Origin of the sequence: Streptomyces sp. NPDC006134, from assembly GCF_040628835.1 — a bacterium.
Lineage (GTDB): Bacteria > Actinomycetota > Actinomycetes > Streptomycetales > Streptomycetaceae > Streptomyces.
Map to the genome: position 1 here is coordinate 113,824 of NZ_JBEXTV010000012.1, position 42,025 is coordinate 155,848.

At 73.0% G+C, this 42,025-nt stretch carries 32 protein-coding genes and 1 pseudogene (1 of these 33 cut by a window edge); 22 read left to right on the forward strand and 11 right to left on the reverse strand.

What is annotated here, in order from left to right:
• From ABZ340_RS10725 to ABZ340_RS10740, 4 genes are all read left to right on the forward strand, one after another.
• On the forward strand, positions 1 to 110 hold the end of the coding sequence (locus ABZ340_RS10725; protein ID WP_358781393.1) for an ABC transporter ATP-binding protein. Its footprint begins 1,786 nt before the window's first position; the window shows 110 of its 1,896 coding nt (coding positions 1,787-1,896); the start codon falls outside the window, past its left edge; the stop codon is at positions 108 to 110.
• A complete protein-coding gene (locus ABZ340_RS10730; protein ID WP_358781394.1) occupies positions 107 to 1,921 on the forward strand; it encodes an ABC transporter ATP-binding protein in 1,815 nt (604 codons plus the stop codon). Before ABZ340_RS10725 ends, ABZ340_RS10730 begins: the two co-directional genes overlap by 4 nt.
• 495 nt (positions 1,922 to 2,416) lie before the next feature.
• On the forward strand, positions 2,417 to 2,896 hold the full coding sequence (locus tag ABZ340_RS10735) for a DUF5709 domain-containing protein (protein ID WP_358781395.1): 480 nt from the start codon (positions 2,417 to 2,419) through the stop codon (positions 2,894 to 2,896).
• A gap of 243 nt (positions 2,897 to 3,139) precedes the next feature.
• Entirely contained in the window at positions 3,140 to 3,412 is a 273-nt protein-coding gene (locus ABZ340_RS10740; protein ID WP_358781396.1) for a type B 50S ribosomal protein L31, read from the forward strand.
• A gap of 47 nt (positions 3,413 to 3,459) precedes the next feature.
• Here the strand turns inward: ABZ340_RS10740 and ABZ340_RS10745 are convergent, their stop codons facing one another.
• Complete coding sequence (locus ABZ340_RS10745) at positions 3,460 to 4,254, reverse strand: metal-dependent hydrolase (protein WP_358781397.1); 795 nt, start codon at positions 4,252 to 4,254, stop codon at positions 3,460 to 3,462.
• 145 nt (positions 4,255 to 4,399) lie between these two features.
• Here ABZ340_RS10745 and ABZ340_RS10750 point away from each other — a divergent pair, with 145 nt between their 5' ends.
• The gene (locus tag ABZ340_RS10750; RefSeq protein WP_358781398.1) at positions 4,400 to 6,913 is read left to right on the forward strand and encodes a DUF3516 domain-containing protein; all 2,514 of its coding nucleotides are present in this window, start codon (positions 4,400 to 4,402) and stop codon (positions 6,911 to 6,913) included.
• A gap of 19 nt (positions 6,914 to 6,932) precedes the next feature.
• Positions 6,933 to 7,799 carry an acyl-CoA thioesterase II gene (locus tag ABZ340_RS10755; RefSeq protein ID WP_358781399.1) on the forward strand — a complete coding sequence of 289 codons (867 nt, stop codon included), beginning with the start codon at positions 6,933 to 6,935 and terminating at the stop codon, positions 7,797 to 7,799.
• A gap of 16 nt (positions 7,800 to 7,815) precedes the next feature.
• On the opposite strand, the gene ABZ340_RS10760 is transcribed toward ABZ340_RS10755, so the two are convergent.
• The 7 genes from ABZ340_RS10760 to ABZ340_RS10790 all read right to left on the reverse strand — a co-directional run bounded on the left by ABZ340_RS10760 (position 7,816) and on the right by ABZ340_RS10790 (position 14,606).
• On the reverse strand, positions 7,816 to 8,823 hold the full coding sequence (locus tag ABZ340_RS10760) for a DUF6397 family protein (protein ID WP_358781400.1): 1,008 nt from the start codon (positions 8,821 to 8,823) through the stop codon (positions 7,816 to 7,818).
• Between the two features lie 130 nt (positions 8,824 to 8,953).
• Positions 8,954 to 9,367, reverse strand: a complete 414-nt coding sequence (locus ABZ340_RS10765) for a roadblock/LC7 domain-containing protein (RefSeq protein ID WP_358781401.1) — start codon at positions 9,365 to 9,367, stop codon at positions 8,954 to 8,956.
• Positions 9,368 to 9,516: 149 nt separating this feature from the next.
• On the reverse strand, positions 9,517 to 10,122 hold the full coding sequence (locus tag ABZ340_RS10770) for an ATP/GTP-binding protein (protein WP_358781402.1): 606 nt from the start codon (positions 10,120 to 10,122) through the stop codon (positions 9,517 to 9,519).
• A 132-nt stretch (positions 10,123 to 10,254) separates the two neighbouring features.
• Positions 10,255 to 10,665 carry a DUF742 domain-containing protein gene (locus tag ABZ340_RS10775; RefSeq protein WP_358781433.1) on the reverse strand — a complete coding sequence of 137 codons (411 nt, stop codon included), beginning with the start codon at positions 10,663 to 10,665 and terminating at the stop codon, positions 10,255 to 10,257.
• A 58-nt stretch (positions 10,666 to 10,723) separates the two neighbouring features.
• A complete protein-coding gene (locus tag ABZ340_RS10780) occupies positions 10,724 to 11,161 on the reverse strand; it encodes a roadblock/LC7 domain-containing protein (RefSeq protein ID WP_358781403.1) in 438 nt (145 codons plus the stop codon).
• Positions 11,158 to 13,755 (reverse strand): nitrate- and nitrite sensing domain-containing protein, encoded by a 2,598-nt coding sequence (locus ABZ340_RS10785; protein WP_358781404.1) that lies wholly within the window; start codon positions 13,753 to 13,755, stop codon positions 11,158 to 11,160. The genes ABZ340_RS10780 and ABZ340_RS10785 overlap by 4 nt, the downstream gene beginning before the upstream one ends.
• Positions 13,756 to 13,817: 62 nt before the next feature.
• The gene (locus tag ABZ340_RS10790) at positions 13,818 to 14,606 is read right to left on the reverse strand and encodes an MHYT domain-containing protein (RefSeq protein ID WP_358781405.1); all 789 of its coding nucleotides are present in this window, start codon (positions 14,604 to 14,606) and stop codon (positions 13,818 to 13,820) included.
• A 163-nt stretch (positions 14,607 to 14,769) separates the two neighbouring features.
• Here ABZ340_RS10790 and ABZ340_RS10795 point away from each other — a divergent pair, with 163 nt between their 5' ends.
• Positions 14,770 to 15,369, forward strand: a complete 600-nt coding sequence (locus ABZ340_RS10795) for a methyltransferase domain-containing protein (protein WP_358781406.1) — start codon at positions 14,770 to 14,772, stop codon at positions 15,367 to 15,369.
• 9 nt (positions 15,370 to 15,378) lie between these two features.
• On the opposite strand, the gene ABZ340_RS10800 is transcribed toward ABZ340_RS10795, so the two are convergent.
• Complete coding sequence (locus ABZ340_RS10800; protein WP_358781407.1) at positions 15,379 to 16,275, reverse strand: oxygenase MpaB family protein; 897 nt, start codon at positions 16,273 to 16,275, stop codon at positions 15,379 to 15,381.
• A gap of 105 nt (positions 16,276 to 16,380) precedes the next feature.
• On the opposite strand from ABZ340_RS10800, the gene ABZ340_RS10805 reads away from it, so the two are divergent.
• The 3 genes and pseudogenes from ABZ340_RS10805 (at position 16,381) to ABZ340_RS10815 (ending at position 18,898) form a co-directional block, all read left to right on the forward strand.
• Entirely contained in the window at positions 16,381 to 16,677 is a 297-nt protein-coding gene (locus ABZ340_RS10805) for a hypothetical protein (protein WP_358781434.1), read from the forward strand.
• Between the two features lie 58 nt (positions 16,678 to 16,735).
• A pseudogene (locus tag ABZ340_RS10810) lies at positions 16,736 to 16,992 on the forward strand (hypothetical protein); the annotation flags it as partial.
• Between the two features lie 514 nt (positions 16,993 to 17,506).
• A complete protein-coding gene (locus ABZ340_RS10815; RefSeq protein ID WP_358781408.1) occupies positions 17,507 to 18,898 on the forward strand; it encodes a tannase/feruloyl esterase family alpha/beta hydrolase in 1,392 nt (463 codons plus the stop codon).
• A gap of 32 nt (positions 18,899 to 18,930) precedes the next feature.
• Here ABZ340_RS10815 and ABZ340_RS10820 read toward each other — a convergent pair whose 3' ends face one another.
• Positions 18,931 to 19,113: a hypothetical protein gene (locus ABZ340_RS10820; RefSeq protein ID WP_358781409.1), complete on the reverse strand. Its 183-nt coding sequence runs from the start codon at positions 19,111 to 19,113 to the stop codon at positions 18,931 to 18,933.
• A gap of 309 nt (positions 19,114 to 19,422) precedes the next feature.
• On the opposite strand from ABZ340_RS10820, the gene ABZ340_RS10825 reads away from it, so the two are divergent.
• Together ABZ340_RS10825 and ABZ340_RS10830 are read left to right on the forward strand one after the other, a co-directional pair.
• Positions 19,423 to 22,248: a DEAD/DEAH box helicase gene (locus ABZ340_RS10825; RefSeq protein WP_358781435.1), complete on the forward strand. Its 2,826-nt coding sequence runs from the start codon at positions 19,423 to 19,425 to the stop codon at positions 22,246 to 22,248.
• Entirely contained in the window at positions 22,245 to 23,513 is a 1,269-nt protein-coding gene (locus ABZ340_RS10830) for an SWF or SNF family helicase (RefSeq protein WP_358781410.1), read from the forward strand. Before ABZ340_RS10825 ends, ABZ340_RS10830 begins: the two co-directional genes overlap by 4 nt.
• Positions 23,514 to 24,185: 672 nt before the next feature.
• Here the strand turns inward: ABZ340_RS10830 and xylA are convergent.
• Positions 24,186 to 25,352 (reverse strand): xylose isomerase, encoded by a 1,167-nt coding sequence (xylA, locus tag ABZ340_RS10835; RefSeq protein ID WP_358781411.1) that lies wholly within the window; start codon positions 25,350 to 25,352, stop codon positions 24,186 to 24,188.
• A 201-nt stretch (positions 25,353 to 25,553) separates the two neighbouring features.
• On the opposite strand from xylA, the gene xylB reads away from it, so the two are divergent.
• The 10 genes from xylB (at position 25,554) to ABZ340_RS10885 (ending at position 41,859) form a co-directional block, all read left to right on the forward strand.
• Complete coding sequence (xylB, locus tag ABZ340_RS10840) at positions 25,554 to 26,999, forward strand: xylulokinase (protein ID WP_358781412.1); 1,446 nt, start codon at positions 25,554 to 25,556, stop codon at positions 26,997 to 26,999.
• Positions 27,000 to 27,030: 31 nt separating this feature from the next.
• Positions 27,031 to 28,260, forward strand: a complete 1,230-nt coding sequence (locus tag ABZ340_RS10845) for an ROK family transcriptional regulator (protein ID WP_358781413.1) — start codon at positions 27,031 to 27,033, stop codon at positions 28,258 to 28,260.
• Between the two features lie 303 nt (positions 28,261 to 28,563).
• Positions 28,564 to 29,577: an acetamidase/formamidase family protein gene (locus tag ABZ340_RS10850; protein WP_358781414.1), complete on the forward strand. Its 1,014-nt coding sequence runs from the start codon at positions 28,564 to 28,566 to the stop codon at positions 29,575 to 29,577.
• Positions 29,578 to 29,702: 125 nt separating this feature from the next.
• Entirely contained in the window at positions 29,703 to 30,308 is a 606-nt protein-coding gene (locus tag ABZ340_RS10855; RefSeq protein WP_358781415.1) for an N-acetylmuramoyl-L-alanine amidase, read from the forward strand.
• A 313-nt stretch (positions 30,309 to 30,621) separates the two neighbouring features.
• Positions 30,622 to 31,671, forward strand: a complete 1,050-nt coding sequence (locus ABZ340_RS10860) for a LacI family DNA-binding transcriptional regulator (protein WP_358781416.1) — start codon at positions 30,622 to 30,624, stop codon at positions 31,669 to 31,671.
• Positions 31,672 to 32,005: 334 nt separating this feature from the next.
• The gene (locus ABZ340_RS10865) at positions 32,006 to 34,171 is read left to right on the forward strand and encodes a glycoside hydrolase family 9 protein (protein WP_358781417.1); all 2,166 of its coding nucleotides are present in this window, start codon (positions 32,006 to 32,008) and stop codon (positions 34,169 to 34,171) included.
• A 399-nt stretch (positions 34,172 to 34,570) separates the two neighbouring features.
• The gene (locus ABZ340_RS10870) at positions 34,571 to 35,704 is read left to right on the forward strand and encodes a cellulose binding domain-containing protein (RefSeq protein ID WP_358781418.1); all 1,134 of its coding nucleotides are present in this window, start codon (positions 34,571 to 34,573) and stop codon (positions 35,702 to 35,704) included.
• Positions 35,705 to 35,875: 171 nt separating this feature from the next.
• Positions 35,876 to 38,095: a glycoside hydrolase family 3 N-terminal domain-containing protein gene (locus ABZ340_RS10875; RefSeq protein ID WP_358781419.1), complete on the forward strand. Its 2,220-nt coding sequence runs from the start codon at positions 35,876 to 35,878 to the stop codon at positions 38,093 to 38,095.
• A gap of 171 nt (positions 38,096 to 38,266) precedes the next feature.
• Positions 38,267 to 40,495, forward strand: a complete 2,229-nt coding sequence (locus ABZ340_RS10880; protein WP_358781420.1) for a glycoside hydrolase family 6 protein — start codon at positions 38,267 to 38,269, stop codon at positions 40,493 to 40,495.
• Positions 40,496 to 40,737: 242 nt separating this feature from the next.
• Positions 40,738 to 41,859 (forward strand): lytic polysaccharide monooxygenase, encoded by a 1,122-nt coding sequence (locus ABZ340_RS10885; protein WP_358781436.1) that lies wholly within the window; start codon positions 40,738 to 40,740, stop codon positions 41,857 to 41,859.
• Positions 41,860 to 42,025 lie beyond the last annotated feature (166 nt).

Consider the following 42,025-nt stretch of genomic DNA (forward strand, 5'->3'; position numbering starts at 1 on the left):
ACGCCACCGGCGTCCACGGTCCCGACGTCCGCGGTGTCCACGGCGCCCACGGCGCCCACGGCGTCCACGGCGTTTTGAAGGAACTCGAAGAGATCGAGGAGACGGCATGATCGGCGTGGCGCCCCCGTCGTACGACCCGGCGGCCCCGACGACGGCGAGCACCCTGCCCGTCGGCGCCCCCGCGACCGTACGCGCCTACGTGGCGGAACTGCTGCGCCGGCACCGCCGCGCGTTCCTTCTCCTCGTCACCGTCAACACCATCGCCGTGGTCGCCTCGATGACGGGGCCCTGGCTGCTGGGCGGCCTGGTCGAGCGGGTGTCCGACGGAGCCCGCGAGCTGCACCTGGGGCTGACGGCGACGCTGTTCGTCGTCGCCCTCGTGATCCAGGCGGCGTTCGTGCGCCAGGTCCGCCTGCGGGGCGCGATGCTCGGCGAGCGGATGCTGGCCGACCTGCGCGAGGACTTCCTCGTCCGGTCGGTCGGGCTGCCACCGGGCGTCCTGGAGCGAGCCGGCACCGGTGATCTGCTGTCCCGCATCACGACGGACATCGACCGGCTCGCCAACGCCATGCGCGAGGCCGTCCCCCAGCTGGCGATCGGCGTGGTGTGGGTGGTCCTGCTGCTGGGCGGTCTGGTGGTCACCGCGCCGCCGCTGGCGCCCGCCGTGCTGCTCGCCGTGCCGCTGCTGGTGATCGGCTGCCGCTGGTACTTCCGGCGGGCGCCCGCCGCCTACCGCTCGGAGGCCGCCGGATACGCCGCCGTCGCCGCCGCGCTCGCCGAGACCGTGGATGCCGGCCGCACCGTCGAGGCCCACCGCCTCGGTGCCCGCCGGATCGAGCTGTCGGAACGCCGGATCCAAGAGTGGACGGCGTGGGAACGCTACACGCTCTGGCTGCGGTCGGTGCTCTTCCCCGTCGTCAACATCACGCACGTCACGGTGATGGCTTCCGTCCTGATGATCGGCGGCGTGTTCGTCCTCCAAGGATGGATCGGCGTCGGTCAGCTGACCACGGGCGCACTGATCGCCCAGATGCTGGTCGATCCGGTCGGCCTGATCCTGCGCTGGTACGACGAGCTGCAGGTGGCGCAGGTGTCGCTGGCCCGGCTCGTCGGCGTCCGGGACATCGAGCCGGACGCCGGTGACGGCGCCCTGGTGCCCGACGGGCGTGACCTGCACGCCGACCGGGTGAGGTTCGGCTACCGCGAGGGCGTGGACGTCCTGCGCAAGGTGTCCCTGGAGGTGCCCCCCGGCACCCGGATGGCACTGGTCGGCCCCTCCGGCGCCGGCAAGTCCACCCTGGGCAGGCTGCTCGCCGGCATCTACGGGCCGCGGGAGGGCCGGATCACCCTGGGAGGCGCCGAACTGTCCCGGATGCCCGCCGAACGGGTCCGCTCGCACGTCGTCCTCGTCAACCAGGAGCACCACGTCTTCGTGGGTTCCCTGCGCGACAACCTCCGGCTCGCCCTCCCCCACGCCCGGCTTCGCCCGGACGGGGACACTTCCGCCGGCGGCGACGCCGAACTGTGGGCGGCCCTCGGCGCGGTCGGCGCCGACGGCTGGGCCCGGGCCCTCGACGACGGCCTGGACACCGAGGTCGGCTCGGGCGGGGTGGCGCTCACCCCGGCCCAGGCCCAGCAGATCGCGCTGGCCCGGCTGGTGCTGGCCGACCCGCACACCCTGGTCCTGGACGAGGCGACGTCCCTGCTCGACCCACGGGCGGCACGCCACCTGGAGCGGTCCCTGGCCCGCGTCCTGGACGGCCGTACGGTGGTCGCCATCGCCCACCGCCTGCACACCGCCCATGACGCGGACGTCATCGCCGTCGTCGAGAACGGCCGGATCAGCGAGCTCGGCAGCCACGACGAGCTGGTCGCCGCGGACGGCGCCTACGCGGCGCTGTGGCGCTCCTGGCACGGCTGACCGGGCGGACACGGACGGCGCCCTGGCGGACGCGGACGGCCGGTGGGGCACGGACGGGCGGGCGGACACGGACGGCAGCCGGTCGTACGCGAAAGGCGACCGGGCGGACGCGGACGGCCGACGAGGCGCGGACGGGCGGGCGGACACGGACGGACGGCCAGGTACGGACAGACGGGCGGACACGGACGGACGGCCAGGTGAGGGCGAGCAGGCGGGCGCGTCCGCGCCGCGCAGGTGCCCCGCCCGGCAGCGGGAGCCGGCCGGTACCGGGTGCCCGCCGTCAGGGCCTGGGCCGGAAACGCGGGTCCCCGGCCCGGGCCCGTGCCGTTGCGCGGTGCCGAACGGGGGTGGAAGGCTGGTGGGAGGCACCGGCTCGGGGAGTGCCCGGGAACCGCGCGGTTCGGCACCGGGCGGCGCCTGTGCCCCGTGCAGCAGCGGCGGCCCGCCGCGGTCCGCGGTGACGAGGGGCCCGTCCCCACCCCCCTGGAGGTACCCGTGAACAGCGCCGACGGATGGGGAGACGACGTCTACCAGCCCGACAGGTCCGAGCAGAGGGAGGACACGGGGCTGCTCGACTCGGAGGACACCCTGGAGTACGACGGCGTCGACGATCCCCTCGACCGGGGCTGGTCCCCGCCGGAACGTCCCTGGGCGGTGGAGCACACCGGTGTGACGGCCGCCGAGCGCCGGGAGGGCGAGACCCTGGACCAGCGGCTCGCCGAGGAGCTCCCGGACACCGTCACTCCCGACGGCGACGGCCTCGGCGACTGCCAGGACACGGACGGCGAGCTCCTGGACAACGAGGTCGGCGCGGCCCGCTCCGGCCGGCTCGTGGCACCCGACCAGGGGGCGCACGAGGACGAGGAGCCCGCGCTGGTCGCCACCGACGTGGGCATCGACGGGGCGGCGGCCTCCGCCGAGGAAGCTGCGATGCACATCGTCGACGAGGACACACTCCCCCGCGGAGCGGGGTGAGCCCGAAGAACCGGCCGAACACGCAGAACCGGCCGACCCCGCCGGACCTGCCGGACCCGCCGGCCGGGCAGGTCCGGCCGGCCCGGCCGGTGCCGCGGGCCCCACAGGCCCCAAGCGGGCCGGGGCTTCCCTCGCCCCCACCGGTTCCCCGAGTCCCGCCGTCGCCGTGCCGCCGCAGCCGCGGCCCGTGCCGTACGAGCCGGTGCCGTACAAGCCCATGCCCATGCCATCCGAGGAGGATCCATGCAGCAGGACAAGCACCCGGACTACCACCCCGTCGTCTTCCGCGACCGCGCCGCCGGGTACGCCTTCCTCACCCGGTCCACCGCGACCAGCGACCAGACCATCGAGTGGGACGACGGCGAGACCTACCCGGTGGTGGACGTGGAGATCTCCTCGGAGAGCCATCCGTTCTACACGGGCAAGGCACGGACGGTGGACACGGAGGGCCGCGTCGCCCGTTTCGAGCGGCGCTACGGCGGCGGCGAGAGCCAGGGCGCCGGCGGCGCGGGCTGAGCGGCGTGCCCCGGCGCGGCGCCGGCCCGTGGGTGCCGGCCGGGCCGTCAGATGACGTTGAGCGCCGCCGCGCCGCCCACTCCGCCGAGCACCATGAAGGCCGGCATCAGGACCTTGAGCTCGACCCAGCTGCCCGCCCGGAACCGCATGCCCTTGGGCGGGCCGAGCGGGTACCAGCGCTTGCGGCCCACCGGGATCGGCCACAGGATCGGGCAGCCCGAGACGGTCAGCGCGTCCCCGATGTCGTGCACCAGCGCGCCCAGCACCACCGGCAGCCCCAGCCACAGGTACTCCTGGCCCGGCGCCGTGAACAGCCAGTCCGAGCCGCCCTCCGGCTTGTCCAGGACGCCCGCCAGGATCCACGCGCTGGTGGCGGCCAGCAGCCAGACCAGGACGTCGCTGCTGGAGCCGCGGGCCGCCCGCCACAACAGGCCCTCGATGGCCAGCACCATGTGCACGAAGAGGATCGCCAGCACCGCCCAGCGGCCGCCCGTGATCGCCAGGACCGAGGTGCCCACGCCGATCAGGACCGCCCACACCCAGGTGTGGGTGAGCGTGCGGTGGCCGCCGGAGCGGCGTGGGTCGCCCTGCTTCTTCGTGGCCTTGTAGACGGCGTACGACAGCTTGTCGACGATCTCGCACAGCCCTCGCGAGACGGGACCGAAGGCCCGCGAGATCGTGGCCGCCTTGTGGTCCAGGTCCGGGGCGAGCGCGGCGCCGGCGCAGACCAGGGCGCCGCACAGCAGGACCGGCCAGGGCATCGGGTGCCCGGCCGCGGCAGCGGCCGCTCCGACGCCGAGCCAGGCGGCGGCGCCCGACAGTGAGTGTGCTGGTCCCATCATCGCCGTTGCCCGCCCCATTCCTCGTGTGCCGCTGTTCAGTTGACCGGGTCCGCTCACGCGCCGTCGTCGGCACAGCGTAACCTTCGTGATCTTCGAGCCCGCATCCGATTCCCGCATCGGGGCTCGGGCCAGGCAAGATGGGGGCGTGACCCTCATCGATCAGCTGCCGCCGACCGCCGACCCCGACGCCCTCTACGAAGCCTTCGAGTCGTGGGCGCAGGAGCGGGGTCTCACGCTCTACCCCCATCAGGAGGAAGCCCTGATCGAGGTGGTCTCCGGCGCGAACGTGATCGTGTCGACGCCCACCGGCTCCGGCAAGAGCATGATCGCGGCGGGTGCCCACTTCGCGGCGCTGGCCCGGGACGAGGTGACCTTCTACACGGCTCCGATCAAGGCGCTGGTGTCGGAGAAGTTCTTCGAGCTGTGCAAGCTGTTCGGCACCGAGAACGTCGGCATGCTGACCGGCGACGCCTCCGTGAACGCCGACGCCCCCGTGATCTGCTGCACCGCCGAGGTGCTGGCGTCGATCGCGCTGCGGGACGGCAAGCACGCGGACGTCGGCCAGGTCGTCATGGACGAGTTCCACTTCTACGCGGAACCGGACCGCGGCTGGGCGTGGCAGATCCCGCTGCTGGAACTGCCGCAGGCGCAGTTCGTCCTGATGTCGGCCACCCTCGGTGACGTCTCCTTCTTCGAGAAGGACCTCGCGCGCCGCACCGGCCGCCCCACGGCGGTGGTCCGCTCGGCGACCCGTCCGGTGCCGCTGTCCTACGAGTACCGGTACACGCCGCTCACGGAGACGCTCACCGACCTGCTGGAGGCGAGGCAGGCCCCCGTCTACATCGTGCACTTCACGCAGGCGCAGGCGGTGGAGCGGGCGCAGGCGCTGATGAGCATCAACATGTGCACGCGGGAGGAGAAGGACAAGATCGCCGAGCTGATCGGCAACTTCCGCTTCACCACCAAGTTCGGCCGCAACCTCTCCCGCTACGTGCGGCACGGCATCGGTGTGCACCACGCCGGCATGCTGCCCAAGTACCGGCGCCTGGTGGAGAAGCTGGCGCAGGCCGGCCTGCTGAAGGTCATCTGCGGCACGGACACGCTCGGCGTCGGCGTCAACGTGCCGATCCGCACGGTGCTGTTCACGGCGCTGACCAAGTACGACGGCAACCGTGTGCGCACGCTGCGCGCCCGTGAGTTCCACCAGATCGCCGGCCGGGCCGGTCGCGCGGGCTTCGACACGGAGGGCTTCGTCGTCGCCCAGGCTCCCGAGCACGTCATCGAGAACGAGAAGGCGCTCGCCAAGGCGGGCGACGATCCGAAGAAGCGCCGCAAGGTGGTGCGCAAGAAGGCTCCCGAGGGCTTCGTCGGGTGGACGGAGAAGACCTTCGAGAAGCTCATCGAGTCCGAGCCGGAGCCGCTGACGTCCCGTTTCCGGGTGACGCACACCATGCTGCTGTCGGTGATCGCCCGGCCCGGCAACGCCTTCGAGGCGATGCGGCATCTGCTGGAGGACAACCACGAGCCGCGCAAGCAGCAGTTGCGGCACATCCGGCGGGCCATCGCCATCTACCGTTCGCTGCTGGACGGCGGCATCGTCGAGAAGCTCGACCAGCCGGACGCCGAGGGCCGCATCGTCCGCCTCACCGTCGACCTCCAGCAGGACTTCGCGCTGAACCAGCCGCTGTCCACCTTCGCGCTGGCCGCGTTCGAACTGCTCGACCCCGAGTCGCCGTCCTACGCCCTGGACATGGTGTCGGTCGTGGAGTCGACGCTGGACGACCCGCGGCAGATCCTGGCCGCCCAGCAGAACAAGGCGCGCGGCGAGGCCGTCGCCGCCATGAAGGCGGACGGGGTGGAGTACGAGGAGCGCATGGAGCGCCTCCAGGACATCACCTACCCCAAGCCGCTGGAGGAGCTGCTCTTCCACGCGTACAACACCTACCGCCGCAGCCACCCCTGGGTCGGCGACCATCCGCTGTCGCCGAAGTCGGTCGTGCGGGACATGTACGAGCGGGCGCTGTCCTTCACGGAGCTGGTCTCCTTCTACGAGCTGGCCCGCACCGAGGGCATCGTGCTGCGCTACCTCGCCAGCGCCTACAAGGCCCTGGAGCACACCATCCCGGACGACCTGAAGTCCGAGGACCTGCAGGATCTGATCGAGTGGCTCGGCGAGACGGTGCGCCAGGTCGACTCCAGCCTGCTCGACGAGTGGGAGCAGCTCGCCAACCCGGAGGAGATGACCGCCGAGGAGGCGCAGGAGCAGGCGGACCAGGTCAAGCCGGTCACCACCAACACCCGCGCCTTCCGCGTGCTGGTGCGCAACGCGATGTTCCGCCGGGTGGAGCTGGCCGCCCTCGACCAGGTCGGGGAACTGGGCGAGATGGACGCCGAGTCCGGCTGGGACGCGGACGCCTGGGGCGAGGCGATGGACAAATACTGGGACGAGTACGACGAGCTGGGCACCGGTCCCGACGCCCGTGGCCCGAAGCTGCTGATCATCGAGGAGGAGCCGCAGAACGCTCTGTGGCGCGTCCGGCAGATCTTCGACGACCCGCGCGGCGACCACGACTGGGGCATCAGCGCGGAGGTCGATCTGACCGCCTCCGACGCGGAGGGACGCGCTGTCGTCCGCGTCACCGACGTCGGTCAGCTGTGAGCACAGGAGAAACCCACCCATGACGAATCCGGCCGAACGGCTCGTCGACCTGCTCGACCTGGAGCAGATCGAGGTCAACATCTTCCGCGGCCGCAGCCCGCAGGAGTCCCTGCAGCGGGTCTTCGGCGGCCAGGTCGCCGGCCAGGCGCTGGTCGCCGCCGGCCGGACCACGGACGGCGACCGCCCGGTGCACTCGCTGCACGCGTACTTCCTGCGCCCGGGGCGGCCGGGCGTGCCGATCGTGTACCAGGTCGAACGGGTCCGCGACGGCCGGTCGTTCACGACCCGCCGGGTCACCGCCGTGCAGCAGGGCCGCACGATCTTCAATCTCACCGCCTCCTTCCACAAGCCTGAACCGGGAGGTTTCGAGCACCAGCTGCCGCCGGCCCGTGAGGTTCCGCCCCCGGAGTCGCTGCCGACGGTCGCCGACGAGATCCGGGAGCATCTGGGCGCGCTGCCCGAGCAGTTGGAGCGGATGGCCCGGCGCCAGCCCTTCGACATCCGCTATGCCGACCGGCTGCGCTGGAGCCCCGAGGAGATCAAGGGCGCCGAGCCGCGCAGCGCCGTGTGGATGCGCGCGGTCGGGCCGCTCGGTGACGACCCGCTCGTGCACACCTGCGCCCTGACCTACGCCAGCGACATGACGCTCCTGGACGCCGTGCGCATCCCGGTGGAACCCCTGTGGGGGCCGCGGGGCTTCGACATGGCGTCGCTGGACCACGCCATGTGGTTCCACCGCCCGTTCCGCGCGGACGAGTGGTTCCTGTACGACCAGGAGTCGCCGATCGCGACGGGCGGGCGGGGCCTGGCGCGCGGCCGGATCTACGACGTGCAGGGGCGTCTGCTCGTGTCCGTGGTCCAGGAAGGGCTGTTCCGGGCCCTGTAGCGCTCCTGCCGGGTGCTCACGAGCTTCTGGGGCGGAACCAGCTCAGCAGACCGCGGGTCCGGCCGGGGGCGGGGCGCCCGGGTGGCCGTTGCCGTGGTGCCGGGTGGGATGCCGTCGGTCGCGGAGCCGGTCCCGGGCGGTCCGGCCGGTGTCCCGGACGGCATGGCGCCGGTTTCGGCGCCGGCCGGAGGGCCGGCCACTGCTCGCGTGCGGCGGCCAGTTCGCGGGCCAGTTCCGTCGCGAGCCACTCGATCTCCTCGGGGTCGTCCGCCGTCAGGATCCCTTCGGTGATCTGCGCGGCCGGTGAGCCCGGCGATCCGTGCCCCGAAGGGGCCGGGCGGAACCGGTTCAGCCGGGACCGCTCGTACGGGTCCCGTACGAGCTGCGAGATCCGGACCGGGTCGAGCAGTGACGCCACGGCCGCGGCACGCGTCCAGGGATCGTGGGCCTGGCGCAGCAGGAAGCCCAGGTGCCGGCCCCGCCAGGTGCGGGGACGCAGGTCCAGGCCCGCCTCCAGCCGGCTCCGCTGCGCTTCGGGCAGGCGGCCCTTCAGCAACGGGGCGTTCCTCTCGTCGGCCGCGAACTGCCTCAGCTCACCGGCCAGGTAGAGCCAGACCACCGCCCGATAGCGATTGAGGTAGAACTTCACCGGCACCAGAACGCCCAGGCGGGCGAGGCGGGTGAAGCGGGCTTTCGCCACCCCCATCAGGGCTGCGCCCTGCGCGGTGCCCACGACGCTGACGCTCTCCCGCAGGGAGTGCGGAAAACCGTCCTCGCCGCGGAGCCGCTCGATCTCGGGACACGGGACACGTCGGCCGCCGCCCGCCCCGTCGGGGAGGGTGCGGACCCGTCCGAGCCGGACGGCGATCTCCAGCTCGCTCCGTTTCAGGCCGAGTTCTCGCGCCGCGCGGCTCAGCGTGACCGAAGTCGCCCGCGTGCTCGGGGCGTGCCGCGTATCGGCGGCCCGTTCCGCAACAGCCAGAGCCTGGGCCTGGGCCTGGTGCGTGATGGTGGTGCCGGGCATGGTCGTCTTCTCCCCCGTGGAGTGTGCGCGCCGGCGCGGTGTGCGCCCGCCTGAACACACACCGTAGCCGCTGGGCGGCCACTTCCGGCGAGCCTGTGGATAACTCCGCGGGGCAGGACGAACATGCAGGTCAGAGCTCTCCGAAAGGTGTCCGGTCGGGGTGGCGGGCGTCCACGTCCAAGTGCTCGCCGACGCGGTTCACGAGCAGCGTCATCTCGTAGGCGATCTGCCCGATGTCGGCCTCCGCCCCGCTGAGCACGCACAGACAGCTGCCGTTGCCGGCCGCGGTGACGAACAGCACCGCGTCGTCGAACTCCACCATCGTCTGGCGCACCCGGCCCGCGCCGAAGTGCCGGCCCGAGCCCTTCGCCAGGCTGTGCAGCCCGGAGGACACGGCGGCGAGATGCTCGGCGTCCTCGCGCCGCAACCCCGTACTCGCTCCCGTCACCAGTCCGTCGTTGGACAGGACGAGTGCGTGCCGCACATGTTCCACGCGCTCCGTCAGGTCGTCCAGCAGCCAGCCAAGTCCCCGGCTCTGCGCCATGATCCGGTCTCCCCGTGTTCTCCCCGTACGATGTCTCCCCCTGACGGGGGTCTGCCCGCCACCCTTCCCCACGGCCGCGCTGTGGGCAAGGAGAACGGGGATGCGGAAGGGCGTGGCGGGCCGGAGCCGGCCGCCCGTCCGTTCTCCGGTCAGCCCACCGAGTCGAGCAGCCGGGCGGTGTGCATCCGCCCGGCGTACTCGACGAGCCGGATCAGCACGTCCTTCCCCGAGTCGCGGTCCCGGGCGTCGCACAGCACCACGGGCGTTCCCCCGTCGAGGTCGAGTGCGCGGGAGACGTCCTGGGCGCCGTGCCGACGGGCGCCCGCGAAGCAGTTGACGGCCACGACGAACGGGATCCGGCGGTGCTCGAAATAGTCCACGGCCGGGAAGCACTCCTCCAGCCGGCGGGTGTCGGCGAGGACGACCGCGCCGAGTGCCCCTTGGGCCAGTTCGTCCCACAGGAACCAGAAACGGTCCTGGCCCGGTGTTCCGAAGAGGTAGAGAGACAGGCCGGAGCGGATGGTGATGCGCCCGAAGTCCATGGCGACGGTCGTGGTGACCTTGTGGTCCAGGCCGTCGGTGTCGTCCACCGACCGGCCCGCCTCGCTGAGCAGTTCCTCCGTGCGCAGCGGCCTGATCTCGCTGACCGCGCCCACCAGGGTCGTCTTCCCCACGCCGAATCCTCCGGCGACCAGGATCTTCAGTGCCAGCTCGGCCGTCTCGCCGTCTGTGGTGTCGGAACGCTCGGTGACCATGGATCACTTCTCTCGGGTGGGCCGGGTAAGGGAGGCGAAGGAAAAGAGGGGGAAGAAGGGAAGGGAACGTGCCGCGGTCCGTGGGGCGCATGTGCGGTGCTGGTGGATGGGACGTCGGCAGGGGAGCTGCGTCTACAGGGCCCGCAGGCCATCGATCACCTCGCGCAGAATCCGTTCGTCGGGCAGCCGCGCGGGCGGTACGGGCCGGCTGATCGTGACGTGGCCGCGTTCCAGCAGATCGCCGAGGAGGACGCGGACCACGCCGACGGGCAGGTCCGCGCCGGCGGCGAGTCCGGCGACCGACCGGCTCCCGGTGCGGCACAGGCCGAGGAGGGTCCGGTGCTCCGGTCCGAGCGTGGTGCCGTCGGCCTCGGGGGCGCCCGGGACCGGTGCCACGAGGGCGATCAGGTCGAACCGCACCTCGGCGGGACCGGGTCTGGTACGCCCGCCCGTCATGGCGTAGGGGCGGACGAGAGGTCCGGCCTCGTGGTCGTACCACTGGCTGTCCAGGCGGCGCGGGCCGCTCGCGGTGTCCTCCGTCATCGGCACGGACCGCTGCTCTGCGCGCTCATCCGTCATCGGCACGGACCGCTCTGCGCGCTCATCCGGCGGCGGGCGGACGCGCGGCGACGCGGGGCGGTGTGCGCAGGTGCTCACCGACGCGCTTGACGAGGCACGCCATCTCGTAGGCCACCAGACCGATGTCGGCGGTCACGGCAGTCAGGACGGCGAGGCAGGAACCGTCGCCCGCGGCGACCACGAACAGAAAGCCGTCGTCCAGCTCCACCATGGTCTGCCGCACACCGCCGACGCCGAAGTGCCGGCCCGCTCCCTTGGCCAGGCTGTGGAATCCGGAGGCGACCGCCGCCAGGTGCTCGGCGTCCTCGCGGCCCAGGCGGGTAGACGCTCCCACGGCGAGGCCGTCGCCGGACAGCACGACGGCGTGCCGTACGTCGCGCACGCGCGTGACCAGGCCGTCCAGCAGCCAGTCGGGGACGCCGGACCGCCAGGTGGTCTTCATGGCCGGGTCCTGGGTCATGCCGGGTCTCCTTCGCTGCTGTCGCTGCCCGCCGTGGGTCCGGGACGGGTTCCGCGGCCGGGGCGCCTGCCGCCACCGCGCGCCCATCCGTCGCGGTAGGCCGTCATGCGGTCCCGGACGAGTTCGGGGGTGCGCTCGTCCGCGCCGCGGGGCGGAGCCGCCGGTGCGGGTTCGGCGGGATGTCCGTCGCGCAGCTGAGGGGCGAGGCCGGCCTGTCGTACTCGGCGGGGCAGGTCGTCGGGGGCACCGGGGTCGTCCTGGGAGGGGTACGGGCGCACGGTGGCGGTTCCCCGGGGCGGGAGCAGGATCGGGGGCGGGGTGGGTGCCGCGACCGGTGCAGGGGCGGCTGGGGCGTTGTGGACCGCCGGTGCAGGGGCGGCTGGGGCGTTGTGGACCGCCGGTGCGGGGGTGGCCGGCAGATGTCGGCCGGTCGTTGCCGGGGCGGTTGCCCGGTGGGGTGCGGTGGCGGGCGCGCGCGTGTGTGTGCGTGCTCCGGAGTGCCGCTCCGGTTCCGGCGCGGGGAGGGGGTGGTCCGCCGTAGCGCTGTGCAGCAGGGCGGTGGGCAGCAGGACGACGGCGGTGGTACCGCCGTAGGGCGAGGTCCGCAGGTACACCTTGATGCCGTGCCGGGCCGCGAGTCTGCTGACCACGAAGAGCCCGAGCCGGTCGCTGCCGAACAGGTCGAGTGCCTCGGACCGGGTGATGCGGTGGTTGGCCTCGGCGAGGGTCTCCTTGCCCATGCCGAGGCCGCGGTCCTCGACCTCGATCGCGTAGCCGTTGCCGACGGGCTCGCCGGTGACGCGCACGCGCGTGTGGGGCGGCGAGAACTGGGCCGCGTTCTCGATGAGTTCGGCCAGCAGATGGGTGAGGTCGGCGACGGCCGCGCCGACGACGGAGGTCCCGGGGAGGTTCCGTACCTCCACGCGCGCGTAGTCCTCGATCTCGGAGACCGCCGCGCGGACCACGTCCGTCAGGGCGACCGGCATCCGCCAGGCCCGGCCGGGTGCCGCCCCGGAGAGGATGATCAGGCTCTCGGCGTGGCACCGCATACGGGTGGTGAGGTGGTCCAGCCGGAAGAGGTCGCCCAGTTCGTTCGGGTCGTCGGAGCGGCGCTCCATGCTGTCGAGCAGGCTGAGCTGGCGGTGGACGAGGATCTGGCTGCGGCGGGCCAGGTTGACGAACACCCCGGAGATGCCGTCGGCGAGTTCGGCCCGTTCCACGGCGGCCCGCAGCGCGGCCCGGTGGACGGTTCCGAGGGCCTCGGCGACCTGCCCGGCCTCGTCGTCGGCGGGCGGCCCGGACGGGGCCTCGGCCCGGATGTCGACGTCTTCGCCCGCGCGCAGTTTCCGCATGGCCTCGGGGAGTTCGCGCCGGGCGATGTCCAGGGCGCTGTCGCGCAGACCCACCAGTTCCACCACGAGGCCGCGGCCGATGCGCACGGAGATGACGAGCGACGCGGCGACGGCGGCGAGACCGGCGAGGACCGCGGCACCGGCCGGAGTGAGCAGACCGCGGGTGACCGGGTCCGCCCGGTCGGCGGCCGATCGCCCGGCGTCCCGCTCGATCGTCCGCATCCCGTCCTGCACGCGCGCGTGCGCCCGGTCCCAGGCCGCCCGGGAAGCCGCCGCGCCGACGGGCCGGGGGCCCGCGCCTGCCATCAGAAGCCCGTCCTCGGTGGCGCCCACGGTCGCGTAGGCGCCGCTCGCGGCCAGTTGCCGCCAGGCGTCGCGCCCGGAGCCGCGCAGGTCGACGACGGCGGACTCCACGAGGGCGCGCCGGGTGGCGACGGCACCGGTGAACAGCCGCAGCCGCTCGCCGCCGAGGCCGCCTCCGGGACGGACGGTGGCGAGTACCGCGCCCTCCTGGGCCAGTGCCTCTCCCGCGCGGGAGAATTCGAGCAGCACGCGCGCGTCGGCCGCGAGATCCGCGTCCTGGACGCCGCTCAGCGCGCCGCCCGCGGAAAACGCGGCCGAGATGGTCCTCGTGTACTGCCGGTACGTCTCCTCCCAGTCCGCGCGGCGATCGAGCACGGCGGTACGGAGCGAGGGCAGTTGTCCGGTGGCGGAGACGAACGCCTGGAGCCGCCGGGCCACTTCGGCGGGCAGTTCCCCGCCGTGGGCGACGGTGTGACGGTCGCCGATCCGGAGTTTCCCCACGGCCTTGTCGGTGCGGTCCGCCATGTCCTCGTAGTCGCCGTCGGGTGCGGCGGACGGGTCGGTGGCGTGACGGACGGCGGCCAGGCGCTCGGCCTGCAGCGCGGCGACGGCGACGGCCAGGGGCTCGCGGATCTCGGTGTCCACGCGCTGTGCCTGCCGCAGCCGCGCGATGTCCTGGGCTGTGGTGACGGTGGCGTACGCCCACAGGGCGAGCAGGGAGACGACGGGCACCATCAGCAGGCAGACGATCCTGGCGCGTACGGTACGGGCCCGCGTACGGCGGCGCCACGCGCGCGCGGGAGCGCGGTCCGGTGCGGGTCCCGAGGGCTTTGCCGGGCTTTCGTCGGCCGGTGGGCCCGCGTGCGCGCGGCGGCCGCGGACGGGCTGCGGGGGCGGAGTCCGGGCACCGTCTGTCGGGGTGGTACGGGGGATTCGCATGGCCTCCTCGCCAGGATGGTCGCAAGCGTGCCGTCCGGGGTGCGGCACTCCGATGGCCGCCGTCACGGCGTGGGGCTCCCGATCGGCCACCGGTCCGGGGCGGGCGCCTTCCGCTCCTCCGCCGCCCGCTCCTCCGCCGCCGGCGACAGCGCGACGAAGGCCGAGGTCAGGAACAGGTAGGACCCGAGGCCGACGGCGAGAGGGAAGACGAACTGCATCGCCGTGGCCCCGGGGAGCATCTCGCCGGACGGCTCGGCCTCCACGCTCACCGCGAACATGCCGGTGTAGTGCATGCTGCTCACCGCGGCACCCATGATCAGGGAGGCGAGGGTGACCGCGGCCGGCGCCTTGATGGTGAGCGCGGCCCACAGGGCCGCCGTGGCCGCGGCGACGGCGATCAGGACGGACAGCGCGACGAGCGCCGGGTCGTAGTGCACGTCGCCGTGCAGGCGCATCGCCGCCATGCCCAGGTAGTGCATGCTCGCGACGCCGAGCCCGGTGGTGAGCCCGCCGAGCAGCAGCGCCCGGCCGCGGTCGCGGCCGTAGCCGACGGCGAAGACGCCGGCGCACACGACGGCCATGGCGACGAGCAGGCTCAGCAGGGTGAGCGGCACGTCGTAGCGGATGTCGGTGCCGCCGACGCCGAAGCCGAGCATGGCGACGAAGTGCATCGTCCAGATGCCGGTGCCGATCGCCGAGGCCGCGGTGACGAGCCAGTTGCGGCGTGAGCGCCCGGTGGCGGCCAGGGCGCGGACGGTGCAGCGCAGCCCGAGGGCGGCGCCGGTGCAGGCCATCGCGTACGACAGCACGGGGGTCAGCCAGCCGAGGGCGGCGTGGTCCAGGTGTCCCATGGCCCTGGGACGCTAGACCGGTCGGGGGCGCAGGCAGGGAGCGCATTTCGAAAGGTGACGCAACCTGTCGCAGAGATGCAGCGGAACGATCGCGTCACGCTCGAACGTGTGCACTGCACCTTCACCCGTGCCGGTGAGGCGCCGGTGCGGGATCATGCGGAGCATGAGCGACGATCACACACACGTCCAGGAGTTCTTCACCGCCCGCGCCGCCGACTGGGACAGCCGGTTCCCCGACGACGGTCCCGCCTACGCGGCCGCGGTGGCCGAACTCGGCCTGCGCCCGGGTGACCGCGTCCTCGACGCGGGCTGCGGCACGGGACGGGCCCTGACACCGCTGCGGGCGGCCGTGGGACCGTCGGGAGTGGTCGTCGGGGCCGATCTGACCCCGGCCATGCTGCAGGCCGCCGTACGGGCCGGGCGGGACCGTGACGGGCGGCTGCTGCTGACCGACGTCGCCGCGCTGCCGCTGCGCTCGCGCTCACTCGACGCCGTGTTCGCGGCCGGCCTCATCGCGCATCTGCCCCACCCGGCGAAGAACCTCCGGGAGTTGGCGCGCGCGGTGCGCCCCGGCGGTGTACTGGCCCTGTTCCATCCGATCGGCAGGGCCGCCCTCGCGGCCCGCCAAGGCCGCAGGGTCACACCGGACGACCTGCGCGCGGAGCCCCGGCTGCGGCCCCTGCTGGCCGGTTCGGGGTGGCGCATGACGTCGTACGTCGACGAGGACGCACGGTTCCTGGCGCTGGCCGTCCGCGAGGAGTGAGCCCCCGGCTCACTCGGCGGCCGGCTCTCCGAGGTGACGCACAGGGCAACCCCGGACGCCCGGAACCGGACGCGTGCCCAGGTCTTCCAGCCGATAGCCGTTCGGATAGCCCTTGATCTCCCGGTTCTGCCGGGCGTAGTGCGGGGTGCGCCGCGGCGGCATCAGGCGCACGGCGCGCCCCCGCAGCCGTACCGCGCGACGCACCCACGCGCGCGTCGCGGGGCTCGGCGGGGTGTAGCGGAAGGCCCGCAGGAGAGGGTCGTCGAGCAGGGCGAGCGTGGCGGTGCGCAGCACGGGGGCGAGCGGGCGCGGGTACCAGGAGGCCATCAGGTCGAGGGTGGCGTCGGAGACGCGGCGCGCGTCCTCGTCCCAGCCGAAGTGGGCCTCCTCGTAGGCGTCGAGGCAGGATTCGAACTCCTCGTAGGTCCCGGGGATGTCCTTGATGCCCATGTGCCGCCCCAGCGTGCGGTAGTGGACGGCGCACGCGACGGTCTCGTGGCGGGACAGCCTGCGCCATCCGTAGGCGTCGATCCACCGCTTGGGCGTCACGACGAACGTGCACAGGACGTAGCGCATGTCGTCGTTGGTGATGTCGTAGCTGCGGTGCATCTGGTTGATGCGGCGGATCGCCGTGCGCCCCTCCTCGCTGGCGAAGCCGTGCTCGACGACGGCGTCGAGGAGCAGCGAGGTGTCGTCGTACCGCTTCTGGGTGCGGTCGGTGAGCTCCGCCGTCTCGGCGAGCAGCCGGCCGATGCCGGGGACGGCGTACGTGCGGTACAGGGCCAGTTCCAGGGCGCGGGTGACGTCCCACGGAAACTCGTAGGCCGACATGAGGCGGTAGATCTCCGAAGCGTCCCTGTATGGATCCATCCGCCGGATCTGTTCCAGCCGTTCGAAGCGCTTCACCGCACCCCGCCCCTTCTGTCGACCGGCTTCCAACTCTACGTTGAGGAGCGGCGGGTGGACGATCGGCCGGGACGGCAGCAACCGCACAGGGGGATGGTGGTCGGCTTGTTCGGCAGGGTGCGCAAGGCCTGCGGCAGATTCCTCGACGCTTGGCGCGTGGAGCCGAGGACGGCCCCGGAGGCACGTACACACAATCTTTTCGAGGCCGCCGCGGCGTATGTGTCGGCGTGCGCGGAGGACGACCGGGAACGGATCGACGAGGCGGCGGGATGGGTGTCGCCGGAGGCGCTGTCGTTCGGGGTGAACGAGCTGGCGTGCCGGGCTGTCGTCGCGCTCGCGCGGGAGCGCGACGAGTCTCCGCGGACAGTGGCCCGCTCGCTGCTCGGACTCCCGGAAGCCTGACACCGTCCGTTGCCGCGGACGACCGTTTCGCCGCGTCCGGCCGGGTGTGCTCGGAAAGCCGCCGCTCGGCCGGGTGCGGTCGTCGTTCGCGCCGGGCGGCGCGCGGACCCTGCGGGCCGATGGACCCGGCTGCGGCCCCTGCGGGCCGGTGGAGCCGGCCGGTCGCTCGTGGACCGGACCGACGACATCGCGTTCGTCCTGCTCGACGAGGAGTCCGGCGAGGTCCTGCCGGTGCTCCGGGGCCCGGTGCTCCGGGGCCCGGTGCTGCCGGGCCTTCTGAAGGCGCTCGACAAGCCGGTGGTGCGCCCCGGTTGAGCCGCCCCCGCCGGAGGCTCTGGCCCCGTGTCGCGTCGCGCCTGCCGTCCGCACCCGGCCGGGGCGGCACGCCCGGGGAGACGAGCGAGCAGGGGGGTGACGCCGGGTTCCGGCACGTCGAGGGCCGGCGGGGAGCGGAAAGGGACTGAGGGGGCAGAAGGGCTGCTGTCCGGAGCCGGAGTCCGGCGCGAGGACGGCACGGGCAGGGACGCGGTGACTACCCGGCACCGATGACCGGCTGACCGGCGAAGACTCCGCGGGCCGCCGGGATGCGGGAGGGGCGGTACGTCCGCCCTGCACGGGCACCGTCCGGCCCCGCCACCCGTCTTCGGCCCCCATTCCCCGCTGTCGTTCCGTGTGTTCCCCACCCATGGATGACGGGGCAGCGGGCCCACATCATGAGGCGACCCACGGCTCAGCTCCTCCGCTGTCCCTGCCCCTGCCCCTGCCCCCTGTCCCGCCCCTTGCCGCCGTGCCCGTCCCGTCGCCGTTGGAGACCCTGATGGAGGCCCTGATGCATCGCACCCGCGGTGTTCCCTTCGTGCTCGCCGTTCTCACCGCGGCCACGCTCACCGGTCCGGCTCCGGCCGCCGTCGCGGCGGCCGGGGGTGAGCACTGCGCGCGCCAGGATCGCGTGCACGTTCCGGGTGCCGCACTGCAGCGCAGCGCCTGTCTGCCCGACCTGACGACGACCGGGCTCGCGGGCACGCCGTACACCGACCCGGCCGACCAGGCCGGACTGACCGCACGCGCCACCCGGACGCCGTCCGGGGTGCCCGGAATCCAGGTCGACGGCTACTTCCCCGACACCTCCCGCTTCAACACCACGCACGGCTGGCGGCACGACGCACAGTTCGTGATCCGGCTGCCGGACCGCTGGAACGGCGGTCTGGTGGTGACCGGCGCGCCGGGCACGCGCAAGCAGTACGCCACGGACAAGGCGATCTCCGACCGGGTCCTCGCGCAGGGATACGCGTACGCGGCGACCGACAAGGGCAACAACGGCGCCGACTTCCACCGGGACGGGCAGCGCCCTGGTGACGCGGTCGCCGAGTGGAACGCACGGACCACCGAGCTCACCCGGGCGGCCCGGCGGGTGGTGGCCCAGCGCTACGGGCAGGCGCCGCGCCGCACCTACGTCACCGGTATCTCCAACGGCGGCTATCTCACCCGCTGGCAGCTGGAGAACCACCCGGAGCTGTACGACGGCGGCGTGGACTGGGAGGGTGCGCTGTGGACGGCGCGGGGCCCGAATCTGCTGACGTCGCTGCCCGTGACGGTGGCCCGGACGCTCGGCGCAGCGGGGGACGAGGATCTCTACGCGGCGGGCTTCGCCCGTGGCTCCGAGTTCCTGTGGCCGTACCACGAGAAGACCTACTGGGGACTGACACAGAAGATCTACCGCGCCGAGTTCGACCCGGCGTACGACCCCGGCTGTCCCGGACCATCCGCCGGGAGCACGCCGGAACAGGTCCTGGCGCCCTGCCCAGCCGACGCGGCGTACGACTACGCGTCGCGCCCCGCGTCCGTCCACCGCGCCGTGGCCCGGGTGGCGCTGACCGGGCGCATCGGCAAGCCGTTGATCACACTGCACGGCGACCTGGACGCCCTGCTGCCCAAGGCCGTCGACTCCGACGTGTACGCGCGCATGATCGACGAGAGCGGGCGGGGCGGGCTGCACCGCTTCTACACGATCCGGGGAGGCACCCACGTCGACGGGCTGTACGACACGCACCCGGACCGGCTGCGGCCGATCCTGCCGTGCTACCGCTCGGCGTTCGACGCGCTGGCCGAGTGGGTGGAGCGGGGCACCCCGCCGCCCGCCGACCGCACGGTCGGCGGACCCGCAGGCGGCGACGTGGTCGACACGTGCAGCCTGAGCGATACGGCCGCGGCGTCGCGTTAGCGGCTCAGCAGCAGCGACTCGACGGCAGCGGCTCAGCGGCCGAGCTCCTTGCGGGTGACGCGGCGCAGCCTGCGCCGCTGGGAGGGGTCCAGCGCGAGGTACGCGGCGGCCGGGACTCCCAGGACCATCAGGAGCACGGCCCACCAGGGCAGCCAGATCGACAGGATGATCCCGGCCGCCACACCCCCCGCGGCGATCTTGGCGTTCTTCGACATGGCGTCGCCTCCTTCGCGGCTCTTGCCGCTCTGTTCTGAAGAACGGGACCGCGCTTCCCGCGGTTCCGGGCCGCGACCCTGAGACATCCCTGAGGCGGCGCCCCTGAGTACCCCGGGAAACCGACGGCACCTCGCGCCGGAGCGAGCCGCCCGGGGCCCCTCTCCTGCATGGTGACCCAAGCCACACCCCGGCCGCACCCGGGGCGCCCCGGAATCCTGTACCCTCGGCGACCCGACCCCACTAGTCAAATTTGAGGACCGGTCATCGCCGCGCAGACGACTTCCCTGACACCACTCCCCGAGACACCCCTGCCGACCCCCTCGGAGATCTCCGAACTCGCCCGCTGCCGCGTCGTATTCCTACCCGGCGATCCCGCCCGCACCGGCACGGTCGCCTTCTGGCCGCCCGACGGCGCAGACCTCCCGGCCGTGCCGTCGGGGACCCCGGCCGGCCTGACGGTGGTGGTACCCGGCGCCGACGGCGTGGAGCCGGCGCGCGTCCGCGCGCTCCTGCTGCCGGTACGTGCCGCCCTTCCCGTTCTCACACGCGCGCGTGCCTGCGGGCACGGGCACCGCGCGGCCGTGTTCTGGGGCACGGCCGCCGTGCACGCCCTGCATCTCGTGGCGCGCGGGCTGCTGCTGCCCGGCCTGTCCCCGGACGGCCACGACGCCTGGCGCGCGGGCCCGCTGGGCGCGGAGGAGATCGAACGGGTCCGCCATCTCGCCGCCGCGATGCCGCCCGAGGCGCACGCCGTGCCGCTGGACGATGCCCCGCCCCTGCGACTGCCCGGCCCGGAAGGGCTGGTACGCGCCTTCCTGGACGCCGTCGCCGACACGCTGCCCCGCTCCCCCGCCGCGCCGCTCGCGGCGGGCTCCGGCGCCTACGCGGCGCCGGAGCCGCTGCGCCTGCCTCACCTGCGGGCCTGGGCGGACGACGTCGCCGCGGGCCACGACGCGGGCGTACGGCTGTCGCTGCGGATCGAGGTGCCCGGGCTGGCGGCCGGCACCGCGCAGGACACTGCGCTCACGTTCCGCGCCGTGCCGCAGGTGCACAGCGTGAGTGATCCCGCCCTCGTCGCGGACGCCGCCGAGGTGTGGACCGGCGCCACCGGTGACGCCTTCGGCCCGCACGCGCGGATGGCCGCCCTGCGCGCACTGGGCCGCGCGGCGCGGGCCTGGCCCCCGCTCGGCCCCCTGTTGTCGGCCGCCGTGCCGGACGCCGTCGAACTCGCCGACGAGGAGGTCGCCGACCTGCTGGGAGCGGGGGCCCGCGCCCTGGCCGGTGCCGGGGTCGACGTCCACTGGCCCCGGGAGGCGGTCCGTGGCCTGACCACCCGCGCGGAGGTCGGGCCGGCCGGTGACGGCCCCGGCGCGGGGCCGTCGTTCCTGTCCGCGGACGCACTGGTGGCCTTCCACTGGCGGTTCGCGCTGGGCGACCGGCGGCTCACCCGCGAGGAACTGGACCGTCTCGCGGAGTCCCACCGTCCTCTCGTACGGCTGCGGGACCGGTGGGTCCTCGTCGATCCCGAGGAGGCACGCCGCGCCCGCGCGCGGCAGGACCGCAAGGTGACGGCCGTCGACGCCCTCGCCGCCGCGCTGACCGGCTCCGCCGAGATCGACGGCGGCCGGGTCGAGGTGTGCCCCACCGGGTGGCTCGCGGCCCTGCGGGACCGGCTCGCCGAGCCGGAGGCGCAGGAGCCCGTCGAGCCGCCCGCCGCCCTCGCCGCGACGCTGCGGGACTATCAGCGGCGGGGCCTCGACTGGCTGGTCCGCATGACCTCGTCCGGCCTCGGCTGCTGCCTCGCCGACGACATGGGCCTCGGCAAGACGGTGACGCTGATCGCCCTGCATCTGCACCGGCAGACCGACGCGTCCGCCGCCGGACCCACCCTGGTGGTCTGCCCGACGTCCCTGATGGGCAACTGGCAGCGGGAGATCGAGAAGTTCGCGCCGGGCACGCGCGTGCGCCGCTTTCACGGCACACAGCGCGACCTGGAGGACCTGGCCGACGGCGAGTTCGTCCTCACGACCTACGGCACGATGCGGCTGGACGCGCGGCGGCTCGCCGAGGTGCGCTGGGGTCTGGTCGTGGCGGACGAGGCGCAGCACGTGAAGAACCCCTACTCGGCGACGGCCCGGCAGTTGCGCACCATAGGCGCCCGCGCGCGCGTGGCGCTCACCGGCACCCCGGTGGAGAACGACCTGTCGGAGCTGTGGGCCGTCCTGGACTGGACGACGCCGGGCCTGCTGGGCCGGCTCGGCACCTTCCGCAGCCGGTACGCGCGGGCCGTCGAGGGCGGCCAGGACCCGGCCGCCGCACAACGGCTGGCCCGGCTGGTGCGGCCGTTCCTGCTGCGCCGCCGCAAGTCCGATCCCGGGATCGCCCCGGAGCTGCCGCCGAAGACCGAGACCGATCACGCCGTGTCGCTCACCACGGAGCAGACGGCCCTGTACGAGGCGGTGGTGCGCGAGGCGCTCGCGGAGATCGCCGGTGCCGACAGCATGGCGCGGCGTGGGCTGATCGTGAAGCTGCTGACCGGGCTGAAGCAGATCTGCAACCACCCGGCGCAGTTCCTCAAGGAGGACCGCCCGGTGATCGCCGGCCGGTCGGGGAAGCTCGAACTCCTCGACGAACTGCTGGACACGATCGTCCCCGAGGGCTCGGGCGTCCTGGTGTTCACGCAGTACGTCCGGATGGCGCGTCTCCTCGAACGGCACCTGGCGTCCCGGGGCACGGCGTCGCTGTTCCTGCACGGCGGGACGTCCGTCACCGAGCGGGAGACCCTGGTCCGGCGCTTCCAGGACGGCGAGGTGCCCGTGTTCCTGCTGTCGCTGAAGGCCGCCGGCACCGGGCTGAACCTGACCCGCGCGGAGCACGTCGTGCACTACGACCGCTGGTGGAACCCGGCCGTCGAGGCGCAGGCCACCGACCGCGCCCACCGCATCGGCCAGACCCGTCCCGTGCAGGTGCACCGGCTGGTCGCGGAAGGAACCGTGGAGGATCGTATCGCCGCTCTGCTGCACCGCAAGCGGGAGCTGGCCGACGCGGTGCTCGGCTCGGGCGAGGCGGCGCTCACGGAGCTGACGGACGCCGAACTGGCCGACCTGGTGGAGCTGCGCGGAGGTATGCGATGACCCGGTACGACGGTGATACGGAGCGCACGTTCGCGGCGCTTCCGCCCGCACGGGGGCGGGGCTTCGCACAGACCTGGTGGGGCCGTGCCTGGCTCCGGGCCCTGGAGGACACGGCGCTGGACGCCAGGCAGGTCAAGACAGGCCGCGGGCTCGCGCGCGCGGGGGTGGTCGGCGCGGTCTCCGTACGGCCGGGACGCATCACGGCCGTGGTGCGGGACCGGGACGGCACGGCGCACCGGGCCGATGTCCTGCTGGAGGAGCTGTCCGGCGCGCAGTGGGACCGCTTCGTCGGTATGGCGGTCGAGCGGGCCGGGCATGTCGCGGCGCTGCTGGAGCGCGAGATGCCGCCGCACCTCGTCGAGGATGCGGCGGCGGCCGGCATCGAGCTGCTGCCGGGCATGGGCGATCTGGAACCGGAGTGCGGCTGCGGCGCCTGGGACCACTGCGGGCACACGGTGGCGCTCTGCCACCAGGTGGCGCGGTTGCTGGACCAGGATCCCTTCGTCCTGCTGCTGATGCGGGGACGCGGCGAACAGGCCCTTCTGGAGGCCCTCCAGGGCCACAGCCGCACGGCCGGCCGGGAGGAGTCCGCCCGTCCCGGGGGCGTGGACGCCGCCGGGGCCTATGCGACGGGGGCGTTGCTGCCGCCGCTGCCCGCCCTGCCCGAGCTGCCGAAGGCGCCGGGCGTGCCGCCGTCCCTGGACGCCGGGATCGCGCCCCCGCCCGGGGTCGATCCGGGCGCGCTCGCCCTGCTGGCCTCCCGGGCGGCGGCACAGGCGCACCGCCTGCTCGCCGGGGCGCTGCGGCCCGGGCACGAGGAGGAGGCGGTGGAGGCGGAACCGACGGTCGCCGTGGACGCGGTACGGCTGGCCGCGTCCGGTCCGGAGCCGGCCGTGGCGGCTCGCCTCGCCGACGGGTCGGGGCGCGACCGGGAAGCCATGTCCGCGGCGGTACGGGCGTGGCGGCACGGTGGCGCCGCCGCGCTGTCCGTGCTGGAGGAGGAGTGGGCCGTGGAAGGAGAAGCGCTCGCACGCGCGCGTGCCACCCTGGAATCGGCGTGGGACGAGGACGAGCGGCCGCCGCTGCGGGCGCGGGCCAACCGGTGGACGGTCGCCGGTGCTTCGCACCAGCTCCGCCTGGGCCGCGACGGCCGCTGGTGGCCCTACCGCAAGGAAGGCGACCGTTGGGTGCCCGCGGGAAGCGCGGCCCAGGATCCCGCGTCGGCCCTGGCCGCGGCGCGGCTCGCCCCGGGGGACGAGCCGTGAAGAGGGCATGCCCCGTGAACGGCCGCAAGCCGGAGCCGGATCCAGAGCCGGAGCGGTGCCGGCCGACGGCCGGTCCGGTCCCGTGTTCGGCAGACCGTTCCAACGCCCTGCCGTGCACCGGTGTTCGGCCGACGCGCGGACCAGGGAGGGCGAGGCGCCGACTGTGCGCACGCCCGTCGACGACCGCATGACGACCGCACGCCAGTCGACGACCGTACGACGACCGCATGGCCGCGCGGCGGTCCGGCGGTCCGGCGGCCGGAGCGCGAGGGCCCGGGCCACGACGCAGCCCCCGTCGCGCATGCGGTGGGGCGACGGCCCGGCCCGACTCGGACAGCGCCTCGGTTCCGCTCCGCTCCCGGAGCGGAACCGAGGCGGCCGATGGGAACGAAGAAACCGGAGAGACCGGAGCAGCCGGAGCAGCCGGGGCGGTGTTCCGGCGACGACCGGAGCGGCCGGTTTCCGGGCCGACCGCCCGGTCGTCCTGGCCTGCGGCCGACCGACCACGTCATGTCCGGCCTCCGCGCCCGCTTCTCCCCGGGGACCGGAGAGCGAAGGCCGTGGGCATCGCGCCCGTGGACCACTGGACGCTTGACCCGGCCGGCGCTACGGCCTCGGGGCGACCGCCGGCGCCGGAGGGGCCGGCGCACGGCTCCCGCGGCTCCTGCGGATTCAGCCCCGGGCCCCCAGCAGGTGGTCCATCGCGAGCTGGTCGAGGCGCTCGAAGGCCATGCCGCGGGCGGCGGCGGCGTCGGCGTCGAACTCCTCGTAGGCGGTGCGGTCGGCGAGCAGGCCCTGGATCCCGTCGGCGGCGGTGGGCTGCGCCAGCTCGTCCAGACGCGCGGCCCGCAGCGCCTCCTGCACCTCGGGGTCGGCCCGGAACGCCGCCGCGCGCTCCTTCAGGATCAGGTAGTTGCGCATGCAGCCGGCCGCGGAGGCCCACACACCGTCGACGTCCTCGGTCCGCGGCGGCTTGAAGTCGAAGTGGCGCGGACCCTCGTACCCGCCGGTCTCCAGGAGGTCCACGAGCCAGAACGCGGACCGCAGGTCACCGGCGCCGAAGCGCAGGTCCTGGTCGTACTTGATGCCGGACTGGCCGTTGAGGTCGATGTGGAACAGCTTGCCCGCCCACAGCGCCTGCGCGATGCCGTGCGGGAAGTTGAGCCCGGCCATCTGCTCGTGGCCGACCTCCGGGTTGACCCCGTACAGCTCCGGCCGCTCCAGCCGCTCGATGAACGCCAGCGCGTGTCCGATGGTGGGCAGCAGGATGTCACCGCGCGGCTCGTTCGGCTTCGGCTCGATGGCGAACCGCAGGTCGTAGCCCTGGGAGGTGACGTACTCGCCGAGGAGGTCGAACGCCTCCTTCATCCGGTCCAGCGCCGCGCGGACGTCCTTGGCGGCACCGGATTCGGCGCCCTCACGGCCGCCCCAGGCCACGTACACCTTCGCGCCCAGCTCGACCGCCAGGTCGATGTTGCGGATCGTCTTGCGCAGCGCGTAGCGGCGCACGTCGCGGTCGTTGGCGGTGAAGCCGCCGTCCTTGAACACCGGGTGGGTGAACAGGTTGGTGGTGGCCATCGGCACCTTCATGCCGGTGGCGTCCAGCGCCTGCCGGAACCGCTTGACGATCGCCTCCCGCTCCGTGTCCGAGGAGCCGAACGGGATCAGGTCGTCGTCGTGGAAGGTGACGCCATAGGCGCCGAGCTCGGCCAGACGCTGCACCGTCTCGACCGGGTCCAGGGCCTGCCGGGTGGCGTCGCCGAAGGGGTCCCGTCCCTGCCAGCCGACGGTCCACAGACCGAAGGTGAACTTGTCCTCGGGAGTGGGCTGGTAGTTCATGCCGCGGCTCCTTGCTCGCTCTACGACCATTTCGTCATGGCCGTTTACAAATTAGTATGCCGATGCACTCATGGGAAGGGACACGGTGTCCCCGAAGGAGTGATGTCCGGATCGTCCCGGTCCGGGCGCCCGCAGAACACCGGGGAACCCCGACAGGCCCCCGGTCAGATCCCGCTGAGCCGCGGAAGAGGGAGAAGCCCGATGTCAGCAGCCGAGGGTCCGCTCGTCGTCGGCGTGGACACGTCCACCCAGTCCACCAAGGCACTGGTCGTCGACGTGGCCACCGGACGTGTGGTCGCGAGCGGCCAGGCGCCGCACACCGTCTCCTCCGGGGCCGGCCGCGAGAGCGATCCGCGTCAGTGGTGGGACGCCCTGTGCGAGGCCCTGAGCCAGTGCGGCGACACGGCGCGCGAGGCCGCCGCGGTGTCGATCGGCGGGCAGCAGCACGGCCTGGTCACGCTGGACGAGCGGGGGGAGCCGGTCCGCCCGGCCCTGCTGTGGAACGACGTGCGGTCGGCGCCGCAGGCCCGCCGGCTGACCGAGGAGCTCGGTGGCGCGAAGGTCTGGGCCGAGCGCACCGGGCTGGTCCCGGCCGCCTCGTTCACGGTCACGAAGTGGGCCTGGCTGGCCGAGAACGAGCCGGAGGCGGTTCGCGCGGCCAGGGCCGTCCGCCTCCCCCACGACTACCTCACCGAGCGCCTGACCGGGCAGGGCACCACCGACCGCGGCGACGCCTCCGGCACCGGCTGGTGGGCGTCCGGCACCGAGGCGTACGACGAGGAGATCCTCGCGCACGTGGGACTCGACCCGGCGCTGCTGCCCCGCGTGGTGCGGCCCGGCGAGGTGGCGGGCACCGTGCGCAGCGGTCACGGCCTGCCGTTCTCCGAGGGCACCCTGGTCGCCCCCGGCACCGGCGACAACGCCGCCGCTGCACTCGGCCTCGGGCTGCGCCCCGGCATGCCGGTGATGAGCCTCGGCACGTCGGGCACGGTGTACGCCGTGTCGCGGCGCCGGCCCGCCGACCCGACCGGCACCGTGGCCGGCTTCGCCGACGCCCGCGGCGACTGGCTGCCGCTGGCCTGCACCCTCAACTGCACCCTCGCCGTCGACCGGATCGCCGCCCTGCTGGGCCTGGACCGCGAGGCCGTCGAACCCGGTACGGACGTCACCCTCCTGCCCTACCTGGACGGTGAGCGCACCCCGAACCTGCCCGGCGCCTCCGGCCTGCTGCACGGACTGCGCCACGACACCACCGCCGGCCAGCTGCTGCAGGCCGCCTACGACGGTGCCGTCCACGCCCTGCTCGGCGCGCTCGACCTGGTCCTCGACGAGGACGCGGACCCGTCCGCGCCCCTGCTGCTGATCGGCGGCGGCGCCCGCGGCACGGCCTGGCAGCAGACCGTACGGCGGCTGTCGGGGCGGCCCGTGCAGATCCCCGAGGCCAGGGAACTGGTGGCGCTCGGCGCCGCGGCGCAGGCGGCCGGCCTGCTGACGGGCGAGGACCCGGCCGCGGTCGCCCGGCGCTGGAACACGGCCGCCGGTCCGGTGCTCGACGCCGTGGAACGGGACGAGGCGGCGCTGGCCAGGATCACCGGGGTACTCTCCGACGCGGCCCCCCTGCTGGAGCGGGGCACGCGGACCCCCTGACGGCACACACCGACCGAGGACTGACGGAGGCATGAGCGCACCCCTGCACGAGGTACACCCGGCCGGCCCCGGACGCGCGCTGCCGGACACCCAGCAGGGCATGCGCCGGCGCAACCTGGCCCGGGTGATGCACGCCGTCCGCGCCGAGGGGCCGCTGTCCCGGGCCGCCGTCGCCTCACGGATCGGGCTCACGCGCGCGGCGGTGTCGACGCTCGTGGACGAGCTCATCCGCTCCGGCCTGCTGGAGGAACTGGGCCCCGAGCGACCCGGCCGGGTGGGCCGGCCCGGTTCGGCCCTCGCGGTCAGCGCACGCGGCCCCGCGGGGCTCGGCGCCGAGATCGGCGTCGGCCACCTGGCGGTCTGCGCGGTCGACCTGCGCGGCCACGTGCGCGCGCGGGCCGTGCGGTACGGCACGCACCGCGGGAGTTCCCCCGAACCGGTGATCGAGCAGCTCGCGGAGCTGGTGCGGCGGGTCGTCACCGAGGCGGAGGCGGAGGGCCTGTGGCCGGCGGGGCTCGCCGTGGCGGTACCGGGACTCGTGGCGCGGGACGCCCGGACCGTCGTACACGCCCCGAACCTCGACTGGCACGACGCGGATCTGAGCTCCCTGCTGCCCTCGGACATCCCGCTGACGGTGGACAACGAGGCCAACTTCGGCGCTCTCGCCGAACTCTGGCTCGGCGCGGCCACGCCGCGGGACTTCCTGCACGTCTCGGCCGCGATCGGCATCGGCGCCGCCGTGGTCGTGGACGGGCTCCTGCTGCGCGGGACCCGCGGGTTCGCGGGCGAGCTGGGGCACGTGCCGGTGTGGCCCGACGGCCCCGCATGCGCCTGCGGGGGGCGCGGCTGCCTGGAGCAGTACGCCGGTGAGGAGGCGGTCCTGCGCGCGGCCGGCCTGGAGCCGGGCGAGGACCGCGTCGGCCTGCTCGCCGAACGGGCGCAGCGCGGTGACGAGGAGGTACGGCGTGCCCTGCGCGCGGCGGGAGAGGCGCTCGGCATCGCCCTGACCGGAGCCGTCAACCTGCTCGACCCCGAGACCGTGGTCCTGGGCGGCGCGCTGGCCGGGCTCGCTCCCTGGCTGCTGCCGTCGCTCCGGGACGAACTGGCCCGGCGTACGGCCGGACCGGTCTGCCCCGTGTCCGTGTCCGGGTTCGGGCCCGAGGGGCCGTTGCTCGGTGCCGCGCACTCGGTGGTGCGGGCCGTGCTGGACGATCCGGCGGCGGTGGCGGAACGGGCTGAGCCGGGCACCGCACAAGGCTGAGCCGGGCGTGGAGCGGGGCTGAGCCGGGCACCGCACAAGGCTGAGCCGGGCGTGGAGCGGGGCTGAGCCGGGCACCGTACAGGGCTGAGCCGGGCTGAGCCGGGCCTCGGCTCCCCGGACTTCGGCGGCTCGCCTCCCCCTCCTCACCCGATCGAGTGAGCGGGTTGTCCACAACTCCTCTGCTGTCCACGGGAACGGGCCGGTGCCTTCTGCCCGGCGGGCAGGCGCCGTAACGTGATCCGCGAGAACGCAACGGCCGGCGGCCCGTCCTGTCGGCCTTCGTCGAAACGGAGCCGTGCAGCGATGAGCGATCCCCGCATCCTGACCGTACGTCCCGAACCGGGCGAGTACGCGTGGACGTTCGGCGGAGCACCGCCCGTCGCGCGCATCACCCCGGGCACGGTCCTGGACCTGTACACCGAGGACTGCTTCGCCGGCCGGGTGCGGTCCGAGAAGGACCTGGTGTCCGAGGTCTGCGAGTTCCCGTTCCTCAACCCCCAGACCGGTCCCTTCCACGTGGAGGGCGCGGAGCCCGGGGACACCGTCGCCGTGCACTTCGTGTCGATCGAACCGGCCCGGGACTGGGCGGCGTCGACCACGGTCCCCCTGTTCGGCGCGCTCACCTCCACCCACACCACGGCCTCTCTCCAGCCGCCGCTGCCGGAGAGGGTCTGGATCTGGCAGCTCGACCGGGCGCGCCGTACGGCGATGTTCCGGGCGCGGGACAGCGACATCGAGGTGGAGCTGCCGCTGGACCCGATGCACGGCACGGTGGGAGTGGCCCCCGCCAACCTGGAGGTGCGCTCGGCCCTGGTGCCCGACGCGCACGGCGGCAACATGGACACGCCCGAGATGCGGGCCGGCGTCACCTGCTACCTCGGGGTCAACGTCGAGGGAGCACTGCTCAGTCTCGGCGACGGGCACGCACGGCAGGGTGAAGGAGAGACCTGTGGGGTCGCCGTGGAGTGCGCGATGAACACGGTGGTGATCGTCGAACTGCTGAAGGGCCTCGCCACGCCCTGGCCCCGCATCGAGTCCGACACGCACATCATCTCGACCGGTTCCGCACGCCCGCTGGAGGACGCCTTCCGCATATCCCAGCTGGACCTGGTGCAGTGGCTGGTGCGCGACTACGGCTTCAGCGAGCTGGACGCCTACCAGTTCGCGACCCAGGCCGTCGAGTCCCCGCTGGCCAACGTCTGCGACACCAACTACACCTGCGTGGCCAAGCTCCGCAAACAGTGGCTGCCCGCGCGCGAGACCCACCGCGGCGTGCACGCGCGGCTGCGCGAGACGGCCGCCGCGCTGCGGAACTGACCACCCCCTGCCGAAACCGGCACCACCGTGACCGCGTCCAAGACACACCGAAGACGTCCCGAAGACGCGATCGACCACACGCTGAATGCCTCAGAGAACCCGAGGACCACCGAAAGGCGATCCGCATGGAACGAACACGAGCGCTCCTCCCCAGCAGGCGGCGGCTCCTGATGGGCGCCGCACTCGCCACCGCCCCGTACGCGTTGCTCTCCGGGCCACGGGCCGGCGCGAAGCCCCAGGCCGTCGACCATCCGGGCGCCGAATGGCAGCCGGCGAGCACCTCCAACTACACCGCGGCGAACCGCCCCACGAGCCACCGCATCGACTACGTGGTCGTCCACGTCACGCAGGAGACCTATCCCGACACCCTGTCCATCTTCCGCGACCCGCGCAGAAAAGTGTCCGCGCACTACGTCGTCCGGTCCGCCGACGGGCACATCGCGCAGTGCGTCCGCGAGGCGGACATCGCCTGGCACGCGGGGAACTGGGACTACAACACGCGCAGTGTCGGCATCGAGCACGAGGGCTGGGTGGACCGCCCCGCGTACTTCACCGACGCCCTCTACGAGCGGTCGGCCGGTCTCACCGCGGCGATCTGCGCGCGGTACGGCATCCCCAAGGACCGGGCCCACATCATCGGGCACCACGAGGTACCGGGCAGCGACCACACGGATCCCGGCCCGTACTGGGACTGGACCCGGTACATCAGACTCGTCAACCTGCTCGCCTGACCGCAGCGGCGGCCGAGGAGCCCTCCGTGACGCCGCCGCTTCCGCTCGCGGCTCTCACCGCGTGAGCCCGGGACGTGAGCCCGGGACGTGAGCCCGGGAGGTGGCGTGCTTTTCCCTCCCCCGTCCAGAGCCGTGCCGTGGGAGGGAAGAGGCGGACGGCTGAGGCGGAAAGACACGGGCAGAGGGAAGAGGCGGGGCGGAGGGGGAGGGAAGAGGCGGGGCGGGTGGGGCGGGAAGAGGCAGGCGGGGGCGGGACCTCATCGGTTGAGGCAGGAGCCGGTCGTAGGGCGGCGGGAGCCGGTCGTAGTATCGGATGATCTCGTGGGGGGAGGTCGTCGTGGGCAGCAGGCAGCGCCCTGGCACACCGACACTGGAGGAGGTGGCCGCTCTCGCCGGTGTGGGGCGCGGGACGGTCTCCCGTGTCATCAACAATGCGGCGGGCGTCAGGGACTCCACGCGCCGTGCCGTCCAGCGCGCCATCGCCGAACTGGGGTACGTGCCCAATCTGGCGGCCCGTTCCCTGGCCGGGCGGCGCGCGGACGCCGTCGCGCTGGTCATGACGGAGCCGGACTGGAGGAAGTTCGGGGAACCGTTCTTCTCGGAGACCGTCCGGGCCGTCGGCGACGCGCTGGCCGACACCAAGGTGCAGTTGCTGCTCACCCTGGTCCGCACCGACGCCGACCGGCAGCGCTTCGTGGAGTACGCGCGCGGCGGCCGGGTCGACGGTGTGCTGCTGATGTCCGTGCACGCCGAGGACACACTGCCCGACATGCTCGCCGAGGCGGGGCTGCCCACCGTCATGCTGGGGCGGCGCTCGGTCGACGAGAGCGTCACCTACGTGGACGCGGACAACGCCGGTGGCGCCCGCAGCGCGGTCGCGCACCTGCTGAGCCGCGGTCGCCGCGCGATCGCCACGATCACCGGACCGCTCGACATGTACGTCGCCCAGTGCCGGTTGCGCGGCTACCGCGAGGCCCTGGAACGGGCGGGCGTCGAGATCAGGCCCTCCTGGGTCGTCGAGGGCGACTTCACCGAGGAGAGCGGGCGCCGGGCGATGGCCGAGATCATCGAGCGGAACCCGGAGATCGACGCCGTCCTCGCCGCGTCCGACTCCATGGCCTCCGGAGCGCTGAGCGCCCTGCGCGCGGCGGGCCGCCGGGTGCCGGAGGACGTGTCGGTGATCGGTTTCGACGACTTCCTGCTGGCCCGGCACACGGATCCGCAGCTGACGACGGTCCGTCAGCCGCTGGAGGAGATCGGCCGCACCATGGTGCGGCTGCTCCTGGAGGAAATGGAGGACTCCGCGGTGGCCTGGCGGCACGTCATCCTCCGTACGGAACTGGTGCTCCGCGACTCGGCCTGAGCCGCTTCGGCTTCGGCTTCGGCCTCGCTCGTCCCCTCTTGACACAGGTGATGTCTGCTGGCTTCATGACGAACAGGGTGGGAGCGCTCCCACCCCAGGGGGCCTCTCGCTCGCCACCCCGGCCGCGCCCTCACCCGGCCTGGCCGGCCGACGCGCGCCTCTCCCCACGGCACGACACCGCATCCCCCATCACGACGCCACACCCCCACATCACGACACTCCACACCATCCCCGCCCCCACCCCACCGCACCGCATCGCATCGCACCGCATCGCACCGCATCGCACGGCACGACCCCGTTCCTCCCGGCACCCTGTACGGAAAGGACGATTCCGTTGCGCCCGCACCTGTTCGACAGACCCCGCCCGCACCTGTTCCGCCTCCCCGGACGGACCAGGCGGAACGCCCCGCCCTCACACACCGTCACGTCCCCATACACCGCCACATCCCCGTACCCCGCCCTCCCCTCGCACCCCACCTCACCGCTGCACACCACCCCACCCCCGCGCACCACCCCAACCCCGCGCACTGTCTCCCGCCGCGGACCGGCCGCCGCCCTCGCCGCCGCCCTGACCGCCGGCCTGCTGCTCCCCCTCGCCGCCGCCTCCCCGTCGGCCGCCGCGCCCGCGTTCAACTACGGCGAGGCTCTGCAGAAGTCCCTCTTCTTCTACGAGGCCCAGCAGTCCGGGAAGCTGCCGGACACCAACCGGGTCTCCTGGCGCGGCGACTCGGCGCTGAACGACGGCAGGGACGTGGGCCTGGACCTGACCGGCGGGTGGTACGACGCCGGTGACCACGTCAAGTTCGGCCTGCCGATGGCGTATTCGGCGACGGTCCTGGCCTGGGGCGGCCTGGAGGAACGGGCCGCCTACACCTCGACGGGCCAGTGGACGCACCTGAAGAACAACCTCCGGTTCGTCAACGACTACTTCGTCAAAGCCCACCCGTCACCCAACGTCCTGTACGGCCAGGTCGGCCACGGCGGCAAGGACCACGCCTGGTGGGGCCCGGCCGAGGTGATGCCGATGGAGCGGCCCGCCTACAAGATCGACGCCTCCTGCCCAGGATCGGACCTCGCCGGGCAGACCGCCGCCGCCCTCGCGGCCTCCTCCATGGTGTTCGCCGACAGCGACGCCGCCTACGCCGGAAAGCTGCTCACGCACGCCAAGCAGCTGTACGGGTTCGCGGACACCTACCGGGGGAAGTACAGCGACTGCATCACCGACGCCAGGAGTTACTACAACTCCTGGAGCGGCTACCAGGACGAGCTGGTCTGGGGCGCGATCTGGCTGTACAAGGCCACCGGTGACGCGGCCTACCTGGCGAAGGCGGAGAGCTACTACGACCAGCTGTCCACCGAGCCGCAGACCTCCACCCGTTCCTACCGCTGGACCCTGTCCTGGGACGACACCTCCTACGGCGCCTACATCCTGCTGGCCCAGCTGACCGGCAAGCGGAAGTACGTCGACGACGCCAACCGCTGGCTGGACTGGTGGACCGTCGGCGTGAACGGCAGCCGCGTGCGCTACTCTCCCGGCGGCCAGGCGGTCCTCGACAGCTGGGGCTCCCTGCGCTACGCCGCCAACACCGCGTTCGCAGCGCTGGTCTACTCGGACTGGCTCACCGGCGACGCCGAACGCAAGACGCGCTACCACGACTTCGCGGTCCGGCAGATCAACTACGCCCTCGGTGACAACCCGCGCAGGTCGAGCTACGTCGTCGGATTCGGCGCCAACCCGCCCACCAAGCCCCACCACCGCACCGCGCACGGCTCCTGGACCGACCAGATCACCAGCCCCGCCGAGAGCCGCCACACCCTCTACGGCGCCCTGGTCGGCGGTCCCAGCGGGCCGGACGACAGCTACACCGACGACCGGCAGAACTACGTGAACAACGAGGTCGCCACCGACTACAACGCGGCCTTCAGCGGCGCCCTGGCCCGTCTGCACGCCGAGTACGGCGGCACGCCCCTGGCGGACTTCCCCAAGCCCGAGCAGCCCGACGGCCCCGAGGTGTCCGTACAGGCCTCGGTGAACGCTTCCGGAACCAACTTCACCGAGATCAAGGCCTACCTCGTCAACAAGTCCGCCTGGCCGGCCCGGGCGCTGACCGACAGTTCCCTGCGCTACTACTTCACGCTGGAGCCCGGGGTCCGCCCGGACCAGATCAGCGTCACCACCAACTACAACCAGTGCGGGAAGGCATCCGGGCCGACGCAGTACGAGGGCAGCGTCTACTACGTCACCGTGGACTGCTCGGACGCCGTGATCGCGCCCGCCGGCCAGTCCGCGTACCGCAAGGAGGTGCAGTTCCGGATCACCTCGTCGGGCGCCTGGAACCCGGCCGACGACTGGTCCTACGCGGGGATCGCGACCACTCCGGGCAGCACCCCGGTGGACGCCCCGCACATCGTCCTGCTGGAGGGAACCGACCGGCAGTGGGGCACCGCACCGGGCGGCGACGCCCCCTCGGCCCCTGGCTCCCGGGCACCGGGAAACTGACCGGCGCCTGACGGCAGCGCACCGGCCCGGCACCGCACCGGCCGACCGCCGCCGCCGTCGTCGCCGCCGCCGTCCAAACGACAGCGCACCGGCCCGGCGTCACTCTCCCCCGACGCCGGGCCCGTCGGCCTGCCCGCCACCCGTGCCGGGAACGGGATCACGAAAATTTCGGGAGCGCTCCCAAACATTCCGCCTCCCTTTTGGATCAACCTCCTGACCTGCCCTTTCGTAAATCCTTCGACAGTTCCTTGTCCACAGTCTTGTCAGGGACATGGGCCGCTCCTACAGTCCCGTCCGAACCAGAAATTGGGAGCGCTCCCATCCGTGGGGAGATGGTAGCGCTCCCGTCCCCAGCGCATCGCACGCCTTCCCCCGCTCCCTCCCGGAAAGGCCCCCCACATGAGATCGTTACCGCCCCCCACCCGCTCCCTGCGCGCCCTGCTGGGCGCGTTCCTGGCGGCTTTCGCGGTCATCGGCACGCTGATGACGGCGCCGACGCCGGCGCAGGCCGACACCACGATCTGCGAGCCCTTCGGTTCGACCACGATCCAGGGACGCTATGTCGTCCAGAACAACCGCTGGGGCACCAGCGCCACCCAGTGCGTGACCGCCACGGACACCGGCTTCCGGATCACGCAGGCCGACGGCTCGGTGCCGACCAACGGCGCGCCGAAGTCGTACCCGTCGGTCTTCAACGGCTGTCACTACACCAACTGTTCGCCGGGCACCAACCTCCCGGCGCAGGTCAGCAGCATCTCCAGCGCGCCCAGCAGCATCTCCTACGGATATGTCGGCAACGCCGTGTACAACGCCTCGTACGACATCTGGCTGGACCCGACGCCCCGCACCGACGGGGTGAACCGGACCGAGATCATGATCTGGTTCAACCGGGTGGGCCCGATCCAGCCGATCGGCTCCCCGGTCGGCACGGCCACCGTGGGCGGGCGCACCTGGGAGGTGTGGTCGGGCAGCAACGGCTCCAACGACGTGCTGTCCTTCGTGGCCCCGTCGGCGATCGGCAGCTGGAGCTTCGACGTCATGGACTTCGTCCGGGCGACCGTGGCCCGCGGGATGGCCCAGAACAACTGGTACCTGACCAGCGTTCAGGCCGGATTCGAGCCGTGGCAGAACGGCGCGGGACTGGCGGTGAACTCCTTCTCCTCGACCGTCAACACCGGCGGCGGCTCGGGTGGCCCCGGTAATCCCGGCACCCCGGCGGCGTGCAAGGTGTCGTACGCCACGAACGTCTGGACGGGCGGCTTCACCGCGAACGTCACCGTCACCAACACCGGCTCCTCCGCCGTCGACGGCTGGAAGCTCGCCTTCACCCTGCCCTCCGGGCAGCGCATCACCAACTCCTGGAACGCCACCGTCACCCCGGCCTCGGGCGCGGTCACGGCGAGCGGGACGGGCCACAACGCGCAGATCGCGCCGGGCGGCAGCCAGACGTTCGGATTCCAGGGGACCTACAGCGGCACGTTCGCGCAGCCGAACGGCTTCAGCCTGAACGGCACCGCCTGCACGACCGCCTGACACGGTGACCGGCACCACCCGCACGACCACGTGACACGGTGACCCGGTCGGCGGGCCCCGCGCCCGCCGCGCCCCACCCGCTCCGGGGCCCGCTCTTCCTCCCTGCCTGCGCCGACAGGGCGGGCCCCGGAAACCCCCCGCGTACGGACCGTCCAGGAAAGGCCTGTCCGCATGAGCCGCTCGCCCTCCCCGCGCCGCCCGGCGGTCGTCGCCGCGCTGTGCGCGGTGGCCCTCTCCCTCACCGGGCTGGCCGCCGCTCCCGCCACCACCGCCGCCCCTGAACCGTCCTCCGCCGCCGCCCTCCCCTACCAGGACCCGTCCCTGCCGGTGGCCGACCGCGTCGCCGACCTGCTGTCCCGGATGACCCTGGACGACAAGCTCGGCCAGATGACGCAGGTCGAGAAGGACGCGCTGGTCCCGCAGTCCGACCTCGCCACCTACCGCATCGGCTCGGTGCTCTCCGGCGGCGACTCCACGGTCAGCCCGAACAACGCCCAGACCTGGGCCGACACCTACGACTCCCTCCAGCGCACCGCCCTCGGGACCCCGCTGGGCATCCCGATGATCTACGGCATCGACGCCGTCCACGGCCACAACGCGGTGCGCGGCGCGACGGTCTTCCCGCACAACATCGGCCTGGGCGCCACCCGGGACCCCGCGCTCGTGCAGCGCATCGGACGCGCGGTGGCCGAGGAGGTGGCCGGCACCGGCATCGACTGGTCCTTCGCGCCCTGTCTGTGCGTGGCCCGCAACGACCGGTGGGGCAGGACGTACGAGTCGTTCGGCGAGACGCCCGAGGTGCCCAGCGCGATGACGACGTTCGTCACCGGCATGCAGGGCGAGACCCTGGGTTCCGGCCCGGCCTCCGTCCTCGCCACCGCCAAGCACTATCTCGGTGACGGCGGCACCACCGGCGGCGTCGACCAGGGCGACACCCAGCTGTCCGAGGCCGAGCTGCGCGCGGTCCACCTGCCGCCCTTCAAGGAGGCGGTGCGGCGCGGCGTGGGCTCGGTGATGCTGTCGTACAGCAGCTGGAACGGTGTGAAGTCGCACGCCCACAAGTACCTGGTCACCGACGTCCTCAAGGGCGAGCTGGGCTTCACCGGGTTCGTCGTCTCGGACTGGGCGGCCGTCGACCAGCTCGACGGGCAGAGCGGTTTCACCGCCGCCGAGATCGCCACGGCCGTCAACGCCGGTGTCGACATGGTGATGGTCCCGCACGACTACAAGAAGTTCCTGAGCCTGCTGCGCGGCGAGGTGAGCGCCGGGCGGATCACGACGGCCCGCGTCGACGACGCCAATCGCCGCATCCTCACCAAGAAGTTCCAGCTCGGGCTGTTCGAACGGCCGTACACCGATCGTTCGCTGACACCGGGGGTCGGCTCCGCGGAGCACCGGGCGCTGGCCCGTCAGGCCGTGCGCGAGTCCCAGGTGCTGCTGAAGAACGACGGCGGCGTCCTGCCGCTGCCGAAGACGGCGAAGCTGTTCGTCGCCGGCAAGTCCGCCGACGACATCGGCAACCAGAGCGGCGGCTGGACGATGGGCTGGCAGGGCCGCAGCGGCCCCATCACCGAGGGCACCACCGTCCTGCAGGGCATCCGCGCCGCCGTCACCGACCCCTCCAAGGTCACCTACGACCGCTACGGCAACGGTATCGACGGCAGCTACACGGCCGCCGTGGCCGTGGTCGGCGAGACGCCCTACGCCGAGATGCGCGGCGACCGGCCCGGCTCCCTGGGGCTGGACCAGGAGGACCTCCAGACCCTAGCCAGACTGAAGGCGAGCGGGGTGCCCGTGGTCGTGGTCCTGGTCTCCGGCCGGCCGCTGGACATCGCCGCCCAGCTGCCCGACTGGAAGGCGCTGCTGGCCGCCTGGCTGCCGGGCACCGAGGGCGACGGCGTCTCCGACGTGCTGTTCGGCGACCACGCCCCGACCGGCAAGCTGCCCATGACGTGGATGAGCAGCGCCTCCCAGCAGCCCGTCAACGCCGGCGACGGCAAGACGCCGCTGTTCCCGTACGGGTACGGGCTGGCCTACGACACCGGCACCGACCCCGGTCCGGACCCGGACCCTGATCCCGACCCGGCTCCGGCCCCCAAGTCCTGCTCGGCGCAGTTCCGGGTCGCCTCCTCCTGGTCGGGCGGCTACCAGGCGGAGGTCACCGTCAAGAACACGGGAACCGCTCCGCTGACCGGCTGGTCGGTCGCGTGGGACCTGGGCGGTTCGACCGTGACCAGCCTCTGGAACGGCTCGCTGACGGTGGCGCAGGGCCGGGCCACCGTCCGCAACACCACCCACAACGGCGCCCTGTCCCCCGGCGCCACCACATCGTTCGGCTTCACCGCGAACGGCACCGCGGGCGCGCCCGCCCCGCAGTGCGCCGGCACCTGACCGCACCACCGGCACCACCACGCACCACCGGCACCACCACGCACCACCGGCGCTACGAGCACCACAACGCGCCACCAGCGCTCCACGCACCACCTCGCACCACCGGCACCACAGGCGCTGCGACGCACCACCCGCACCGCGCCTCCCGCACCGTACAACCGAGGAGAGACGATGACCGACCGGACCAGACGCTCCGGCGACGCCCCGCGGCGATCAAGCCGCCGGCGCTCGGCGGCACTGGCCACCGCCCTGACCACCCTGATGCTGGGTCTGACGGGCCAGCTCGCCGGACAGCCCGCGTCCGCCGCGGAACCGCACGTCGACAACCCGTTCACCGGCGCCACCTTCTACGTCAACCCCGACTACGCCGAGCGCGTCGACGCCTCCATCGCGCAGACCTCCGACGCGGCGCTCAAGGCCAGGATGGAGAAGGTCAGGAACAACCCCACCGCGGTGTGGCTGGACCGGATCGCGGCCATCCACGGCGGCGAGGCCAACGCGGGCCGCAAGAGTCTGGCCGACCACCTCGACCTGGCGCTGGCGCAGAAGAAGCCGGGGCAGCCGATCACCGCCACGTTCGTGGTGTACGACCTGCCGGGGCGGGACTGCGCCGCGCTCGCCTCCAACGGCGAGCTCCCGCTCACCGAGGCCGGGCTGGCGCGGTACAAGTCCGAGTACATCGACGTCATCGCGGACGTGTTCAAGAACCCCAAGTACCAGGACATCCGCATCACCACGGTCATCGAGCCGGACGGCCTGCCGAACCTGGTGACGAACCTCTCCGACCCCGAGTGCGCGCAGGCCAAGAGCAGCGGCCTGTACGTCAAGGCCGTGCAGTACGCCCTGGACAAGCTGCACGCGATCCCGAACGTCTACACGTACCTGGACTTCGCGCACTCCGGCTGGCTCGGCTGGGACACCAACCTCACCCAGACCGTGCAGCTGTACACCGACGTCGCCAAGGGCACCTCGGCCGGGCTGAACAGCGTCGACGGGCTGATCACGAACGTCTCCAACTACACGCCGCTGGAAGAGCCGTTCCTGACCAACCCCGACAAGACGGTCGGCGGCAACATGGTCAAGTCCGGCAAGTTCTACGAGTGGAACCCCAACTTCGACGAGTCGGACTTCACCAGGAACGTGCACCGGGCGCTGGTGTCGGCCGGCTGGCCCGCCTCCACCGGCATGATCATCGACACCTCCCGCAACGGCTGGGGCGGCGCCGGCCGGCCCACCGCCGAGAGCACCAGCACCACCCTGGACACCTACATCGCCCAGTCCAAGGTGGACCGCCGGGCCCACCGCGGCCTGTGGTGCAACGTGGACGGCGCCGGTATCGGGCAGCCTCCGCAGGCGGCACCGTCCGGCTACCCCGACTCGCACCTCGACGCGTTCCTGTGGGTCAAGCCGCCGGGCGAGTCGGACGGGGCCAGCGAGGACATCCCGAACAACGAGGGCAAGCGCCAGGACCCGATGTGCGACCCCACGTACACCGCGCCCAACGCCGGCAACAACAAGACCGGCGCGCTGTCCGACGCCCCGCTGGCCGGACACTGGTTCCACAAGCAGTTCGCGATGCTGGTGAACAACGCCCACCCGGCCCTGGACGGCGGCGGTTCCAACCCCGACCCCGGCGGTGACACCACCGCCCCGACCGCGCCCACCGGCCTGACGGCGACCGCGAAGACCGCGAGCAGCGTCTCGCTGTCCTGGACGGCCGCGACGGACAACGTGGGGGTGACCGGTTACGACGTCTACCGGGGCACCACCAAGGTGAACTCCTCGCCGGTGACGGGCACGGCCTTCACGGACACCGGGCTGAGCGCGTCCACCGCCTACAGCTACACCGTCCGGGCCCGGGACGCGGCCGGCAACGTCTCCGCGCCCTCGGCCGCGCTGAGCGTCACCACGGAAGCGGGCGGCGGCAACCCGGGTCCGGACCCGGTCGGCGGGGTCAAGGTCCAGTACAAGAACAACGACGGTTCCGCCACCGACAACAGCATCCGTCCGGGCCTGCGGGTCGTGAACACCGGAAGTGCCGCGTTCGACCTGAGCAAGGTCACGGTGCGCTACTACTTCACCCGGGACGGCGGTTCCTCCACGGTCAACGCCTACTGCGACTACGCGGCCGTCGGCTGCTCCCAGCTCAAGCTGCGGGTCGTCCCGCTGAGCACCCCCGTCGCGGGCGCCGACGCCTACCTGGAGGTCGCCTTCGGCGGCGGCAGCCTGGCGGCCGGCAAGGACACCGGTGACCTCCAGCTGCGGCTGGCCAAGGGCGACTGGTCGGCGTTCAACGAGGCCAACGACTACAGCCGCGGCACCAACACCGCGTACGCCGACGCCCCGTCGGTCCCCGCCTACCTCGGCACCCAGACCGCCTGGGGCACGCCGCCCGCCTGACCTTCCCTGCCCCTGTTCCCCGCCGGTCCCCGTCTCCCTCGCCCGTCCGGTCGGAGCACGTCCCCGGACGGGCGAGGGCTCCAGCACATCCGCCCGCCCCTGACGGCCGTGACCTGCCTGTCATGACCTGATCACCAGTACCTGATACCGCAGGAGACACCGGAGGCACAGCAATGACACAAGCAACACCGACGCCACCGTCGGCACCGACAGCACGGGAACCGGGCGGCACCAGAGCCCGGCTGATCCGGCGCGGCAGGCTCGTCTCCCTGACGGCGGTCCTGGCCACCCTGCTCGGCGCGCTCGGCCTGTCCGTGCTCGGGCAGAGCAGCGCGCAGGCCCACGGCGTGGCGATGATGCCCGGCTCGCGCACCTACCTCTGCCAGCTGGACGCCATCACCGGCACCGGCGCGCTGAACCCGACCAACCCCGCGTGCAAGGACGCGCTGAGCAAGAGCGGCTCGACGGCCCTGTACAACTGGTTCGCCGTGCTCGACTCCAACGCGGGCGGACGCGGCCCGGGTTACGTCCCGGACGGCACCCTGTGCAGCGCGGGTGACCGGTCGCCGTACGACTTCTCCGCCTACAACGCCGCGCGCGCCGACTGGCCCCGGACGCACCTGACGTCCGGTGCCACGATCAAGGTGCAGTACAGCAACTGGGCGGCCCACCCGGGCGACTTCCGCGTCTACCTCACCAAGCCCGGCTGGTCGCCCACGTCCCAGCTGGGCTGGGGCGACCTGGAGCTGATCCAGACCGTCACCAACCCGCCGCAGCAGGGCGGGGCGGGCTCCAACGGCGGCCACTACTACTGGGACCTGAAGCTGCCCTCGGGCCGCTCCGGTGACGCGCTGATCTTCATGCAGTGGGTGCGGTCGGACAGCCAGGAGAACTTCTTCTCCTGCTCCGACGTCGTCTTCGACGGCGGCAACGGCGAGGTGACCGGCATCCGCGGCTCGGGCGGCACGCCGACCCCGACCCCGACGCCCACCCCGACGCCGACTCCCACGCCGACCCCGACGCCCACGCCCACGCCCACGGACCCTCCGCACACCGGTTCCTGCATGGCCGTCTACGAGGTGGTGAACTCCTGGAACGGCGGCTTCCAGGGCGAGGTCGAGGTGATGAACCACTCGAAGCAGCCGCTGAACGGATGGGGCGTGCAGTGGAAGCCCGGTACGGGGACCCGGATCAGCAGCGTGTGGAACGGCTCGCTGACGACCGGATCCGACGGCACGGTGACGGTACGGAACGTGGACCACAACCGGGTCATCGGTCCCGACGGCAGCGTGACCTTCGGCTTCACCGCGACCTCCACGGGCAACGACTTCCCGGCCGGCACGATCGGCTGCGTCAACCCGTGACCCCGTGAACCCGTGAACCCTGATCACTCATCCTGATCGCCCACCCCATCCACCAGCGACCGGAAGCGGCGCGCGGCCCCGCGCGGCGGGGCCCCCGGGCGGGGGGGGCCGAACGCGGCCGCCCGGAAGGGGTTCGAAACGCGGTACCTCTGGGGGGCGGGAGGGG

Bases quoted from the DNA above. Each gene is read 5' to 3' on its own strand.
- ABZ340_RS10745 (WP_358781397.1), bottom strand. From the start codon at position 4,254: ATGATGGGACCAGCACACTCACTGTCGGGCGCCGCCGCCTGGCTCGGC.
- ABZ340_RS10820 (WP_358781409.1), bottom strand. From the start codon at position 19,113: ATGTCGAAGAACGCCAAGATCGCCGCGGGGGGTGTGGCGGCCGGGATC.
- ABZ340_RS10870 (WP_358781418.1), top strand. From the start codon at position 34,571: ATGAGATCGTTACCGCCCCCCACCCGCTCCCTGCGCGCCCTGCTGGGC.
- ABZ340_RS10755 (WP_358781399.1), top strand. From the start codon at position 6,933: ATGACGAATCCGGCCGAACGGCTCGTCGACCTGCTCGACCTGGAGCAG.
- ABZ340_RS10795 (WP_358781406.1), top strand. From the start codon at position 14,770: ATGAGCGACGATCACACACACGTCCAGGAGTTCTTCACCGCCCGCGCC.
- ABZ340_RS10765 (WP_358781401.1), bottom strand. From the start codon at position 9,367: ATGGCGCAGAGCCGGGGACTTGGCTGGCTGCTGGACGACCTGACGGAG.
- ABZ340_RS10830 (WP_358781410.1), top strand. From the start codon at position 22,245: ATGACCCGGTACGACGGTGATACGGAGCGCACGTTCGCGGCGCTTCCG.
- ABZ340_RS10860 (WP_358781416.1), top strand. From the start codon at position 30,622: ATGATCTCGTGGGGGGAGGTCGTCGTGGGCAGCAGGCAGCGCCCTGGC.
- ABZ340_RS10785 (WP_358781404.1), bottom strand. From the start codon at position 13,755: ATGCGAATCCCCCGTACCACCCCGACAGACGGTGCCCGGACTCCGCCC.
- xylB (WP_358781412.1), top strand. From the start codon at position 25,554: ATGTCAGCAGCCGAGGGTCCGCTCGTCGTCGGCGTGGACACGTCCACC.
- ABZ340_RS10740 (WP_358781396.1), top strand. From the start codon at position 3,140: ATGCAGCAGGACAAGCACCCGGACTACCACCCCGTCGTCTTCCGCGAC.
- ABZ340_RS10790 (WP_358781405.1), bottom strand. From the start codon at position 14,606: ATGGGACACCTGGACCACGCCGCCCTCGGCTGGCTGACCCCCGTGCTG.
- ABZ340_RS10850 (WP_358781414.1), top strand. From the start codon at position 28,564: ATGAGCGATCCCCGCATCCTGACCGTACGTCCCGAACCGGGCGAGTAC.
- ABZ340_RS10815 (WP_358781408.1), top strand. From the start codon at position 17,507: ATGCATCGCACCCGCGGTGTTCCCTTCGTGCTCGCCGTTCTCACCGCG.
- xylA (WP_358781411.1), bottom strand. From the start codon at position 25,352: ATGAACTACCAGCCCACTCCCGAGGACAAGTTCACCTTCGGTCTGTGG.
- ABZ340_RS10875 (WP_358781419.1), top strand. From the start codon at position 35,876: ATGAGCCGCTCGCCCTCCCCGCGCCGCCCGGCGGTCGTCGCCGCGCTG.
- ABZ340_RS10760 (WP_358781400.1), bottom strand. From the start codon at position 8,823: ATGCCCGGCACCACCATCACGCACCAGGCCCAGGCCCAGGCTCTGGCT.
- ABZ340_RS10770 (WP_358781402.1), bottom strand. From the start codon at position 10,122: ATGGTCACCGAGCGTTCCGACACCACAGACGGCGAGACGGCCGAGCTG.
- ABZ340_RS10775 (WP_358781433.1), bottom strand. From the start codon at position 10,665: ATGACGGAGGACACCGCGAGCGGCCCGCGCCGCCTGGACAGCCAGTGG.
- ABZ340_RS10730 (WP_358781394.1), top strand. From the start codon at position 107: ATGATCGGCGTGGCGCCCCCGTCGTACGACCCGGCGGCCCCGACGACG.
- ABZ340_RS10845 (WP_358781413.1), top strand. From the start codon at position 27,031: ATGAGCGCACCCCTGCACGAGGTACACCCGGCCGGCCCCGGACGCGCG.
- ABZ340_RS10780 (WP_358781403.1), bottom strand. From the start codon at position 11,161: ATGACCCAGGACCCGGCCATGAAGACCACCTGGCGGTCCGGCGTCCCC.
- ABZ340_RS10855 (WP_358781415.1), top strand. From the start codon at position 29,703: ATGGAACGAACACGAGCGCTCCTCCCCAGCAGGCGGCGGCTCCTGATG.
- ABZ340_RS10880 (WP_358781420.1), top strand. From the start codon at position 38,267: ATGACCGACCGGACCAGACGCTCCGGCGACGCCCCGCGGCGATCAAGC.